Here is a 57,035-nt window from a genome sequence, read left to right on the forward strand (position 1 = left end):
GAGGACCTGAGCGTCGAGGACACCGCGGCGGCGCTCGGCTGCACCACCGGCACCGTCAAGAGCCAGTCGTCCCGGGCGCTGCGCTCCCTGCGGGCCCTGCTGCCCGCGTCGGTGAATACGCCGGTGGACACGCCGGTGGACGGCGGTGACCGCCATGGGTGACCCGGGTCAGGAGCAGGGTCAGGAGCAGGAACAGGAGCAGGAGCTGCGCATCCTGCTGGAGCGTGCCGTCCCCCGGCTGCCCACCCCCGAGGGCCGGCTCGACGACGTACGGCAGCGGGTCGTACGGACCCGGCGCAGGCGCCGCCGTACGGCGGGGGCCGCCGCGGTCACCGTGACCGGGCTGGTGGTGGCGGGCGTACTCCTGCCCGGCCTGCTGCCCGGCGGCGAGCGGCCGGCGCTGCCCGCGTCCCCCGCTCCGTCCATCACCGCCCCGTCCATCACCGCCCCGTCCGTCACCGCACCCCCGGCCCCCGCCCCCAGCCTGTCCGCCACCACAGATCCCGGCGAGGGCCTGCGCACCCGCTTCCCGCAGCTCGGCGCGTTGAGCCTGCGCCTGCTCCCGGGCTGGCAGGCGCCGACCGTACGGACCGGCACCCCGGCCACACCGTCGGGGCCCGGCTACCTCGCGAACCAGCCGCTCGCCCCGTACGACCCGGACTGTTCCGACCGGGACTCGCTCGGCTGCCGGCCGCTGCGGACGCTGCTGCCCAGCGGCGCGTTGGCGAGGATCACCGCTCCGGTCAACGCCACGGACCAGGCACGGCTTGCCCCGGCGAACTCGCTCTCGTCGTTCTGTCAGGCGGTCGGCGCCGCCAAGGAGTACATCGGCGCGTTCGGCGGTCCCGCGCCCGTCGGCAACGGAGCGGCCTCCGGCGCGGACGCCGCCTTCACCGTCACCCTCTGCCTGGGCAGCGACTCGCCGGGGATCGTCGAGGACGTCCATACGATGATCTCCAGCGCAGACTTCGGGACAGAAGCTACAGAAGCCCCAGAAGACCCCACATCGCCCACACCTTCCCTCGGCACCGCCGACGCCACTGGCGACCGCCCGTAACCCCCCATCGCTTCGGAAACGCGAAACGAAAGGCCCGTACATGTCTGCGCGCTCTGTTCATGCTGCCCGAAACATCCGTAAAGGCACCAGAATGGCCGCCATGCTGCTGGCGACCGGTCTGCTGCTGACCGGCTGCGGGGTCGCGGGAGGGAACGCGGAGACCGCCGACAAGGCGGGATCCGTGCCGGGCGACCGCGCCTCCACCAGCAGCAACACCGGCAACACCGGCACCGGCAATGACACCGTCAGTGTCGATACCGAAGCCCAGAAAGCCCAGGAAACCCAGGAAGTCATCCCGCAGGACATCCCCGGCCTGGGCCGGAGCACCCGCGCCGAGATCCCCTCCGAGACCACCCAGGCCGTCGTCGTGACCGGCACCGACGAGGACTCCAGCGATTCGTCCCTCCAGGTCTACGAACGCGATCCGGTCGCCGGCTGGACCCCCGTCACCGACCCCTGGCCCGCGCACAACGCCAAGCGCGGCTGGACCGAGGACCACAGCCAGGGCGATCTGCGCTCGCCCATCGGGGTGTTCACGCTCACCGACGCCGGCGGCCTCTTCGACGACCCCGGTACGAAGCTCACGTACGACCAGGGCCCCGCCTTCACCGCGTCCGGCGACGGGTTCGACGGAGAGCCGCTCGAAGGGTCCTTCGACTACGTCGTCGCCATCAACTACAACCGCGTGCCCGGCACCACCCCCCTCGACTGGACCCGGCCGCTCGGCATGGAGAAGGGCGGCGGCATCTGGATCCACGTCGACCACGACGGTCCCACCCAGGCGTGCGTCTCCATCCACCGCGACCGGATGCGGGAGCTGCTGCTCCTGCTGGACCCGGAGAAGCGGCCCGTGGTGGTGATGGGGGACGCGGAGTCCCTGTCCCGCTGAATCGGCCGCCGAGCAGGCCGACCGCCCGCGCGAACGGCAGTTCACAGGCCCTACCTATGTGGCTGCCAGCTTGGCCCCCTAGCGTCCCATCGCATGACAGAGACCCAACCCCCCAAACATAAAAAAGACTTGACGCGCCGCCGGGTGATCGTCGCCGGCAGCGCGGCCGTCGCCGCCACCGGCATCGGTGCCGTCGCCGTCACCACCGCCTCGGCCGGCGAGGAGACGGCCGCACAGCGCTCCGCCGCGGCGAAGGCGGGCGGCGCCAAGGCGACCACCAAGGCCACCGAGGAGTGCTACACCCTCACCTCGCAGACCACCGAGGGCCCGTACTACATCGACGCCGACAAGATCCGGAAGGACATCACCGAGGACAAGGAGGGCATCCCCTTCACCCTCCGCCTCAAGGTGATCGACTCCGAGAGCTGCGCGCCGGTCAAGGCCGCGGCCATCGACATCTGGCACTGCGACGCGACCGGCATCTACTCCGGTTACGAGGCCGTCGGCTCCGGTGGCGGCGGCGCCCCCGGCGGCGGCACCCCGCCCACCGACGCCCCCACCGGCGAACCGACCGGCGAGCCCCCGACCGACGGTGGCGGGCCCGGCGGTGGCGGCGGTGGCGGCCACGAGGAGCCCACCGACGACGAGCGCTATCTGCGCGGCACGCAGCTCACGGACAAGAAGGGCTACGTCGAGTTCACGTCCCTCTTCCCGGGCTGGTACCAGGGCCGCGCCGTGCACATCCACGTCAAGGTGCACGTCGACGGCAAGCTGACCGACGCCGGCTACGAGGGCGGCCACACCTGCCACACCGGCCAGTTCTTCTTCGAGGAAGCGGCCGTACTCGACACGGAGAGCGTCGAGCCGTACGCCACCAACACGGCCGTCCGTACGACCCTCACCCAGGACACCATCTACGACCAGAGCGGTGTCACGGGCGGCCTGCTGAAGCTCACGTACAAGAAGAAGAACGACATCGCGCGCGGCGTCGTCGGCACCATCACCGTCGGCGTGGACCCGGACGAGACCAACGACGGCACGAGCCTCTGACCAAGTAACGAAAAGCGAGGGGCCCGGGAAGCAGTTCGACCTGCTTCCCGGGCCCCTTCGTGCGTTACGGGCCCGCCGTTACGCGTCCGCGCCGCCGAAGCGCTCCTTGTACGCCGCCAGGTCATCGTCCGTGATCTTCGCGAAGAGCACCGGCGGTACGGTGAACGGCGTCCCGGCCGGGACCGCGTCCAGCGCCTTCGTCTCCTCGGCGCTCACCCACACCGCCGTGTCGCCCTCCAGCGCGAACGCCGCGCGCATCGCCGCCGCCGAGGCCGGAATGAACGGCTCGGAGACCACCGCGTACAGGTGGATGAGGTTCATCGCCGTACGGAGGGTCAGCGCCGCGCCCTCCTCATCGGTCTTGATCTCCAGCCAGGGGGCCTTCTCCTCCAGATACGAGTTGCCCGCCGACCACAGCGCGCGCAGCGCCGCCGCCGCCTTGCGGAACTGGAGCGCCTCCATGTGGCCCTCGTACTCCGCGAGCAGCTCCGCCGTCTGCTCGCCGAGCCGCGCCTCCGCCTCGCCCGCCGCCCGGCCCGCCGGTACGTCGTCGCCGAAGCGCTTGCGCGAGAAGGACAGCACGCGGTTGACGAAGTTGCCGAGGGTGTCGGCGAGGTCCTTGTTGACCGTCGCCGTGAAGTGCTCCCAGGAGAAGGACGTGTCGTCCGACTCGGGCGCGTTCGCGATCAGGAAGTAGCGCCAGTAGTCGGCGGGCAGCAGCTCCAGCGCGGCATCGGTGAAGACGCCCCGCTTCTGCGAGGTGGAGAACTTGCCGCCGTAGTAGTTCAGCCAGTTGAAGGCCTTGACGTAGTCGACCTTCTTCCACGGCTCGCGCGTGCCGAGCTGGGTGGCCGGGAACATCACCGTGTGGAACGGGACGTTGTCCTTCGCCATGAACTCGGTGTAGCGGACGGTCGCGTCGGCCTCGTACCACCACGACTTCCAGTCGCGGTTCGCCGGGTCCTGGTCCGCCCACTCCTTTGTCGCGCCGATGTACTCGATCGGGGCGTCGAACCAGACGTAGAAGACCTTGCCCTCGGCCGCCAGCTCCGGCCAGGTGTCGGCCGGGACCGGCACGCCCCAGTCCAGGTCGCGGGTGATCGCGCGGTCGTGCAGGCCCTCGGTCAGCCACTTGCGGGCGATGGAGGACGCCAGCTGCGGCCACTCCTCGCCGGTCGCGTCGATCCACGCCTCGACCTCGCCCGCCAGCTTCGACTGGAGGAGGAAGAGATGCTTCGTCTCGCGGACCTCCAGCTCGCTGCTGCCGCTGATCGCGGAGCGCGCGTCGATCAGGTCCGTCGGGTCCAGCACGCGCGTGCAGTTCTCGCACTGGTCGCCGCGCGCCTTGTCGTAGCCGCAGTGCGGGCAGGTGCCGACGATGTAGCGGTCGGGCAGGAAGCGGTCGTCGGCGACCGAGAAGACCTGCCGGATGGCGCGCTCCTCGATGAACCCGTTCTCGTGCAGCTTGCGCGCGAAGTGCTGGGTGATCTCGCGGTTCTCGTCGGACGAGCTGCGGCCGAAGTAGTCGAACGCCAGCTGGAAGCCGTCGTAGATCGCCTTCTGCGCGTCGTGCTGCTCCGCGCAGAACGCCTCGACCGGCACCCCCGCCTCCTTCGCGGCGAGCTCGGCGGGCGTGCCGTGCTCGTCGGTGGCGCAGATGTAGAGGACGTCGTGACCGCGCTGGCGGAGGTACCGGGAGTACACATCCGCCGGGAGCATGGACCCCACCATGTTGCCCAGGTGCTTGATCCCGTTGATGTACGGAAGGGCGCTGGTGATGAGGTGTCGAGCCATTGCAGGCTGCTCCCAAGTCGCTACATGGAGTGATTATTTGGTCTACGGAACGTCAATATCGTATCCGACCGCCACGACACGAGTCGCCCGTGTTTAGGGGGGTGGTGCATGCGGAGAGCTTTGGGAAACAGCCATTGCGGTAGACATGCCCGTCCTGGGACGAGAAGGGCATCATGTACGAGGCTGGGCAGCGGGCGGCGGGGCATGGAACACCAACGGGACACGGAACACCAACGGGACGGGGAACAGCGACAGCGCACGGGCCGGGTACCGGGAACGCCACAGGGGCAGGGGACGACACCATGCGAGTACTGGTCGCCGAGGACGAAGAGGTTCTCGCCGAGCTGGTGGCCACCGGGCTGCGCCGGGCGGGGTTCGCCGTCGACACCGTCTACAGCGGGGACGCCGCCCTCGCCTATCTCGGGCTGCACGACTACGACGTCGTCGTCCTCGACCGCGACCTCCCGCGCGTGCACGGCGACGACGTCGCGCGCAAACTCGTCGCCGAGTCGTCCCGTACCCGCATTCTGATGCTCACCGCGTCCACCTCCATGGAGGACCGCGTCGAAGGGCTCGACCTCGGCGCCGACGACTACATGGGCAAGCCCTTCGACTTCCCCGAGCTGGTCTCGCGCGTGCGCGCCCTGCGCCGGCGCAGCGCCAGGCCCGTACCGCCGCAGCTGGAGCGGCTGGGCGTACGGCTGGACTCCGTACGGCGGCTGGCCTGGCGGGACGGGGTGGAGCTGGACCTCTCGCCCAAGGAGTTCTCCGTACTCCAGATCCTGCTGGAGGCCGACGGCGCGCCCGTCTCCACCGAGGAGCTGCTGGAGCGCGCGTGGGACGCGCACGCGGACCCGTTCACGGGCGCGGTGCGGGTGTGCCTGAGCAAGCTGCGGTCGAAGCTCGGCGAGCCGGGGCTGATCCGTACGGTGCAGGGCGCGGGGTACGCGCTGTGACGTCCGCGGATACGACGTCCGTGGATACGGGGGTGGCCACCGCGGCGGATGCGGAAGCCGGGACGGGCACGGGCACGGGCACGGGCGCCGCGGCCGGCGCCGGGACGGGCACGGGCGCCGCGGCCGGCGCCGGGACCAACACCTGGGCCGGGACCGGGACCCGCGCCGTCACGCGCCTCGCGCTGCGCCGGGTGCGCCGCTGCCGGGAGCGGCTGTGGCGCGCGCGCCCCGTGGCCTCGCTCGCGCCCGGCGCCCTCGTGCGCAGCACCACCATCCGTACGCGCATAGCGCTGGTCTACGGTGGCGCCTTCCTCGTCCTCGGCGGCTGTCTGCTCGCCGTCGTCAACCTGCTGTCCAGCGCCGCCACGCAGAGCGAGGCCCAGCAGATCGCCGGCCGCGTGACCACCCCGCAGGTGGCCCCCTCGCCGCCCGCCAGCTCCATCAGCGGGCTGATCACCGAGCGGCAGGTCGAGCCCGTCACCGCCTACGAACTGACCGACACCGTCTCGAACGTCGCCTCCAACGAGCTGCTGTACTGGTCGCTCGTCGCCCTGCTCGTCATGTCCGCGTGCGCGGTCGCGGTCGGCTGGTGGACGGCCGGCCGGGTGCTGCGCCCGGTGCACGCCATAACGGCGACGGCGCGCAAGCTCTCCGAACGCAATCTCCACGAGCGCATCGGCGCGAGCGGCCCCGACGACGAGCTGAAGGAGCTGGGCGACACGCTGGACGCGCTGCTGGCGCGGCTCCAGCGGGCGTTCGACAGCCAGCGCCGGTTCATCGCCAACGCCTCGCACGAGCTGCGTACCCCGCTGGCGACCCAGCGCACCGCGATCCAGGTCGGGCTCGACGAGTCCTGCACACCGGACGAGCTGGCCCGTACGAAGCAGACGCTGCTCGACAACAACCGGCGCAGCGAGCAGCTCATCGAGGGGCTGCTGGTCCTGGCGCGCAGCGAGCGCGGGGTCGAGGACCAGGAACTGGTCGATCTGGGCGAGGCGGTGGCGGAGGAGACCGCGCGCTGCCGCCGGGACGTCTCGCTGATGATGTCGCTGTCCGTGAAGGACGCGGCCGTGGTCCGCGGAAACCGGCTGCTGCTCGGGCAGTTGGTGGGAAACCTGCTGGCCAACGCGGTGCGGTACAACGTCACTGACGGTACGGGAACGGTCCACGTCGCCGTCGTCGACAACGTCGTCGTCGTCAGGAACACCGGGCCCGAGGTCGCGGCGGCGGACATACCGGCGCTCTTCGAGCCGTTCCGGCGGGGCGAGGGGCGCGACCGGATGGGCCGGGGGGCCGGGCTCGGGCTCTCCATCGTGCGCTCGATCGCGAAGGCGCACGGCGGACGGGTCACGGCGGAGCCGAACGCTTCCGGCGGCGGACTGGCCGTCACACTGACGCTGCCGCCGGCCCGGGTCGAGGAGTGACGACGGGGGCGGGCGGCAGCGTCAGGGGGTTGCGGCGGGCTCGTACGGCAGCGGGTCAGCTCGCGTCTTCGACGTCCGCGGGCTGCCAGGCCGCGAGCACGTCGCGGTAGAAGGTGGCGTCGGGCAGGTCGCGGGGCGCGGGCCCGGCGTGCGAGAAGCCGACGTTCCCGGCGGCCGTGTCGGCGCCGAGCTTGCGGGCGAAGTCGAAGTCCTTGGCGTCCTCGGCGCCGAAGGCGACCAGCTGCCAGAACAGCGGCAGCCGCGCGGCCTCGGCGAACGCCTGCTTGGCGAGGCGGATGGCGCTGGGCGCGCCGTCCGTCTGGAAGATCACCAGCGCGGGCCCGGTGGCGCCGGACTTCTCGTGCAGCTCGACGACCTCCTCGACGGCACGGTGGTAGTTCGTCCGGCCCATACGGCCGTAGGAGGCGTGGAGTTCGTCCAGCTTCCCCTCGTACGCGTCGGTGTCGAGGCCGAGTTCGCCGGTTCCGTCGATGTCCGTCGAGAAGAAGACGACGGAGACGGCCGCGTTCTCGTCCAGGTGCGCGGCGAGCGCGAGGGCGCGCTCGCCGAGGTGCTGGACGCTGCCGTCCTGGTAGAAGGGCCGCATGGAGAGGGACCGGTCGATGACGAGGTAGACGGCTGCCCGCTGCCCGCCCAGCCCGGCCTTCTTGAGCGCGGCACCGGCGGCCTTGTACTGCTCGACCAGGCCGGGAGCCCGGGACTTGACGCGCGCGAGCGTGAGCGCGGGACGCGCGGCGGCGGTCTCGGCGGCGGTTTCGGCGGCGGGCTCAACTACAGGGGTGGGCTCGGGCTCGACTACGGGGGCGGTCTCGGGCTCGGGGGCGCTCGCGGCCACCGGCTCGGGCTCGACGACGGGCTCGGGGGCCACGACCTCGGCCACGACCTCGGCCACGGGCTCGGGTTCCGGTACGACGACGGGCTCGGGCTCGACGACCGGCTCGGCCACGACGACCGGCTCGGGCGCGGGAGCGACGACCTCAGCCACGGGCTCCGGCTCGGGCTCGGGCTTCGGCTCGGGCTTCACCTCGGCCTTGGGCTCCGGCTCCGGCTTCGCCACCGGCTCGGGCTCCGCCGTCACCTGCGCGGGTACGGATACGGATACGGCGGGCGCGGGCGTGGGCGTAGGCGCGGGCGCGGGAGTGGCGGCGGCCGGCTCCTCGACCGTACGCGTACGGGACGCCTGCGCCGGTACGGTGCGCTCCGACTCGGACGGGCGGGCCTTGTCGAACGCCTCGGCGACCAGGTCGGCCGCGGCGGGGGCGTGCACAGCGACGCCGGAGACAGAGGAGGAGGAGGACGTGGCGGAAACCGAGGCCGAGGCCGAAGCTGAAGCCGACGTTGTGGCCGACGTTGTGGCCGACGACTTCTCCTCGGACGACTTCTCCTCGGACGCCTTCTTCTCCTCAGCCTTCTCCGACACCGGCTCCGTACCGTCGGCCTGCGCCGGTACGGAGGCTGTCGCCGACTCGCCGCGCTCCTCCGCACGGTCGCGCCCGAACACCTTGCGCAGCATGCTCCGAATGCCCATGGGCGAGCCCTTCCAGATGAGTTGGGTGGGGTGTCCGCCGCCCGGGAACACGCGCATCCCTGGCCAGGGCGGATACGTAAGGTTAGCGGCCCCTGCAAGGGATCTCCGGCAGGGGCGGCGCCCGTGTGCGTGGACGGTACCGCCTCGGCGGCGCCCGCGCAGCCCTTGTCCACGAGCGGTCGTCCCCGTTTACCCTCGGGGTATGGCTTCCGAGGCAGCTGCTGAGTTCCCGGGCGCGGGCGAGGGTTCCGCCCGTGTCGACACGTGGATCTGGTCCGTTCGGCTCACCAAGACCCGCTCCCAGGCCGCGTCGGCCTGCCGCGCGGGCCATGTGCGTGTCAACGGCGACCGCGTCAAACCGGCGTACGCGCTGAAGGCGGGCGACGAGGTCCGGGTACGGCACGAGGGCCGGGACAGGGTCGTGGTGGTCTCCCGGATCGTACGGAAGCGGGTGGGCGCGCCGGTCGCCGTCAACTGCTACGTCGACAACAGCCCTCCGCCCCCGCCGCGCGAGCTGACCACCCCGATCGCCCTGCGCGACCGGGGTACGGGCCGCCCCACCAAGCGCGACCGCAGGACCCTGGACCGTCTCCACGGCCAGGGCCACTGACCACAGCGTCAGGCCGCGCGCCTACGGTTCCGGGTGCGGCGCCCGTACTTCTCCCGTGTCTCCGACCGAGTCGAGCCCCGTGGACCAGCCGTTCGCCAGCAGCTGCTCGAAGGGCACCACCTCGTCCAGCTCCCCGGCATTCCCGGCAGCCGCAGCAGCCGCCGCGGCCTTCTCGGCCGCCGGCCGCGCCGCGCCGCTCAGCAGCCGGGCGAACTCCCCGCCCGCCCGGCCGATACGGACCGACAGCTCGCCCGTGGCCCAGTCGTCGGTGGCCGCGAAGACGCCCGTCGGCGCGGTCAGGGCGTGCAGGTACGAGAAGAGCGGGCGCAGGGCGTGTTCCACCACGAGGGAGTGGCGCGCGGTGCCCCCGGTCGCGCCGAGCAGTACGGCCTTGCCGGTCAGCGCGTCCGGATCGACCACGTCGAAGAAGGACTTGAACAGCCCGCTGTACGACGCCGCGAAGACCGGTGTCACCACGATCAGTCCGTCCGCCTCCGTCACCGCGTCCAGCGCCTCGGCAAGCGCGGGCGACGGGAAGCCGGTGATCAGGGTGTTCGCGAGATCGACGGCCAGCTCGCGGAGTTCCACGACCGTGACCTCCGTCTTGTGGTCGCCGGCGGCCAGCTCGCGGGTGACCGCCTCCGTCAGCCGATCGCCCAGCAGCCTGGTCGAGGACGGCCTGCTCAGGCCCGCCACCACCGTGACGATCTTCAACGTCTCCGTGCTCATAGCGCTCATGACTCCTTCTGCGTCGTCATCCCGTTCGTTGCCGCCCCGTTCGATGACATCCTGGCCGCCGCCACCGCCGGGTGCACCGGCCCCTCCGGTACGCCCGCGGGCCGCAGCGCCGCGAACTCCTTGCGCAGTACGGGGACGACCTCCTCGCCCAGCAGGTCGAGCTGCTCCAGGACGGTCTTCAGGGGCAGCCCCGCGTGGTCCATCAGGAACAGCTGGCGCTGGTAGTCGCCGAAGGAGTCGCGGAACGCGAGCGTCTTCTCGATGACCTGCTGCGGGCTGCCCACGGTCAGCGGCGTCTGGTCGGTGAAGTCCTCCAGCGAGGGCCCGTGGCCGTACACCGGCGCGTTGTCGAAGTACGGGCGGAACTCCCGTACCGCGTCCTGCGAGTTCTTCCGCATGAACGCCTGGCCGCCGAGGCCGACGATCGCCTGCTCCGGGGTGCCGTGCCCGTAGTGCGCGTACCGCTTCCGGTAGAGGCGGATGAGCTGCTGGAAGTGCTCCTTCGGCCAGAAGATGTTGTTCGCGAAGAAGCCGTCCCCGTAGTACGCGGCCTGTTCGGCGATCTCCGGCGAGCGGATCGAGCCGTGCCAGACGAACGGCGGGGTGCCGTCCAGCGGGCGCGGTGTCGCGGTGAAGCCCTGGAGCGGCGTACGGAACTGGCCCTCCCAGTCGACGACGTCCTCCCGCCAGAGCTTGTGCAGCAGCGCGTACTTCTCGATGGCCAGCGGGATGCCCTTGCGGATGTCCTCGCCGAACCACGGGTAGACCGGGCCGGTGTTCCCGCGTCCCATCATCAGGTCGACGCGCCCGTCCGCGAGGTGCTGGAGCATCGCGAAGTCCTCGGCGATCTTCACCGGGTCGTTGGTGGTGATGAGCGTCGTGGAGGTGGAGAGGATCAGCCGCTCGGTGGTGGCCGCGATGTGGCCGAGCATCGTGGTGGGCGACGACGGGACGAAGGGCGGGTTGTGGTGCTCGCCGGTCGCGAAGACGTCGAGGCCCACCTCCTCGGCCTTGCGCGCGATGGTGACCATCGCCTTGATCCGCTCGTGCTCGGTCGGCGTACGTCCGGTGGTCGGGTCGGTCGTGACATCACCGACGGTGAAGATCCCGAACTGCATCGCGCTCACACCTCTCGCTCTCGCGCTCACGCGCCGTGTATCAGGCGCATTAGTTGAAAATTCAACTGAAGCTTACAACGGCGACCCGCGCCACGCTATTCCCACCCCCGCGCACGCCCCCGTGCACACCCCGTGCACACCACTCCTCCAGCCGGTTTAAATAGATTTGTACGACTGGATCGGAACCTCTGCCTCCGCTCCACCCCTCCCGATGGGTGAGCCATACCGATCAGGGAGGACGAGGAGAACGTGCGATGACACCCACCCGGCGCGAAGGCGGTATCCACCGGTCACGAGGCCACCGCCGCGCGGCGCGCGCGAAGGGGTGGATCTTCGGTACGACCCTGCTGATCCTGCTCGGCCTGGGCGCCTGGCCGGTCCTGGACCACTTCGGCGTCTTCACGGACAACGGCGACCCGATCAGCTTCGCGCGCGGCAGCAACTCGGACCCCTCACCCGGCACCGGGACAGGCACCGGCACCGCGCGCTCCCCCGTCCTCATGCCCACCGGCCCCGCCGCGTCCTTCTCCGTCGCCGCCACCGTCCCCGAGGACGGCTCCAAGATCGCCGTCACCACCCTCAAGGGCCGCAGATCCGGCTTCACCGGCCGGGTCTGGGTCTGGGCCCCGCCGCAGTACAACGAACCGAAGTACGCGAAGAGCGGCTTCCCCGTACTGATCGCGCTGCCGGGCGGCGCCGGCTATCCGGTCAACTACTGGATGGGGACGGACCTCAAGCTGGAGGCGAGCATCGCCGCCTGGTCCAAGGAGGGCAAGAGCCTGCCGTTCATCCTCGCCATGCCGGTCCTGAACCCGCACCCCGACACCGGCGGGCTGTACTGGGACGCCAGCGACATCCCCGGCCAGCCGAAGATGGGCACCTGGCTGACCGAGGACGTGCCCGACCTCATCAAGGCCAACTTCCGCACCATCAGGTCCCGGGCCGGCTGGGGCATCATGGGCTCCTCCACCGGCGGGTTCGCCGCCCTGAAGTCCGTCCTCCAGAAGCCGACCCGCTTCGAGGCCGCCATCGCCTCGGGACCCGACATCAGGCCGGACTCCCGGCTCTGGGCCGGTCACGCGGCGCAGAAACGCGCGAACGATCCAACGCTGCTCGCGCCCGAGCTGATCCGGGCCGGCGGCCCCGACGTCTACCTCGCCTTCCAGGTCGGCACGGTCGGCTCGGACGCCGAGGACCGGCCGAAGGTCGAGGACTTCGTCCGTACGTATACGAAAGGGCCGGTGCGGACCAAGCTCAGCGTGATCCAGGGCGGCGGCCACAACGCCCGTACGTACGTACCGAACATGGCGGCCGGCGGGCTCATCCAGTGGATCAGCGCACACATGCGGGGCCCGGTCCCGTCGACCTGACCCCGCATGCCGCCCTTCACCCGGTTCGCTCACTCACTTCGTGAAGATGAAGTACTTCCACGCGCCGTGCGTCGTGTAGTTGACGTTGTCGCCGGAGCCGCCCTTGATGTACGAGGAGCGCATCCGGGCCCGCAGGTTGGTGTCCCGCTCACCGGCCATCTCGACGACCGACTTCCCGCTGGTCCCCAGCAGGAAGTACTCGGAGCCGGAGTCGTACCACTTGCCGTCGTAGTAGACCTCCAGCGCGAACCGGTGCGACCGGCCCTTGTGATAGGTCATGGTCGTCGTGAAGATCGGATTCGTCTTCTTGTGGAAGTACGCGTACGTCGTGGAGCCGATCTTGCCCGTCTTGTAGTGACGGGAGACCGTGGTGGAGACCTTCGCCCGCGCCTGCGCGGTGGACTTCACCGACTTCGGGACATAGCGCGCGTCGCCCGCGAAGACGGCGGTGACCGTGGTGTTGCGGGTCATCTTCACGGTGGCGGACAGATTGCCCTTGGAGTTGACCTTGCCGCTCTTGATCAGCTTCTTCGGCTTGTCGGCGCCGTACGGGTCGGCCCAGATCTCGACCACGCGGTTCTTGTGGGTGCTGCCGAGGTGCGCGGTGAAGGAGACGTTCTTGGCGTAGTCGTACACCTTGCCGTTGCGGTCCAGCGTCAGCTTGGGCGTCGCCCGCGAGACGGTGACCTTGGCGGACGCGGACGCGGCGGTGTGCGTGGCGCTGCCCGCGTACGTGACCTTGTACGTGACCTTGCCGCCGGCCGGCGGGGTGTCGGTGAAGGAGAACGTGCCCTTCGCGTCGGTGGTCTTCTTCGTCCCGAGCGACTTGCCGTTCGGGGACTCCACGTCCGTACGGGTGACGGTCAGCGGGGTGCCGGCCGGGAGCGCGACGGACGCGGTGATCTTGCCCTTGACGGTGAGGGACTTGGCGCGGGGCGCGGTGGCGGGGGCGGTGGCCGTGAGGGTGGTGACCGACTTGGTGGGGTCGGTCAGCGTCCGCAGGGCGTACACGTTCTGGTCGTTCACGGACACCGCGAACAGCCGGGCGACGCCCGGCTCCCAGGCCAGACCTCTGGTGGTCAGGGTGTCGCCACCGCTGTACAGACCGGTGGCGGGAAGGTCGTACTCCCGCACCGGCTTGGTGGAGCCGGGCAGGAAGACATGGACGTTCGGGTCGTACCAGGCGGCGGACCCCACCGCGACCGTTCCGTCGGCCGCGACGTCGACGGCCTTTGTGGAGGGGACGGTGGAGTAGGCGCCCACCTGCGCGAGATCGGTGGTCCGCAGGATCAGATGGCGGCTGCCCCCACCGGAAGTGATCAGCCGGCTGCCGTCCGGGGTGAGTGCGAGGTCCTCGCTGACCGGCAACTTGGCCAGGGCGGTACGGGTCGCCTCACCGGAGGTGAGGTCGTAGACACCGACCAGGTCGGAGGAGCGCGTCGCGTCCCCGGCCGCCAGGATGTCCGGCGCGCCGGGCGTGGAGGCGAGCTTGGGCGCGGTCCGCCAGCCGGCGTCGTCGTCCTGCCCGAGGGCCACCACGGGCTCCTCGCCCGACAGGTCCAGCGAGCCGATGTTCCCGCCGTCGCTGCCGTAGCCGAACCAGACCTTGCCGCCCGCGACGGCCAGATGCTCCGGCTCGGTGTTCTCGCCGGTCGGGAAACGGCCGGTCGGGCTGACCGTGTCCGTACCGATGGCAACGATGGAGTCGGTCCCTGGCACCGCCGCGTACAGCTGCCCCGAGTCGGCGGACAGGGCGAGCCCGTCCACTCCGGGCAGCCCGGCGACGGTCCCGACAACCTTGCCCGCGTAGTCGGTCGCGACGACCTTGCCCTGAGCCGGATCGCTGATGAAGACCCTCTTGTGGACGCCGTCGACGACGATGTCCCCGGTGGAGCTGACCGGCAGAACCTTGCTGGAATCGGCCGCCGCCGTGCCCGAGGCGAGCACCACCGATCCGAAGAGGACCGCGAGCGCTGTCGCGGTCGGAAGTACTGCGCTTCTGCGCGTACGCATGATGAGTTGGCCCCCCAGACTCATAACCCGCCCCTCAACCGGGGCAGGGAGATGAAGTGCAGATTAGGTCATGGCACTGACAACTCGGACACAGGGTTCGGGAGGGGCCGGGAGGGGCCGGGAGAGTCCGGGAGGGGCTGGGAGTGGCCCCGTACTGTGGCGGGAGCGGGGGCGGCGCCTGGAGGACGTGAGGACGTAATGAGCGGGGACGAGAGCGGGGACGGGCGCGCGGACGCGGACAGAAGCACGGACAGAAGCACGGACGGCCGCGCGGGTGGAAGCGAGAGCTGGAAGGAGCGCGGGGTGGCGCTCCGGGTCTTCGTCTACGTCTTCGCGTCGCATCTCTTCGCCGGCTTCATCTGGGTCCTCTTCTACGTCGGTGAGCACGCGCAGAAGTAGGCCACAGCCCGCGTGGTGAACTCGCGTGCGGTATTCCCGTACCCCTCTCTGTCCTGCGACGATGTATCTCCGCGCGGTGGTTCACCGCGCGACGGGCGCGGGAGGGGCACGCGGTGGCAGAGGTGTTCATTCGACGCTTGAGCCGGTGGCAGGCGGAGTCGCAGCGGGAAGCCGTGGCGAATGTGTACGTCGAGTCGTACGGAGGCGGGACGCATGGCGGCGGATCGTCCGGCGGCGGATCGCACGGCGGCGGATCGTACGGTGCGGACGATCGCGGGGAGTTCCTGGAGACCTTCGCCGACGATGTGCAGCGGCCCGGTTTCGACATGGTGGTGGCCGCGAGCGGGCCCCGGCCGGTCGCGTACGCGTACGGGTTCCCGCTGGGCGGCGACGGGCCGGCCGGCATCGCTGAGCTGACGGCCTCCGGGCCGGTTCCCGGGCCCGTCTTCGTACTCGCCGAGCTGATGGTCCTGCCGGACTTCCGGCGCGACGGGGTGGCGACGCGGCTCATCGAGCAGCTGCTGATGCGCACGAACGCGGCGCAGGTGACCGTACGGGTGCACCCGGCGAACGAGGCGGGCGTGGGCGCGCTGCGGGCGTGGGGGTGGACGCGGCTGGGGACGGTCGCGCCGACGGGGGCGGTGGTCACGGCGCTTGATACGACCGTCGATACGGCGGTCGATACGGCCGTCGATACGGCGGTGGAGGTCTGGAGCCGCACACTCACGGTCTGAACTCCCGCACGCCTCACCAAATTTAGGGTTCCTCTAGCCTTGCGCGGCCCGTCGCCGAACCTTCCTCTAGTGCGCGGCTCGCTACCGTCCTTGCACATCACGGGAGCACTCCACAGGAGGAACCGATGCGCAAGACCAAGCTGTTCGCCCTGATTGGCGGAGGACTGCTGCTGTCCGTCACCGTGGGCGCCGCCTTTGCCTCGGCGGGCCAGTCCGGACGGACGACACCCGGCGGTCCCGCGACCGTCCGCGCCGCCTCGTCCGCCGGCTTCGAGATCGAGATAGACCCGGAGCTGGACGCCCGGTTCGGGCCTCGGCCGGTCAACGCCGTCCAAGCCGCGCAGATCGTCACCGACAGCAACCCCGGTGCCCAAGTGGTCAAGGTGGAGCTGGACGAGGAGGGCGGCAGAGCCGTGTGGGAGGTCGAGGCCCGGGCCGCCGCCGGAGGCATCGAAGTCCTCGTCGACGCCTTCAACGGCCGGATCGTCGGCCAGGACGCGGAGGGGGCGGACGACGACGACCGCGACGGGGACGACGAGGGCGACGACCGCGACGACGAGTGAAAACTGCAGGTCAGAAGCCCAGGTACGTGATCTGGACGATGTAGACGCGTTCGCTGCGTACGACGATCTGGTAAGTGAACATGCCACCGGGAACAGGAAGACTTCCGCCCTTCGGATCGAGTCCTTCGTGGCTTCGGCCATGCACGTGCAGTGCCTCGGCCGCTCTGACCAGCTCAGCCACTTTCTTCTCCACTCCGGCCAGGAAGGAGCGCGGTGCGGTGCGGGCCGATTCCTCTGCCCCGAAGGCGTACTCCCAGGCCCAGCTCAAGCGCGTACTGCTGTCATCGCCTCGTCCAGGACCATGGTCAGCTCCCGGAGAGCCTCCCGGGCGACGGCCGGATCCTCGCTCTCCAGGTTGCCGCTCGCCCGGTAGTGCCGGGTGGACAGGTCGGGACGGCGGGCGATCTCGATATCCCGGGCCCAGGCCAGCACCCAGCCACGCACCGGGCTGAGTGACTGCCACTCGACAGCTTTGGCGAAGGCATCGTCCTTCGTCCGCTGCATCTCGGCCAGGCGGCCGGGCGCCACGACGGCGAGGGCGGCACGCAGGGCGTCCGGCGTCTGCTCGGGGCGGGGGACCAGCTCGTGTCCGTGGTCGGCCTGGGTGCTCATGGTGTCCTCCTGGGAGTGCACGGGCCAGGTTAGTCGTCCGGGACGGCTGGGACTTGTTGTCGCGAACATGGGTCTGGAAGTCCTGTTCATGGGTGGGTGGAAGCGTCGGGGTCGGGCCGGCGAGCGTCTGCGGCCGTGGGCGCCGCTGCGCGGCAGTCGCCGCAGTGGCCGGGGTCCGGGCCTCGGTAGGCGCGGTCGCAGCGGTCGCAGTTACGGAGGGGGTGCCGGACGGCGGCTGGGGCGGCCGGCGCGCGGAACGGGGGTGGGGGTGGCAACTGATTGGTCAGGCGGTAGGCGAGGAGGGCGGCCGGACGGCGGGGGCCGTCGGGTGGGAGGTCGGTGGTGAGGGCATGGCGTACGGCGGCGGGTGGTACGTCGCGTTCCAGCCAGGCGGCGACGCCGGGGGCGAGGTGGGTGGTGTCGCAGGCGGAGAGGAGGAGGCGCGGGTCGTGGGTGCGCAGGTCGGCGAGGACGGCGGTGGCCGCGCTCAGGAGGTCCGGGGAGCTGTAGCCGGGCTGGGGTACGTCGGGCAGGGGTTGCCGTTTCTTGCGGGGTGCGGGGCGGGCGGGCGCGGGGCGGGCGGGCGCGGGGCGGGCGGGCGCGGGGCACGCGTCGGGGGTCGCTGCGGGAAGCGCGGTGTCCGGCGGGGCTGCCGGGGGTGCCGGGGCCGCCTGCGCGCGCGGGACGCGGGCCGCCGCAACGGCGTGGTGCCGGGCGGATGCGGGCTGGTTGCAGGAGATCGTACGGGTGACGATCCGGCCGCTGGGGGTGCGTTCGCGGAGGCGGCGGAGGTAGCCGTGGGCTTCAAGTTCCCGCAACCCGGCGGCGATTCGGGTGGCGCCTTCGGGGAAGCGGCAGGCGAGGGTTTTAATGTCGACGCGGGCGCCGGTGGGCAACGACTGGATGTGCAGCCCGAGGCCCATGGCGATCAGCGACAACTTGTCATGCTGGGCGAGGTGGTTGCCGATCACGGTGAAGCGGACGGTGTGACGGGAGTTGTCGTGCTCGATCCCGGCGGGATGCACGTCCGGCGGCCGAACAACGGGGCGCTGATTAGCCCGTGAGGGGCGCCGACCGTCGAGTAAGCCTGACGGGGCGTGGGAGGGCGCGCTAATGTCGTGAGTATCCATCAGGAAGGTGCTTCTTCCTCGTTGGTCAGGCCCTCGATCGGGATTGTGAGTCCCGGCCGGGGGCCGACGTATGTCTGCGGCGGTGTGCCTTTGTCCCGCTGAGCGTAAGGCAGCCGAGGCACACCAAATCCACCAAAACCAGGGATGTTCACCCGCCCGAGTGACTGTGAGCGACGGGCGGGAGGGGTGGGGCTTGGTGGGGGTCCTTTCTCCTCTCAAGTCCTTGGAAAAGAGACCACCGGCCCCACCGGAACGCGACGGAACGGGTTCCGGTCACGCGAGACGCACTTCCGCCCAAACGATCTTGCACGGGAACAGCCCCTCGGTAACTCCCCACCGGTCGGCAAGCGCGTCCACGACCAGCAGACCGCGCCCCGACTCGGCGTCTTGGGCGGGCCATTGACGTACGGGAAGACGTTCACGGCGCGTGTCGGCGACCTCGATCCGGAGGACGTCACGGACGAGCCGGAGCGTAAGCCGGAAGTCCCGCCCGGCCACGCGGCCGTGGGAGGCGGCGTTGGCGGCCAGTTCCGCCACGAGATGACGGCCGGGGTCGGAGGGAAGCCCCCAGCTGCGGAGTTGGTCGTCCGCCAGCAGCCGGGCGAGGCGGGCACCCCGGGGCGTGGAGGAGAGCAGCACGCTGAAGGTGGGCGTGGTGGGGTCGGCGGGCGCGGGCGGCGCGGTGGGGTCGAGTGCGGCCGTGGTCTCGGCGTTTTCCTGAATCACATCACTCACAGTGGCCGAAAATGCCTACGCTGATAAGTGACGAAACGGTTGCGTACGGTCACTGTCCGGTGCTTGTCCGGTGCTGTCTTGGCTGTCCGATCGGTTGCTACGGGTAGGGCGTGAGCGCCGAGGGACGGCGCGGTCAAGACGGAGGAGTGGGCGAATGCCGGTGGACGGCGAGGGCGAACGGGCCAAGGACGAGACGGACGAGCCGGGGTGGGAAGTAGACCCGGACGACGAGTGGGGCATGGCCGTGATCACCACGGTGGGGCGGCAGTTGAAGCTGCGCCGAGAGGCGGCGGACATGCGCGCCGGCGAGTTCGGAAGGGCCGTCGGCTATGGCGAGGACATGGTGTACAAGATCGAGGCCGGAAAGCGGATCCCTCGGCAGGACTTCCTGAACGCGGCCGACGCGGTGCTGGGGGCGGAGGGGTTGATCGCGGCGACGTGGGAGGACGTCAAGAAGGTCCGGTACCCGAAGAAGGTGCGGGCCCTGGCCATGCTGGAGGCTGAGGCGGCCGAGATCGGCATCTACGAGAACAACGGCATCAACGGACTTCTACAGACCGCTGACCACGCGCGGGAGTTGTTCAAGGCCATGCAACCCCCTTACTCCCCGGACGAAGTGGAACGGATGGTGGTCGCACGCGTGGCTCGTGCGTCGATCTTCGAGCGTTCGCCCGCGCCCGCGCTCAGCTTCGTCCTGGAAGAGTCGGCTTTGCGGCGCCCGATCGGGGGCACAATGGTGTGGCGTCAGCAGCTCGAACGCCTGTTGGAGGTGGGTCGATTGCACAACGTCGTTCTTCAGGTGATGCCGTTGAACAGCGAGACGCACTCCGGCATGGACGGCAAGATCGAACTGCTGAAGTTCGCTGACGGCAGGGCCGTGGGCCGCTCCGAGGGCGCGCTCAACGGCCGACCAACGTCCGAACTCAAGCACCTGCGCGTCCTTGAACTGCGGTATGGCACCATCCGGGCTCAGGCGCTCTCGCCCCGGGAGTCGCTGGCCTTCATCGAACAACTGCTGGGAGTCCCAACATGATCCGCAAGACCACCGCCGGGGACGCCTCCGAGCTGGCGTGGTTCAAGAGCAGCTACAGCAGCGGCAACGACGGCACCTCCTGCGTCGAGATCGCGACCACCCCCGGCACCGTACACATCCGCGACTCCAAAAACCTCGAAGGCCCCCGCCTGGCCCTCGCCCCCGACGCCTGGGCAAACTTCGTGACGTACGCCGTAGAAGGCTGACGCAGCTCAGGCGCTCTCGCCTCGGGAGTCGCTCGCCTTCATCGAACAACTGCTGGGAGTCTCCACATGATCCGCAAGACCGCTGTCGGGGACGCCTCCGGGCTGGCGTGGTTCAAGAGCAGCTACAGCGACGGCAACGACGGCACCTCATGCGTCGAGATCGCCACAACCCCCGGCACCGTACACATCCGCGACTCCAAAAACCTCGAAGGCCCCCGCCTGACCCTCGCCCCCGACGCCTGGGCGAACTTCGTCACGTACGCCGTAGAAGGCTGACGCCGCACACCGCCAACGTACCCGCGCACCACCGCACCGGGCGCGGGACACGGAGGCGTACAGCTCAAGTTGGCCGCTTGATGGCTTCTGTAGCCTGCTGTCAGCCTTATGACCGGGGGGAGCTGGCGTGGTGAACATCCTGTCCGTGGCTATCGGGGCTGGTTTCGGGCTCATGGGGGTCGTGTTCGGGTCTTGGTTCACTGCGCGCCGGCAGGACCGCATGTGGTTGCGCGAACAGAAGCTGAAGGCCGGGGTCGGCTTCAACACCGCCGTGGTCCAGCTCATCGACCACCTTCGGGAAACACAGCTGAGTGACGACGGAGCCGGGGCCGGCGAACTGGTGAGCCGGATGCAGGAAGCCCGGTCGGCCCTCTACCTGCTGTGCGCCGACGACACTGTCGCTCTCGCCGACGCTCTCGCGCGTCGGGTCTGGAGCTCCCGGCCCAGCGAGGGCAGGGACGATCGCAGGGCCGAGCACAGGGAAACGGAGGATCTTCTCCGCCGCTTCACTCGGCAGCTCCGGCAAGAGATCGCCAGGACGTAGTCCCCCGGCACCCGGCGCCGGGCGCCGGGGCGCACTTCGCGCGTACGCCGTAGAAGGCTGACGCCTCACACCGCCAACGCCTACCTCGACGCCGCATGGCATCGGGGACTATCTCGTCGAGCGGGCTGAACTGCCACACGTCCGCCAGGTCGCGCGGTACGTTCTCGCGCACCTTGTGCCTGGGCGTCCAACCCTGCCCAGGCCACTGAGGCGTTGCGCTTCAGTCGGCGGGTTGTGCGTGGTGGCCGGCGGGCAAGGTAACGCCTACGTCGATCCGGAGGCGGCCCCGAAAACCGGGTGCGGCATGGTCTGACCGTTCCTTACGCTGAAGTGATGGACTCTGTGCAGGTCAGGCTGGCGCAAGAGAGCGATCTCCCGTCGGCCGAACGTGCTTCGGCGGTAACGTTCTTCGAGGCGGAGGAAGGCACCAGGCGGGTCAGCGATCCGGAAGTCGAGCCACGTTCGGCGGTCGCCTCCAAGCAGTGGATCGACCGGATGCGCTTCTTCCTGGGTGTCGATCCACAAGGGTGCTGGGTCGCGGTGGAGACGGATGCCGACGCCGATCGAGTAATCGGATTCGCCATCTCGCAGAACCGCGGCCGTCTGTGGTTCCTTGCTACCTATGGTGTGTTGCCCGGCTACCAGGGACAGGGCATCGGCAAGCGCCTGATGGACGCCGCCCTCGCCCACGCCGACGGGCGCCCCGGCATCTTCTCCGCCAGCGTCCACCCCGGTGCCACCCGCCGGTACCGGCTGGCGGGCTTCTCGCTCCACCCTCAGATGCGGATGGTCGGTACCGTCGACCGGTCCACCCTCCCCGCGGTCCGCGGTCTGCGGGAGGGCCGTTCCGACGACTTCGAGTGGATGGACCGGCTGGACCGGGATCTGCGTGTCGCGGGCCACGGCCCCGATCACGGTTACATGCTCAATACCCTCCGGCTGGTCGTGTCCGCGGACCGGGCCAGGCCGGGATACGTCTACATCGACGACCGGGGACAGGCGTCGCTGCTGGCTGCCGCGCACCCGGAAACCGCGCAGAGACTGTTGTGGGAGGCCCTGGCCTCGTCACAGGGAAGGTCCCTGGTCAACTGCATCACCACCCCCAACGAGTGGGCGGTCGATGTCGGTCTGACCGCCCGTCTCGACATCGGCCAGGAGGGCTACATCGCCGTTCGCGGCATGCCCGCCCCGGCGCCCTACCTCGCAAGTGGGCATTTCCTCTGACCTGCCGCGCGGATAGGGCAGACGGCGAGGATGGCGCCGACGATTGAGATGGGCCGTTCCACAAGCGACCCTGCCGTCCGGGTTTTCAGGCGAAGCTCAGCTTGGGCACAGGTCCACCACAGGCGGCGTTTCTAGCCTCGCGCCATGTCACGCCACCGGATCGCCCCTTCCGCGAGGCGTCGGGCCGTGTCGCCCGCCCTCGTCGGTCTCGTCCTGCTGCTGGCGCTCGCGCTGTCCGCGTGGGTGGTCACGCGCGCGGGGACGGGGGCGGGCTCTGCGGCGAGCGGGGCGTCCCGGGCCGCCGCTGCGGACACCGTCTCTGCGGTGTCCCCGTCGCCATCCCCCTCCGAGTCGGACGCCAACGCTGACGCCGACGAGGCCCTCTCCACCCGGCTCGCCTCCGCCCTCGGGTCCGTGGCGTCCGACTCCGCCTCGCTCCAGGTCGCCGTACTCGACCTGGACGCCGACGACGACGCGTCCGCGTCCCGGGCCGCGACCGCTTCGTACAGCGGGGAGGACGGGGAGGGAGGGGAGGACGGGGAGACGTACGACACCGCCAGCATCGTCAAGGTCGACATCCTGGCCGCGCTGCTGCTCCAGGCGCAGGACGAGGGGCGCGTACTCACCGCGCAGGAGCGTACGTACGCGTCCGCCATGATCCGCAACAGCGACAACGCCGCCACGAACGTCCTGTGGAGCACCATCGGCGGCGCGACCGGGCTGGACGCGGCGAACCGGCGGCTCGGGCTGACCGGTACGACCGGCGGCAGCGGCAAGCTGTGGGGGCTCACGCAGTCGACCGCCTCCGACCAAGTGGCTCTGCTGGCAGCCGTGTTCGCCGAGGACGACGCCGATACCCCACTCAGCGCCGCCTCGCGCGCCTACATGCAGGGGCTGATGGGCGCGATAGCCGACGGCCAGGACTGGGGCGTGTCGGCCGCCGGCACCGCGACCGGGCTCAAGAACGGCTGGCTGTCGCGGAGCGCCACCGGTCTGTGGGACATCAACAGCATCGGCCTGATCGAGGTCGACGGGCACAGCTATCTGCTGGCCGTACTCTCCGACGGCAGCGGCAGCATGGCGTCCGGGATCTCCCTCGTGGAGCGGGCCGCGCAGGCGGCGGTCGCGGCGGCTTCCGCCTGACGGGGTGGGGCGGGCGCGTTCCCCGTTCAGCCACCGGGGCGGGCGCGACGCGCCACAGCACGGTTCGGCTTCGCGGTGACGGCAGCCACCCATTAGGTTAGGGTTACCTAACTTGATCTGAGGGGAGGGCAGCCACCCGCTCGCCGAAGGCGTATCAAATTCCCAGCGGTGCAAGCTATTTGGCATGCGCTCGAACCGTACGGGTGACTTGATCGTTTTCCACGCGAGCCATGTGAGCTACAAGAGCCATGCGCGCCGCGCGAGCCACCCGGGCGTGCGCTCTGAGCCCGTTCCCCGATACCCCGGAGCCATGTCATGACCGTGCCCCAAGCCCCCGCACCCCTGCCCAAAGCCGACGCCGCCGCCGGTGACGAAGCCGTTGGTGACGAAGCCGCCGGCAGCGAAGCCGCCGCCGCGGGCATTCTGCGCCGCCAGCGCGCCCGGGAGTCGTCGGCGCGTACGTACGCACGCTCGTTCCCGATCGTCCCGGTCCGCGCCAAGGGCATGACGATCGAGGGGACCGACGGCCGCCGCTATCTGGACTGCCTCTCCGGCGCGGGCACGCTCGCCCTCGGCCACAACCACCCCGTCGTACTGGAGGCCATCCAGCGCACCCTGGCGAGCGGCGCGCCCCTGCACGTCCTCGATCTCGCGACCCCCGAGAAGGACGACTTCACCGACGCGCTCTTCGACACCCTCCCCAAGGACTTCGCCGACCGCGCCCGTATCCACTTCTGCGGCCCCGCCGGTACGGACGCGGTCGAGGCCGCGCTGAAGCTGACGCAGACCGCGACCGGGCGGCGCGGGGTGCTCGCCTTCACCGGCGCGTACCACGGCATGACGGCCGGGGCACTCGCCGTGACCGGCAACGTCGCGGCCAAGGAGCGGGTGGCGGGCGGCTCCGGGAGCGCGGCCGATGTGACGCGGCTGCCGTATCCGTTCCCGTACCGCTGCCCCTTCGGGGTCGGCGGCGAGCGCGGCGCCGAGCTGTCGGCGGCGTACACGGAGCGCCTCCTCGACGATCCGGCGGGCGGGGTCGTACGGCCCGCCGCGATGATCGTCGAGCCGGTGCAGGGCGAGGGCGGCGCCGTGCCCGCGCCGGACTCGTGGCTGCGCGAGATGCGCCGGATCACGGCCGAGCGGGACATCCCGCTGATCGTGGACGAGGTACAGACGGGCGTCGGGCGCACCGGCGCGTACTGGGCGGTCGAGCACAGCGGCGTCAAACCGGACGTGATGGTGATGTCGAAGGCCATCGGCGGCAGCCTGCCGCTGGCCGTCATCGTCTACGACCAGGATTACGACGCGTGGCTGCCCGGCGCCCACACCGGCACGTTCCGCGGCAACACGCTGGCCATGGCGACGGGCGCGGCGACGCTGCGGTACGTGACCCGGCACGGCCTGGCCGAGCGCGCGGCGACGGTCGGCGCGCGGATGACCGCGCGGCTGGAGGGGCTGCGCCACGAGCTTCCGGCGATCGGCGACGTCCGGGGGCGCGGGCTGCTGATCGGCGTCGAACTCGTCGACGCCGAGGGGCCGGTGGACTCCTGCGGCGCCCACCCGGCCGCCCCCGGTCTCGCGGAACAGGTACGGGCGGCCTGCCTCGACCGGGGGCTGATCATCGAGCTGGGCGGACGCTTCAACGCGACGGCCCGCCTGCTTCCGCCGTTGACCATCACGGACGAACAGGCGGAAGCGGTCCTCGACCGGTTCACGGACGCGATCGCGCACGTTTCGGCGCAGGCGCAGACGCAGGCGCAGGCACAAGCGCCGGCGCAGGCACAGGCACAGGCGCGGCAGAAGCAGGGACGGTAAGGGTTATGACGACTACTGAGACGAACGGCAACGCTGGTACGACTGGTGCTGCTGGTACGGCTGGCGCTGCTGGTACGGCTGGCGCTGCTGGTACGGCTGGTGCTGCTGGTACGAGCGGTGCGCGCGAGGCGGCGGCACGGGTGCCTCGCCAGACCGCGCGGCACGGCGGCGGCGGGGCGGCCACGGGAGCCCGCGCCCGTACCGGCAGCCACACCGCGCTCTCCGGCGGCATCAGCGGCCCCGACGCCCTCGCCCCGCTGATCGCCACCGTGCTCGACGCCCTCTCCAAAGGCGCGAAAACCAGGGGCGGTCCGCTCGCCCCCGGCCGTCCCGAGGACGCCGCCGCTGCCGTCGCCGAGGTGTTCAGCACGACGACCGCGGCCACCGGCGACAGCCCCGCCGCGCTCGACCGCCTCACCGAACTCCTCGCCCACGGCAGCGCCGACCCCGCCGACCCCCACTGCGCCGCCCATCTGCACTGCCCGCCGCTCGCCGTGGCCGTCGCCGCCGACCTCGCCGTATCCGCACTCAACCCCTCCCAGGACTCCTGGGACCAGGCACCCGCCGCCACCGTCCTGGAGTCCCTGCTGCTCCGCGAGCTGGCGGCGCTTGTCGGGTACGACGCGGACCGGGCCGCCGGGGTGCTCACCTCGGGCGGTACGGAGTCCAACCTCATGGGCCTGATGCTCGCCAGGGACCGGGTGATGGGCGCGGCGGCCGGACGGCAGATCGAACTCACCGGCGTACGGCGCACGTTGGGCACCCGCCCCCGTATCCTCGCCTCCGCCGCCGCCCACTTCTCCGTCCAGCGCGCCGCCGCTCTCCTCGGGCTCGGCGAGGACGCGGTCCTCTCCGTACCGGTCGACCACCAGCACCGGATGGACACGGACGCGCTGGCGGCGATCCTCGACGGCTGCGCCGAGCGCGGCGAGCTGCCGATCGCCGTCGTGGCCACGGCGGGCACCACCGACACCGGCGCCGTCGACCCGCTGCGCGCGTGCGCCGCGCTCGCCGCCGAACACGGCGCCTGGCTGCACGTGGACGCGGCGTACGGCGGCGGCGCGCTGCTCTCCGACCGGCTCGCGCCGCTGCTCGACGGGCTCGCGCTCGCCGACTCCGTATCGCTTGACTGGCACAAACTGGGCTGGCAGCCGGCCGCCGCCGGGGTGTTCCTGGTGCGCGAGTCGGAGACGTACGCCTCGCTCGCCCGCCGGGCGGTCTACCTCAACCCGGCCGACGACGAGGAGGCCGGTTACCCGAGCCTGCTCGGGCTCTCGCTGCGCACGACCCGACGCGCCGACGCCTTCAAGATGGCGGTCACGCTGCGGACGCTGGGCCGGGAGGGGCTCGGCCGGCTCGTCGACGCCTGCCACGATCTGGCGGTCGCGGGCGCCGCCGCCGTACGGCAGCACCCCTGCCTGGAGCTGCACGCGGAACCGGTGCTGACGACCTTCGTGTTCCGCTACCGGCCGGTCGACGGCGACGAGAAACACGGCGACGACGAGCACCGCAGCGACGAGATCAACGCGGCGCTGCGCCGCCGGCTGCTGCGCGAGGGGCGCGCCGTCGTCGGCCGTACGGAGCTGCCGGGCGACGGGCCCGGTCGCGTACGGCTGAAGCTGACGCTGCTCAACCCGCACACCACGGCGGAGGACGTCGAGCGGCTGCTCGCCGTCGTCGTGGCGGCGGGACGGGCGGAAGAGGAAGCGCAAGCGGAAGCGGAAGCAGAAGTGGAGGAGGCGTGGTGACGGTGGCGGCGGGTACGGAGGCCGGTGGGGCGGGGGTCGGTGGGGCGGGGGTCGGTGGGGCGGCCTCGCAGATGCCACACATGTCACACTCGCCGAACCCGCTGGACGAACCCGACGCCGCCCGCGCCGGGGACGCCGCCGCCACCGAGACCCTCCTGCGCGCGTACGTACGCGAGACCGGCACCGCCGTGCCACCGACGGGGCAACTGCTGTATCTGACCCTGCCCATGAGCCGGCTGACACTGCGGATCCGGGTGCGGTACCACTCGCCCACCGGCCGGCACCGCTTCGGCAGGGCGCGCGTCGTCACGTCGGCGTCGGGGCTTGACGGCGGCTCGCTGCCCGCCGACACCGCGCTGGTCGCCGCCGCGCTCGTACGGGAGTCCACGATCGGCCGCGGCCTGCCGACGCACCGGGGCGGGGACACCGTACGGCGCGTGCTGGACTCCGCCACCCGTACGGCGGCGCACATCGCGCGCCGCCGTACGGAGGAGGGCGGCGCTTCCCCCACCGGTATACGGACCGGCAGCGGGCGCGGGCTGACCCCCTTCCTCGACTCGGAACAGGCGATGCTGCTCGGCGACCCCTTCCATCCCGCGCCGCAGAGCCGCGAGGGGGCCACCGAGCGCGAACTCGACACGTACTCCCCCGAGTCACGCGGCTACTTCGCGCTGCACTGGTTCGCCGCGCATCCCGAGATCGTCGTCGGCGAGTCCGCCGACGGCCGCACCCCCGCCGACCTGCTGCGCCCGCTCGTCGCCAACGCCGGGCTCGATCTGCCGCCCGGCATGGTCCCGCTCCCCGCGCACCCCTGGCAGGCGCGCGAGCTGCTGGGCAGGCCCGGCACGGCGGCGCTGCTGGACGCGGGGCTGCTGAGGCCGCTGGGACCGGCGGGGCCCGCGTGGTACCCGACGTCCTCCGTGCGGACCGTCCACCGGCCGGGCGCCGACGTGATGCTGAAACTGTCGCTCGGCATGCGGATCGCGGGCTCCGGCCGCCTCAACCGCCGTACGGAGCTGAGCAGGGGCGTCCGGCTGGCCCGGCTGCTCTCGGCCGCGTGCACGGGACCGGCCGGGCCGGGCGAGTGGCTGCGCGCTGAGCACCCGGAGTTCGGTGTGCTGCGGGACTTCGCGTGGGTGTCGGTGGGTCCGGCAACCGCTCCCGGCAGCAGCACGGAATCCGGCACGGAGACCGGACTGGAGACCGGGCTGGAGACCGGCCCGGAGACCGGGCTGGAGACCGCCTTCCGCGACAACCCCTTCACCGGATCCGGCCGCGGCCCGGAGGGGCTCAGCGTCGCCGGGCTCCTCGCCGAACGCCCGGGCCCCGGCGACGGCACCCCGCCGCGCCACCGCGCGCTGCTGTCGGAGGCCGTCGCCCGTACGGTCCGCGCGCACGGCATCGGCACCGCCGAAGCGTCCGCGCGCTGGCTCGGCGCGTACCTCGACGTACTCGCCGTACCGCTGATCCGGCTCCGGGCGCGGTACGGCGTCGCCCTCGCGCCGCACCACCGGAACACTCTGGTCGCGCTGGACGCGCACGGGCTGCCCCGGGCCGGCTGGTACCGCGACGGCCGGGGCTACCGGCTCGCCGCCTCGCGCGCGGAGGGCATCGAACGGCTGCTGCCGGGCGCGACGACGGACGGCGCGGACATGGTCGCTGACGTGGTGACGGACGACTCGTTGGTCGACGAACGGCTCGCGCACGCCCTCGGCATCGGCAATCTTCTGGGCCTGGTGGGCGCGTTCGGCGCGCTCGGGCTCGCGGACGAGGGCGCGCTGGTGGGCGTCCTGCGCGCGCGGCTGGCGGAGCTGCGGTCGGCGGAGCCGGGCGCGGAGGGGCTGCTCGATCTGCTGCTCGACGCGCCGGTACTGCGCTGCGAGGCCCCCTACTTGACGTGTGTGGACGGTCGCCCCGTACAGATAGCGGTACCCAATCTTCTTGCGGAGGGCGACAGATGACCACCAAAGAGCACCACGAGGACAGCAAGACCGGCAGCGACAGCGACAGCGGCAGCGACATCGACAGCGAGATCTACGACGTGGTCGGCGTCGGCATAGGACCGTTCAACCTGTCATTGGCGGCACTGGCGGACGGCGTGGCCGACGGCCTCCGCAGCCTCTTCCTCGACGCCAAACCCGCCTTCTCCTGGCACCCGGGGCTACTGCTCGACGGCACGACCCTCCAAGTCCCCTTCCTCGCCGACCTGGTGACGATGGCCGACCCCACGAGCCGCTGGTCGTTCCTCAACTACCTGCGCGCGCACGACCGGATGTTCCCGTTCTTCTTCTCCGAGCGCTTCCACATACCCCGGCGCGAGTACGACCACTACTGCCGCTGGGTCGCCGAACACCTGCCCTCCTGCCGCTTCGACGCGCGCGTCACGGAGGTCGCGTGGGACGAGACGAGCGACGCGTTCGCGGTCACGTACCGTTCGGCGGCCGGTGAGGTGGAGCGCGTGTGGACGCGGCGGATCGTCCTGGGCGTCGGTACGGAACCGGTCCTGCCGAAGCCACTGCGCGCCCTGCTCGACGGCCCTTCCGCCACCGCCCACGAGGGGCGCGTGCTGCACAGCGCCGACTACCGCACCCACCGCGCGCGGCTGGCCGGGCTCGACGACGTGACGGTCGTCGGCGCGGGCCAGTCCGGCGCCGAGGTCGCGCTCGATCTGCTGCGCCACCAGGACGGCACCGGCGCGGGCGGCCCGTACGTCCGCTGGCTGGCCCGTACGCCGGCCTTCGCGCCGATGGAGTACTCGAAGATCGGCCTGGAGCACTTCACCCCCGACTACATCCGCTACTTCCGCGCGCTCCCGGAGGAGCGGCGCGAGCGGCTGGTGCGCGAGCAGTGGCAGCTGTACAAGGGCGTGAGCGAGGAGACACTCGCCGAGATCCACGACGAACTGTACGAGCGCACCATCGGCGGCACGGAACCGCGCGCCGCGCTCCAGCCGGGCGTGTCGATCGAGGGCGCGCGGGCGGCGGAGAGCGGCCCAGGCGCGGGCGCGGGCGCGGACACGGGCACGGGCACGGGCACGGGGTACGTCCTGACGTGCCGGCACACGGAACAGGACAAGGTCTTCGAGATCCGTACGTCGGCGATCGTGTCCGCCACGGGCTACGCGGCGGCCCGCCCGGACTTCCTGGACGCGCTGGCGAAGCTGGTGGACTGGGACGACCGGGGGCGTTACCGCATCGACGGGGACTACCGGGTCTCGCTCGACCCGAAGGTGACCGGGGCGCTGTACGTGCAGAACGCCGAGCTGCACACGCACGGCGTCGGCGCCCCCGATCTGACGCTGGGCGCGTGGCGGGCGGCGACGATCCTCAACGCGGTCGCCGGGCGGACCGTACTGCGGGTGCCTGAGCGGGCGGCGTGGACGACGTTCGGAGTGCCGGGTGGTGACACGTGAGGGAACCGGACTGGGCGGAGGCGGGACGCCGACTGCTGGCCGGGTTGGTGGAGGAGTACGCGAACGAGGGCCGGTTCACACCAGAACCAGAACCGGAACCGGAACCGGAATCGGATGGGCACTTCCGCCTGACGCTGGGGCCGGCGCGCTGGACGTTCCGGGCGGCGCGCGGCGCGCGCGGGGACTGGCGGGTGGAGCCGGGGAGCGTACGCCGGTACGAGGGCGGTACCGCCAAGAGCGCCCAGCCGGAGACGCTGCTGCTGGACGCCGGGCCGACCGTACTCGGCTGGGACGGCCCCGCTCTCGCCGAGGCCCTCCGCGCCCTGACCGCCGCCCGGCACTCCGAGGCCGTGACGCTCGGCCACGCGCTGCCCGCCGCCGACCTCGCCGACCTGGGCCGGCTGGACCTGGAGGCGCACCGGCCGCACGGCGCCTCCGGGCCGCTGCTCGCGCGGGGGCGCCCGGGTCCGGGCTTCGCCGCGTCGGACGTCGCGGCGTACGCGCCGCAGAGCGCCCGTGCCGTACGGCTGAGCTGGGCGGCCGTGCACGAGGACCTGGCCGGAAGTCCGGAAAGCGCGCCGGGCCTGCCGGCCGAGCGGCTGCTGACGGAGGAACTCGACCCCCGCACGTACGAACGCTTCGCAGCGGCGCTGGCCCGCGCGTGCGCGGCGAGCGGGCTGGCGGCGGACGCGTTCAGCTGGCTGCCTGTGCACCCGTTCCAGTGGGACGAGGCGGTCGCGACGCACTTCGCGCCGTACCTCGCGGACGGGCGGATCGTGGCCCTGGGCCAGAGCGCGGACCGCTACCGGGTGCTCAGGTCGGGAGATACGTACGTCAATCTGGACCGTCCGCACAGAAGGGAGGTGAGGCTGCCACTGCTGCCACTGAACCAACCCTCACAACCGGAATCGGAACCGGAACCGGAACCGGAACAACAGCCGGAGCGGCAACCGGAGAACCACCACATCCGGAGCCCAGTAGCAGCGGTGACCGTAAATCATCCGCTGTACGCGTCCATACCCGACGCCCCGCCCGCCTTCCGGAACCTCCTCGGTGCGGTCTGGTACCCGCCGGTCACCGCGCTGCTGCGGGGCCGCGAGCGGGCGCGCGCTCTGTCGGCGCTGCTGCTGACCGGCTCCGACGGCCGCGCGCTGGTCACCGAACTGATCGCCCGCTCCGGCCTGTCGGCCCGCGCCTGGCTGGAGCGCCTCTTCGCCGTACTGCCGGCGCACGGCCGGTACGACGGCGACGCGGTGGTGCTGTTCGACGGCAGGAGCACCCCGATCGGCACGGCGGTAACGGCGGTAACGGCGGCAACGGCGGCAACGGCGGTAACGGCGGTAACGGCGGTAACGGCGGTAACGGCGGCAACGGCGTTCACCGCACCGGCGGGAGCCGCCCCGGGGCCCGACCAACAGCCGTACGCATTACGGGCGTTGGCGCGGCTGACGGCGGACCACCTGGGTATGCCGGAGGCCGACTTCTGGTCCTTGGCGGAGGAGAGCCCCGGGAAACGCGGCGTTAACCTGCGCGAACCGCCCGTGTGACCGGGCCTTGGGAGATTTCCTGTCGGAAAGAAATATCCGCGATCCGGAAATCGGCCCGTCCCCAAGGAGCCCCTCCATGACCGGCACCCCCACTGCCGCGCCGCACGCGTCAGCGCCGCCACCGTCGCTGCCGCCGGAGCTGCCGCCGTCGTCGTCGTCACCGGCACGGGGCAGGGCCCGCGCGCTGCTGCTGTCGCCGTTCGTCCAGCTGATCGCGGCCGTGGCGCTGGGGGTGGCCGTCGGCGCGATCTGGCCGGACAGCGCGGACTCGCTGAAGCTGATCGCGGACGGTTTCCTCAAGGCGATCAAGATGGTGATCTCGCCGCTGGTCTTCTGTGTCGTGGTCCTCGGTATCGCCAAGGCCGGTGATCTGAAGTCGGTCGGCCGGATCGGTGTGAAGGCGCTGATCTGGTTCGAGGTGATCACCACGCTGGCGCTGCTGCTCGGCCTGGTCATAGGCAACCTCGTACAGCCCGGAGCCGGCTTCGCGGGCGGCCACCCGAAGCTGGACGAGAGCGCCGTCGACTCCAAGACGGCCGGGGCCGAACTCCCCGGCATGTCCGGCTTCCTGCTCGATGTCATCCCGACGAGCCTGGTCGGCGCGTTCGCCGACAACAAGCTGCTCCAGGTGCTGCTGCTCGCCGTCCTGGCGGGCGCGGCGATCCTGCACCTGGGGCGCGAACGGGTGCCGCTCGTCCTCGACCTCGTCGACCAGACCGGGGAGCTGATCTTCAAGGTCGTCGCCTACGTGATGAAGCTGGCGCCGGTGGCGGCCTTCGGCTCGGCCGCGTATCTGATCGGTCAGTACGGGCTGTCCGCGCTCTCCTCGTACGGGAAGCTGATCGCCGCCTGTTACGGCGCCGCGCTGCTCTTCATCGTCGGACTCGCGGTCCTGATGCGGCTGTTCACCGGGCTGAGTCTGTGGCGCTTCCTGGTCTACACGCGCGCGGAGTTCTCGCTGGCGATCGCGACGGCGTCGAGCGAGTCGGTGATGCCGCGCATGATGCAGAAGCTGCGCGGCGCGGGCTGCGGCGAGGCGCCGACGGGAGTTGTCCTCCCCACGGGCTACTCCTTCAACCTGGACGGCGCGTCGATCTACCTCTCCATGGCGACGCTCTTCATGGCGCAGGCGGTGGGCGTCGATCTGTCGCTGGGGCAGCAACTCACGGTCATCCTGGTCCTGATGCTCACCTCCAAGGGCATGGCCGGCATCCCTGGCTCCGCCTTCCTCGCACTCTCCGCGACGGTCGCGGCCCTGGACGTCCTCCCCATCGGCGCCGTCGCCCTCCTCCTCGCGGCCGACCGCCTGATGGACACCATGCGCGTCGTCACCAACCTGCTCGGCAACTGCGTCGCCACCTTCGTCGTCGCCCGCTGGGAAGGCATGCTCGACACCGACATGGCAAAGGCAGCCTTCGCCGGCCACCCCGTCCCGGCCCCGGCCCCGGCCCCGGCCCCGGCCCCGGCAGCCCAGGCGTAATCAGCACAGACGCGATCAGCACAGAAGTGACGTATCGCGCCAGGGCGCAGAAGGCGTGCCGTGAGAGGCGGGGCGAGCTTCGCGCGCCGCCGTTTCACCACTGTCCGTGAATGTCGCATTCCTGCCACGCTGTTGGGGGCCACGAATTCGGTGTGCCGCGAATTCGGTCCGTACGGCACTGCCCTCAGGCACCAGGAAAGCGAAGTATTCGCTCATGAAGCGCATCTCCGCACTCGCCGCCGCCGCGATCGCATTGGCGGCGGCGTTCAGCCCCGCCTCGGCTTCGGCTTCGGCCACGTCTGCTCCGACCGAGCCGGCCGCCGCCCGGTCCGCTGCCCCGGCCGCCGCCCCGGCCGCCTACAACTGCACCTCCGGGTATTTCTGCATTTACAGCGATTGGAACGGCGGCGGGACCCGCTGCCAGTGGTCGAGCAGGCAGCGGGCGAACACCGCCGACGATTGCTCCTTCATTCAGAGGGGCCAGAACGTCAAGTCGGTGTGGAACGGAACGGACCACCGCGTCCAGTACTACACGCAGACGAACTACAACTCGCGGGTCGGTTCGACGACTTCGGTCAATGGCGGCAATCTCCAGGGGAACTACCAGATCCGCTCTTTCAAGCCGCAGTAATTCGCCGGCTCTCACGCCTTGCCCGCCTTACCGCCTTACCGCCCTACCGCCCTACCGCCCTACCGCTTCGCGTTCTGCTCGATGGTGTCCAGGATCTGGCCCGCGCCTGTGTAGCCGATGCCGAGCATCCAGAGGTTGTCGTCGACCTTGAAGGCCCGGTCGCTCTTCACCGCGCCGATCTTCTTCCAGAGCGGACCGGCGGTGATCGACGTCTCCTTGGCCTTCTCCACGTCGCCGTAGGTGGAGTAGTAGATGACGTCGGCGTCGGCCTGGTCGATCCGCTCGGGGCTGACGTCGAGCGAGAAGCCGTCCTTGTCCTGGTTGGCGGGCCGGCCGACCTGGAGGTCCTTGAAGAGGGAACCGACGAACGTGTCGTTCAAGTACAGCCGGGTGTCGGCACCTTCCAGGAACCGTACGAAGCCGAACTTGGTCTGCTGCGCCTTCGCGGCCCCGCCGAGCGCGTCGGTCACGCGCTTGACGTGGGCCTCGTAGGCGGAGACGACCTCCTTCGCCTCGTCGGCCTTGCCGAGGGCGTCGGCGTGCACCGTGAAGTTGGCGCGCCAGGGGCCGCCGGTGGACTCGGTGAGGACGGTCGGAGCGATGGCGGAGAGCGACGTGTAGTTCTTCTCGTCGCGGACCTTGCTGCTCAGGATCAGGTCGGGCTTCAGCGCGTTGATCGCTTCGAGGTTGGGGGTCGCGATGACCCCGACCGCCTTGATGTCCTTCGTCTTGTCCGCAGGAAGGTACGCGGCGAAGGGCGCCTTGTCGGCCACGGTGGTGGCGCCGACCGGGGCGATCCCCAGGGTGACGGCCGAGTCGAGCGAGTCGGTGTCGAGCACGACGACCCGCTGCGGGAAGTTCGTGACCTCGACGTCGCCCATGGCCGTCTTGACGGTATGAGTCCCGGCCCCCGCGCCGGATCCCGCACCGGAGGCCGTGCTCTTGTCCGAGGCCCCGTCGTCGCTGCCACTGCCACCGCATGCGGTGAGGGCGGCGGCAAGCGCGGTGGCGACGGCGACCGCCAGGGTGACGCGGCCGGTGGGGATTCTGGGCACGATGGAGCCTCCCTGACGGCAGCCCGGCTTCTTCCGGACCAAGCAAGGCAAACCTAATCTCGCACCCGCCCACACAACAAGTCACTTTAGGATTACGGGCGGTGGGGGTGTGGGGGTGTGGGGGTCTGCTGTTCTGTCGGCCGGCTCAGGTCCGCTGGCCACGGTGGGGTTGTCGGGTGCGGGTCAGAGCAGCGTTGAGTGGGGTGGGTGGGCGGCGCGGGTTGTTGGGAAGGGGGCCGCCCCTCCTGCTGTGAGTGTCGCGCCTCCAGGACAGGAGTAAAGGGCGCTCCTGCGTCGCGTCGCTGCGCGATGACCTTCGGTCACCCTTGACACCTGCCCTTCCGGCGCAAGTGCAGATGCGGGAGGGGCGGCCGGGGGGTGAGGGGTTGCCCGGGGGGTCCGCTGTCCTGCTACTCGGCTCAGGGTCCGGCGGCCCGGTGGACCCTGCGGGGCCACGCGACAGAGGAGAGGGGCGGCCCGACACCGGCTCGGCGTCCAACGGTCCGCAGTTGGTTGCGACACATGCCCCGCTGGTCACCGTCGGGTCGTTGTGCCCGGAAGGTGGGCGAGGTCAGCTGTCCGGTCGGGGCCTCGGGCCGATCCGGGAATCCCCGGGCGGTGCCCGGGAGCGGGGAGTGTGACGTTAGAGCCACTTCCGGCCCGTCAGACGGCCGCAGCGTCACAGTCGTCGGGATCAAGCACCCCACCCCCACCAACGTGTCCCATATGGGGTACTTTAGCGGGCAGTTGGGGGCCTCTCTGGACGGCACATGTGTCCTGAGGTGCATAAGACGCACTCCAGGGCCCAAAGACCGCCTCAGGGAGCCCGCTTGTCGCCACACGAGTCCCACCAGCCTCTCCCCCACCAAGAGTGATCAGCGGGGCATGAGTGCCAGCAAACAGACGGCCGTCAGCCGCCGAGACGAGCCCCACTGCCCCATTCAAGGAGTGCGCAGCCCCGCAGGGTCCGCCGGGCCGCCGGACCCTGAGCCGAGTGGCAGAACGGCAGACCCCCCGGGCAACCCCCTCCCACCAGTGAACCCAACACTCTGGGAACACTCGGGAAGCGGACCGTATCCGCTGGTCACAAGGGGGAATCCCATGGTTTCGGTTCGACAGGCCACACGTTCCGGAGGATCGAAGATCCTGCCGCCCTCCACAACAGACATGACGAGTTCCAGCAACGCGACAGACAACCGGCCCGAAGTGGACCTACTGCTGAGGAAATCCAAGATCGTCCGCGAGGGGGAGCGGGCCCTCTCCATCCGGGCGCAGGAAGAGCGGGGCCGTGCGTGGGCTGCTGAGAACGGGTACCGGGTCCGCAAGGTTTGGAAGGAGAACCTGTCTGCCTGGTCGGACGTGAAGCGGCCCATGTATGACGCTGCCATGGACGCCGTACTCGGCGGAGAGGTCCCCGCGCTCTGGTGCTACGCGCTCGACCGGTTCAGCCGCAAGGGTGCCGAAGCCGTGGTGCCGATCCTCGGCAAAGCACGCGTCATCTTCGACTACGAGCGTCTCGACAGCATGGACGAGCGGGACCGCCGTTGGATCATCGACCGCGCCGAGAACGCCCGCGAATACTCCCAGCGTCTCTCGTACAACGTGCGTGGAACGAAGAACAGACAGCGCAACGAAGGGCGTTGGCTCGCGCGTGCACCCTTCGGCCTGGTCCCCGACCCCGACACCCGCCGACTCTCCCCCAACCGCACCCCGTACCTGTGCCTGACCACGGGCCGACGCGAGATCACCCCGTGGGACGTGGTCGTCCGGATTTTCAAGGAGATCGCCAAAGGCGTGTCCTCGCGCGCCCTGGCCCGAAAGCTCAACGCCGAGGGCATCTGCACATCCACGGGCAAGACGTGGAACGGTCCGGGGGTACGGGCGGTCATCGTCCACCCCGCCTACGAAGGATGGCTCACCCTCACGCACTCCGGGAAGAATCCCGCGCACTACGTCAACGAAGCAGGACAGCGTGTCCGCTGCGTCGACGACAACGTCCTACCGGACATGATCCCGGCGGAGACAGCGGCACGCGCACGGCGGCTCCTCAGCGGACACCAGACAGTCACCAACACCACCACACCCACCCCCGGACGCAGCGTCCACGCCCTTACCGGACGCGTTCGCTGCGCCGGATGCGGCTACACCATGACCATGGACTCATCGTCGTACATGTGCCACAACCACAAGGCGGGCGGATACTGCCCCGCACCCGCGTCCGCCACCCGCAAAGCCCTGGAAACGTACGTCGTCGCCGAATGGGCCGCACAACTCCACTCACCGGACCTTGACGAAGAACTCGCGGCAGCACTCGCCCAACGGCTCGACCAGCTCAACCGCCCCGAAGAAACGCGGGAACTGCGCGAGGCACAGGCAGCACTCAAGGCAGCACAAGCCGGGCTGGACAAGTTCCACGCCGACGACAAGGAAGGGTTCTACAAGGGCCGCTCGGCCCGGTACCGGATGCCCGCCAAGATTGCCGCCGAACAGGCCGTCGACACCGCCGAGGACCGGGTGAAGCAACTCGCCGGAACCGGACGCGTCAGCATCTCGTTCCTGATCAACGGCCAAGCCCGCGACGTATGGGAGGCAGCCGATCCCCACATGCGACGCGACCTGTTGGGCCTCGCCATCGACACCATTCACATCACCAAAGCAACCAAACGCGGGTGCAAGTTCGACGGAGACAAGCGCGTCACCATCGAATGGGCCAAACCCGAACCCACCACAGACGACTACAGCGAAGCCGCGTAGCGGTCCCTGTAAGCCCGAGAGAGCCCCGGACGGTCACGGTGACTACCGGGGCTTTCCCATGCCCGCAGACAGGCGTACAGGGCCTCACCGCGAGGGCGACCAGCGGACGGAGCCATGGCGACATGGTGATATGAGGGTGTTCTTTAATTACACATAGAAAAATATAGGAAAAACCAAACCCACCATCAAAACACCATGTCGCCATGGCATTGGGCCGAGCCAGGATCTCCCCGCTCTCTACAGCACATTGAGAGACACGGGCTATCCGCTTCCGCCCCAACGCAGGCAGGATCCTCCCGCTCTCTACAACACCTTGAGAGCGGGATTACCGCGCACCCACCTCAACCGGGGGATCCGGCGGTCTGAGTACCCGCTCTCTCGGCGCGTTGCCCGTGCACCACGCACCCTCACGGGTGGCCGCTGGGGTCGTGTGGCAGCGCGTTCGGGGGACTGCACCGCCGTGAAGCCGTGCGGTCCCCCGCGTTGTCCGGACCGGTTCCGCCGGCGAGGACAACATCCTTGCCCGCTGACCCAACGGTGAGAGGTGCGCGGTACCGGCCCGGACGGGATATCGGCCGCAGAGTTCCCCGGTTCGAGTCCGGGGGCGGGCACACGACAACACGCACCAGGACGACGACCAGGGGGACGCACATGCGCTGTATCGACTGCCCGGAGCCCGCTACGCACCGGGGCCGCTGTAAGCCTCATCACGGGGCGTATGAGGGTCGGGCGAGTGTCCGTTCCCGCCGTGCACGGGGTAGGCGTCGTGCGGCACGTCGGGATGCTGCTGCGAGGCTCCGGCGGCGGGTTCAGGAACGGGGCTCCGCGTGGTGTGACTGGTGCCTCGCCGACTTCCCCGCGAACGAGGTGGACGTAGACCATGTTCGCCCGCTTGCGCTGGGTGGTGAGGACGTTGACGGGAATGTTCAGGTGCTATGCCACGGCTGCCACGGGCTGAAGACCCGTACCGAGTTCGGGTGCGCGACCTAGCTGTCTTCCCTGCTGTCGTAGCGGGAGTTCTGCGCCAGCGCCCATGCACAGATGGACAGTGCACCGATGGTGGCAAACGAGATCGTGGACAGAAACAGCAGTTGGACACGCTTGGGGACGTTCTGCGCTTTCAAGCGAACCTTCCCGCAGTCAAGTTCGTAGTCACTGCCCGGGGCGGAGGCCGTGCCGTCAGTACTCATGCTTTCAGACATGAGAGCAGGAGACAGGGGCACGAGCAATCCGTCAAATAAGCAGATATCAGTACGTTCAGATGCTATGAGGCTGCCCGAGCCCTCGCGCATCCTCGTGTTTGGAGGTGCCCCATGCCCCGTAAGCCCCGCCCCCCGTGCTCTGTCCCGGGGTGCCCCGAGCTGACCCCCCGTGGTGGTCGGTGTGAGGCTCACCGACGCGAGGCCGAGCAACAGCGCGGTACGTCCAACGAACGGGGCTACACCACACGGTGGCAGCGCACCCGTAAGGCGTTCCTGTACCGGCATCCGTGGTGTCTGCTGTGCGGTCGCACGGCGACGGTCGCTGACCACTTCCCCTTGTCTCGGCGTGAGCTGGTGGCGCAAGGGGTCGCCGAGCCGGACGCGTTCAACAGGCTTCGTCCGCTGTGCACGCAGTGTCACAACCGCGAGACCGCGCAACGGCAACCGGGCGGTTGGGCTGCCGCGAATGCGAAGCCAATTCGGACATAGGGCGCAGCCCGACCAGGGGGGTACTCCCCTCTCCTCCCGCTCCAGATCGGCAGGGAGGAGAAAAACTCTCTCCGGAGCTGAAGGCGTTTTTGGAGCCCCGATTGAACGCACCAAAAGGAAGCGAGGATTTATGGCCGACCGATACCGTCCCACGTCGGCTGTCCAGCGGGCACGCGAGGGCAACCCGTCAAAGACACCGATCAAAGAGGGAGTGGTAATCCCTCGTGCGATCCTCGCCGAGCCGGATTGGAACGAGGTTTTCAAGACTTCACCCGATCCCGCCGTTGAATCAGCGAACGAGCGTTGCCGGAATGTGGCCTCCACTGAATGGCGGCGCGTAGTACCGGTGTTGGAAGTTGCCGCCGGTATTGGCGAAGTAGACCATACGACCGTCAAAGACTTGTGCATATGTGTCGCGCGTATCGACCAGGCCGAGCGGGATCTTTCAGAGCGTGGGCTGATGGTGACCGCCGAGCGTGGAACGGTGAAGAACGGCGCCGCAACGATCGCAGCGCAGTACCGGACGCAACTTGCCCGGTACATCCGGGAGTTGGGTCTCTCGCCGAGTGCACGGTCCGCTATTGCTGCGCCGGAATTCGATGATGACGACTCGGACATCTGGGACTGATTACCGCGCGAACAATGCTGAAATAAAATTGGAGAAATAACTGTGGCTCTGACTCTTGCTGAATCCGGCAAGCTCACTATGGACATGCTCAAGCTCGGCGTAATCGAGATGTTCATTCAGGAATCGCCGATTCTCGACCGGCTGCCGCTTATCAACGTCCAGGGGAGCGCGTACAGGTACAACGAGGAATCGAAGCTTCCCGGTGTCGCTTTCCGCGCCGTGAACGAGGCGTATCCGGAGAGTGTTGGTGCGGTCAATCAGCGGATCGAAAATCTCGCCATTCTCGGCGGTGACGCGGACGTTGACAAGTTCATTGTGCAGACGCGAAGTAATCTGAATGAGCAGCGCGCTATTCACACGCACATGAAGATCAAGGCTGCGTCGATCCACTTTTCCGATCAGTTCTTCAACGGTGACATTATGGTTAACCCTATGGGTTTCGATGGTCTCCGTAAGAGGCTGATCGGCTCACAGGTGGTCGATGCCGAGGGGCTTGCCCCGGTGGCGGATGGCTTTGCGTTTTTCGATGCGCTGGATTCCCTGGTCGCGCGGGTTAACGGACTCAGTGGATCGAACGGCGCCATCTATACCAATGGTGAGATAATCGCCAAGATCAAGTCGGGATTCCGGCGACTGGGCGGCAGCGAACTCCTTGTCAGCGAGATCGGGGGAAAGCGCGCCCCCATGTGGAACGGTGTTCCTCTTCTGGATGCCGGCCAGAATCTCGACGGGACGGACGTTATCCCGCTGACAATCGGCGAGGACGGTAAGGAGACCAGCGACATGTACGCTGTCCGGTTCGGCGCATCAGAGGCTGACACCGGGGTAACCGGTCTCACCAACGGCGGGATTCAGGCAACCGATTTGGGCGAAGCCCACGAAAAGCCGGTTTTCCGAACCCGGATTGATTTCTACTGCGGACTCGCCATGTTCGGCGGTAAGGCTGCCGCGCGCCTCCGGGGCGTAGCGAACGGCTGATCGCACCACAGAGCCCCCGCGCTCGTCTCCCTTGACCAGGGCGGCGGGTACGGGGGTTTCTGTATTTCGATATTCACGATTTCTTGATCTCGTCCATAAGTAGCCTAAGTGTCAGTGAGTGCTTTTCCTTGGGAAGTGAATTTAGGGCATCCTGCGCATATTCGATCCCGCCGGATTTGTCACCCGAGCGAACCAGCATCAAACCTCTGTGCATTTCTAGGTGAGTAGCAAATCGCGGTAGCTCCTTCGGGAGTTCTTGCCGTGCCGCATCTTGGGCCGCTACCGCCGTGTTCTCGTCGCCCAATCGGGCCGCGAGCAATGAAATGAAGACGTTCATGCGCCACCAAGGAACGGCGTAGTCACTCGTTTGCTGATATGAACCAGCCGAATCGAAGATGCGGCGCCCGTCATCCATTAGCTTTCTGGCTGTTCCGAAGTCTCCGCGAATTGCAGCCGCATGCGCTTTCCCCATGACTGCGTTAAGAAGTCCCAAGGATGGCTTTTCGCTAATGGCCATAGCCTGGTCGGCGAAGATATCGGCCATACCTAGCGAGGCACCCTCGTAGCCGAGCGCGATTGCGGCGCGTCCTCTTACCCACACTCGGGAGTTGTGATCTCCAGATTCATCGGCTGCTCTGGCCGCCATTCGGTACCAATTTACAGCTTTCGCGCCATCTGATCCGGGAAATGTTTTCGCGTAAAGCGTCATCAGTCGGGATGCGACAGACCAGAGTTGCGGGTTGTCCAGTTGCTGTTGAACCGTAACGAGTTCCCCGGAAACTCGACGCTGAATATCTGAAGCCCCCATAGACATGTACTCGGTTCCATAAATGGAAAGCTTGTCCTCCCATTCATCTACGGAAGGGCCGCCGGAGAGTCGCGCGCTGAAACCGGCAGCGAGGAGATCGGAGGCAACTACAGGGGCTATGGCAGTAGCTGCGATGTCACTGATAAATGTACGTCGTTTCACTTCACCCTCAAGTACTGCGAGCGGAACGTCCAGCACAGCAGACAGGCACCGCAGGTAGAACGGGCCCGGCTTCACCTTGCAACGCTCCCAGCCGCTCACGTACTCCCGCGTGAGCCCTGTCCCGAACGCTTCGTTGATCTCCGCTGCAAGTCTCCCTTGGCTCCAACCACGCGTCGTTCGTAGGTCCTTGATCAGTTGCCCGATGCCCATAGCTCCAGAGTGCCACTACGGCTGCCACTAGTCCTGGTCATCTAGGCAACGTCGCAATGGCTTGCCACTGCCCTTGCCACTAGGGCCGCTTCGGTAACACGCCGATGGTGGCCGTATGGCAGCCAATATGCCGAAGAAACAGACCGCACTGTCACCGGTGAGTCGACTTGCAAGCGACACCGACGAGTTACACACGCTCATAGCAGCGGGGGGCTTCTGGCGACTTGCTCCGGACTGGGTACCTCGCACGGGCTACACCGGGGTGCCGGACGCTGAGGGGTTACGCCGTATCGCGGACGGGCTTCTCGCGCTCTCCGTGCCGGGTCCGGGTGAGACGTGGTGAGCCCGGTGAGCGGGCAGCCGACCGGGTCCGTGCTTCGGTGGCCACCGTGTGAGTGCGGACATCCTGAGTGCCCGGACAGGCCGCCCCCGTACGCGGGTGACGACGACCGGTCGCACAGTCCCGCCATGGAACGCATCCGGCCCCTTCTGGAAAAGGAGAGAGACCGGACCAGGCGGAGACCCGGGTGACCGCCCGCAATCGCCGCTCAGAAACCGAAACTCCCCGCAAAGGCCCGCACTGCGGGGAATGTATCGGATTCCGTGAAGTCTGGTGCCCGGTGTGCTGCGGGTTCGAGGGATGCGACGTCTGCCACTACGCCTTCAAAGTTCCCTGCCGGACGTGTGCCGGCGGGGACATGACCTTAGGAAAAATCCAGTGGTGAAGCGCGCCCCGCAAAAGATCGGTTGGGCGCTTGCCTCTGCCGTTGTGTGGGTCGGTATTGCCGTGCTCATCATCGTGATTGTGACCCACGACAAGTAACTCCGCCCCAGCACGGGGCCACGTACCGCCAAGGAGCCAGAGACGCATGTCGCTGTTAACCCCCTACGTCGCCTTACTCAGTACCGAAGTGGCCACGTTCCAATCGGAGCTGGAAATCGAGGACAGTCCGAATGGGTACCGGCTCGCTTACAAGAGCAAGCGTCCCGGGGACCGTGACAAGCACGGGAACTTGTGGGCTCGCATGGAGGAAACCACGGGTCCGGGCAAGGTTCTCTATCATTCGATGCACCCGCGCCGTCAACGGGAATGCATGGAACGCATGTTGTGTCAGGTGTGCAGGGAGCCCGCCGACCGGAACCGGCAGGGATGGCTGTTCATCGACTGGCAGCGCGAGGAATCGCCGCCGACATGGCCCGAACGTTCCCTCACGTCGATGCCGCCCGTGTGCGCCGAACACGCCCGGGTGTCCGCGCGGCAGTGTCCGCATCTGCGCCACGGGCCGTACGTCGTGCTGCGTGCCCGGAAAGCTCCCCTGTACGGGGTGGCGGGGATCGTCTACCGCTTGACGCTGGACGGTTGGGTCACCACTGAGGATGACGTGCTCTCCGCGTACAGCAAGAGGAGACTTCCGGGCATGCTCGCATCCCGGCTCTACCGTGAACTGCGCGGCGTGACGGTCGTTGATCTCCCGTAGTACGTCAACGCGCCGTGGGCGGTGGGGACTTCCCGGTGTCCGGACCGGGGTGTTACGGTCCCTGACACAACATCAAACAGAAACCCCGGCGAGTGCGTCAACACTCCCGGGGCGTGGCCGACAACCTCAGGAGTTGCCGACGTGCGTCACTCTATCGCGCGTGCCCTTGTGGCATGCCTGCGCCTCATCCTTGCCGCGATGCTGCCCGCTACCGGGAAGCGCCGCGCGGAACCCGTAGCAGCCTCAGCAGCGCCGGGCACCCCGGTCAGCCCGTGGTCGAAGCCGTGGACGGCCCCCAGCGCGAGGGAAGCCCGGGAGATTTTCCGGGCCGAGGAAACCATGCGGCTCACCCCGGTTCAGCGGGAACGCTGCTACGCGGCAGGGTTCGCTGCCCACGGTGTCGATTACCCGTACACCGGTCACGGCGTCCACCAGGTCCGTACGGGGGTGACCGCGTGAACGCCCTCACAGAAACGTGCGGCGCGCAGCGTCCCGGGTTCGAGGGGCGACCGCCCATCGGAATCAACAGCATCCCGTGCGTGCTCGGTGCCGATCATGAGGGGGACCACCGGAACGCATGGGGGCAGGCGTGGCTGCGCGTCGTCGTCCCGGACGCTGTCACCGTTCCGGATGTGGTCTGCGTCGCGTGCGGGACGATGACCGGTGCCCCGATAGAGATCGGCTACGTGGAACGCGTGAGCGGCCCCGGATACGTCCAGTACGTATGCCCTGACTGCCTCTACAAACGCCCCGTGCGCGCCACCCCCGGTGAGCCGCTACGGGCCGCGTAGCCCGGTCCTGAGACAGCAGAGCAGCCCCGTTCGACCACGTGTCGGGCGGGGCTTCTGCATGTCCCGGACCCGGTGTTTTCCCAGTTCCCAGGGTGTAGGGTCTCCCCCCGGCCGCCCCTCCCGAAAAGCCGCACTTGCGACTCCGGGACAGGAGTCAAGGGTGACCGAAGGTCATCGCGCAGCGACGCGACGCAGGAGCGCCCTTTACACCTGACACGGAGACGCGACACTCACACCAGGAGGGGCGGCCCCCATCCCAACAACCCCCGCCACCCACCCACCCCACTCAAAACCGCCCTGACCCACACCCAACACCGGCAGCTCAGCCCACCTCAACTCTCTCGCGGCTCTCGTGTGTACAGCACGTAGAACACCGCCGCCGTCACGCACGCCGCGATCAGCAGTCCCAGGCCCGAGGACGAGAAGACGCTGTGGCCCGAGAGGCACACCAAGAAGCCGACCGCCGCGCCCGTTACCGCGCCCCAGGCGGCGGCGCGTGGTTCGCGGGGCAGGGAGTGCTGTACGAGAAGGAGCCCGACCAGCAGGGCGAACAGCACCACTCCGGAGACCAGCGCGAGGGCCAGCTGGCCGTTCGTGGCCTGGCCGCCGTCGCGGGCGATGGCTGCCGCGTAGGCGCCGTAGATGATGCCCAGGACGAGCGGTATCCCCAGAGCAAGAGGGGACAGACGGTGACGTCGGCGGGTGGTTGCGCCGTGAACGACCGTGGCGCCGGCGGTGACGCCGTACGAGGTGTCGAACCTCGTGGCGCCCGCCAGGGCGGTCGTCGTCGCCCGCCCAGGTGCCGCAGCGGCAGCGGTACCGACGGTGGCGGTGGTGACGGTGGCGGGCCGTGCTACGCGGTGCCATGAGGCGCGGTGCCGCGTCGGCATCCGTACAGGTGTGGCCATGACCGGGAACTCCTTCCCTACGCCCCCCACTCCAGAGCACACCCGGCCGTCCCGCTCGTCAACCTCACCGGGTCGGCGGCGCCCCGCTCGCGCCCGCCGCCCGCGCGCCATCCCCTAGAAGAGTGCCCTCCTCCGTCGCCCGCTCCCTCGCCCGCGTCTCCAGCGCCCTGATCGTCCTGCTCGCGCTGCTCACCCCCCTCAGCGCCATCGCCGCCTGGTCCGACCTGGAGGTCGGTGACACCGGCCGCTTCGTCTCGACCGTGGCGCCGCTCGACTCGGACCCCCACGTACGGCAGGCGGTCGCCGACCGGATCACCGACGAGGTCATGACGCAGGTCAGAGTCGGTCCGCTCCAGCAGAGCGTCCGGAATCTGCTGCACGAAGCCGTCCTGTCCTTCGCGACCACCGAAGCCTTCAGCAACGCCTGGCGGACCGCCGCCCGCGCCGTTCACTCCGCCGCCGCCGAAGTCCTCAGCGGCGACAACGGCAACGGGAAAAACGCGCCCGGCACACGCGGCCGTACGGTGATCATCGACCTGGCGCCCATCGCCGAGCAGGTGAAGCGACAGCTGGTGACCGACAACGTGCCGTTCGCCAACCGCATTCCCGTGCGGCACACGGAGATCACCGTCCTGGAGTCCAACAGCCTCGGCATCTGGCGCCACGTCGCCCAAGGACTCCGCGCCGCCGGAATCCGGCCCGCCGTGGGGACGCTGGTGCTCACGGCGGTGGCCGTCCTGCTCGCCGCCGACCGCCGCCGCACGCTGGTCCGCGTCGGCGCCGCCTTCGCGATCGGCGCCGGGCTGCTGGTCATCGCGGTCGCGGTGGCCCGGGGTTCCGTACTGGCGGACCTGCCGAACAACGGCGACCGTTCCGCGGCCCGCGCGCTCTACGACGCGCTGACCGTCTCACTGCGTACGGCCGCCTGGTCCGTCATGGCCGCCGGCCTGGTCCTGTCCCTCGGCGCGTGGCTCACCGGCCGCCTTCGCGGCTCGCGGCACACGACCACGTCGCCGCCGTCCGCCCCCACCCCGCCTCGCACCCGGCCTCGCTACCCGCGTCGCACCTCGCCTCCCGCCGCCTCACCCCACCCATCACCGCACCCATCGCCCCGCACCTCCCCCCGCCCATCCCGCACCTGACCAGCCGACATACCGGCCTTTACTTAATCTTTATCCCGATACCACCCACTCGAATGTCCCTTTTGTTCCATCTGGAGCACCATGGGCTGTATGAGCCAGAACACAGCACACAGGCCCCCCACCTCAGGCACGGGCATGGGCACAGGCACCACTGGCACAGGAAGGGGCATGAGCACGTCGTCGGACTTCGGCACCAGTTACGGTTCCGGCACCGGCGCGCATGCCGAGCGAAAGGCCGCCTGGGCTGTCGGCGGCAGCATCCTTGCCGGTGTCCTGATGGTGGTCACAGGGGCGACCAACATCCTCCAGGGCATCACCGGCATCAGAAGGGACTCTTTCCTCGACAGCGTCACGGGCTACGCCTACCGGTTCAACATCACCTCATGGGGCTGGATCCACCTCGCGCTCGGCGTGCTGCTCGCCCTCACAGGGCTGGCGCTTCTCGCCACCCGCGCCAAGTGGGCCCGGTACGTCGGTATAGGGATCGCGGCACTGAACCTGGTCGCGCAGTTCATGTACCTGCCGTACAAGCCGGTCTGGGCAGTCGTGGGCATGGCGCTCTCGGCGTACGTGATGTGGGCGCTGGCAAGCCACCGCGGGATCGGATCCGGTGCGAGGACCTGACGCCGGACCCCGAACCCGCACCACCACCAACAAACCCACCAACCTCCCTCCAACACACAACGCGCATACGGGAACAGCGGCAGACGTCGCTGTCCCCGTATGCGCGTACGTGTGCCTACGGGGATGTACGCACCGACGCAGGCACCTGCGCATGGCCAACGGACCGTCCACGTACGGCGTCTGATGGGATGGGACGGGGCGCGAGCCCTTGTCGAGCGAGAGGCCCGCCCGTGAACGTGCCGCAGTTGACCGCCAACCACTCCAACCACTCCAGCGACCACCACCCCACCGACCAACCCACCTCCCGCCCGCTCCACGAGCGCCTCCTCGCCGCCGCCACGGGGCTCTTCCTCCTCGGCGCCACCCTCCTCACCGGCTGCCGCCTCCTCGGCACCGACGCCGTCACCCCCGTACCGCAGCTCCTCGCCTTCCTCCCCTGGCTTCTCGTGCCGCTCACGCTCGCCGCGCTGTCCGCCGCTCTGCTGCGCTGGCGTACGGGGATGGTCTGGGCGCTGGTGGTGCTCGCCGCGACGGGGTGGTCGGTCCGCACGTACGACGCGCAGGGAGCCCAGCCCGGCGACTACGCCGCAGACGCAGCCGCAGCCACGAGCACCGGCACCGGCACCGGCACCCGCACCAGCACCGGTACCGGCACCAACACCGCCTCCGACGGCCCCGCCCCCACCCATCTCCGCGTCCTGACCTCCAACGTCGAGTTCGGCCAGGGAACGCTCGGCCTCATCGACACCATCCGCCGCGAGAAGCCCGACCTCGTCTTCGTCCAGGAGTGCGAATTCGTCTGCGCGCGCCTCCTCGCCGACCGGATCCCGGCCAAGGACTACCCGTACCGCAACGTCGTCAAGGCCTCCCGCGCCGAGGGCTCCGCCATCCTGTCCGTCTTCCCGCTCACCGACGCCGCCGGCGTCGAGGGCACCCTCGCCATGCCGGGCTCCACCGCCCGGATCGGCGGCCGTACGGTCCACCTCCAGCTCGCCCACCCGCTGCCGCCCATCCCCGGCATGGTCGACGACTGGCGTACGGAGCTGGGCCGGATCCGTACGTACGCCGCCGCCGCGCGCGAGGCGGGCGGTCCGGTCATCGTGGCGGGCGACTTCAACGCCACCCGCGACCACGCCGCCTTCCGCGCCCTCCTGAAGAGCGGCGGGCTGCGCGACAGCGCGCTGCTGGCGGGGGAGGGCCGGACGCCGTCCTGGCCGGCCGGCGTGCCCAGGCCGCTGGGGGCGCAGATCGATCATGTGCTGGTGAGCGGCGAGGACTTCTCCGTACGGAGCGCCCGTTTCATCGACCTGGCGGACACCGACCACCGGTCGCTGCTCGTCGGGCTCGACCTCCGGGCGGTCGACGAGCAGGAGACCGGCGAGCAGGAGACCGGCACACAGGCAGCCGACGTGCAGGCGCGGTAGTACGGCGGGAGGATCGAACCATGAACTTCGCGAACCCCCGGGGCGGCGACGACGCGATCCTCCGGAACATCAACGACCTGGTCGCCGAGGAACGCGCCCTCCGCGACCGTTCCACCGAGCGACAGGGCCTCACGGACGACGACCAGCAGCGGCTGCGCGCCGTGGAGGTACGGCTCGACCAGTGCTGGGACCTGCTGCGGCAGCGCCGCGCCAAGTCGGAGTACGGCGAGAACCCCGACGAGGCGACGCTACGGCCCGCGGGCGAGGTCGAGGGATACCAGGCCTGAGCCGGTGACGGACCAGTCCCCCGCCCCCGAGCAAGCCCCCAAGCACGCCCCCGAGCAGCGCTCCCGCTCGCGCTCTCACCCCCGCTCCCCCCGCCTCGCCCCACCCGCATGGCTCCTCGCGAACCTGCGTCCCCACCCCGCCCCCGTCCCCCGGGCCGCCGTCGCCCGCGCCGCCGTCGCCCTGGCCACGCCCCTGGCGGTCGGCCTCGCCACGGACCGGACGGACTACGGCGCGCTGGTGTCGATGGGCGCGCTGTTCGCCATCCTCGGCGACACCGCCGACGCGTACCGGATGCGGATCTTCAACATCGCGCTCCCGCAGCTCTTCGGAGCCGTCGGCGTCACGATCGGCACGCTCGTCCACGGGCAGGGCCAAGGGCAGGGCGGCTGGCTCGCCGTCGGGGTGCTGACGCTGGTCGCGCTCGTCTCCGGGATGATCTCGTCGATCGGCGCGGTGGCCTCCGTATCCGGGCTGCTGCTCCTGATCAACGCGGTGGTGGGCGCGGGGCTGCGGCTGCCGGAGCCGTGGTGGGTGGCGCCGCTGCTGCTGTCGCTGGGCGGGCTGTTCGTCCTCGTCCTGTCGCTGCTGGCCTGGCCGCTGCGCGGCCGGGGACCGGAACGGGCCGCCGTCGCCCGGACGTACCGCGCGCTGGCGGACCTGCTGGAGGCGGCGGGCCGTACCCCGGCGGCGGACGGTACGCACGACACGTACGACGCGGACGACACGTACGACACGAAACGCCAAGCGGTCACCGACGCCCTCAACCACGCCTACGACCTCGTCCTCGCCCGCCGCGCCCGCGAGCACGGCCGCTCCGCCGGCCTCGTACGGCTGCTCGCCCAGCTCAATGTGGTCATCCCACTGGTCGAGGCCACACCCGCCGTACATCTGACGGCCGGTGGCCGCCCGCTGCCCACCGCCGTCCCCGCGGCGGTACGGGAGCTGGCCGACGCGGTCGCCACCGGCCGTACGGGCGGGCCGCCCCCGGAGCTGCCGGCGCCCGGGACCCCCGCCGAGCGGGCGGTGGATACGGCGCTGCGGCACGCGGCGTCGGTGGTGCACGAGACAACCGGAACGACCGGAACCGCCGGAACCGCCGAGACAACCACGCTCGCGAACACCACCACCGCCACGGCCACGGCCACCACCAGCGCCACCAGCGCCGCCACCAGCGCCACCTCCAACACCACCGACCGCCTCGGCCGCCCCGCCGCCCTCCGCGTCCGTGCCCGCCGCGCCGCCCGCGACGTCCTGCTCTCCGCCGCGTCCTGGCGCTACGGGCTCCGCCTCGCGCTCTGCATCGGCCTCGCCCAGGCGCTGGTCTCGCTCGTCACCGTGCCGCGTTCGTACTGGGTCGCGCTCACCGTCACCTTCATCCTCAAGCCGGACTACGGCTCGGTCTTCTCGCGCGCCGTGCTCCGCGCGCTGGGCACGGTGGCCGGGCTGGTCGTCGCGGCGGCGGTGCTGTCGGCGACCCCGCGCGGGTGGTGGGACGTGGGGGTGATGCTGGTGCTCGCGGGGATCGTGCCGGCGGTGTCGGCGAAGGGGTACGCGTTCCAGACGGCGGCCATCACCCCGGTGATCCTGCTGATCTCGGACACCCTCAACCACGAGGGCTTCGACCTGGTGCTCCCGCGCTTCACCGACAGCATGATCGGCTGTGGGATCGCGCTGGTGGCGGGCTATCTGCTCTGGCCGGAGAGCTGGCACACCCGGGTCGGCACCCGGCTGGCGACCGCGGTGGACGACACGGCGGAGTACGTAAGGAGCGCCTTCGCGCCCGGCGCCGACCAGCCGGAACGGGTGCGGCAGCGCCGCCGTATCTACCGCGAACTCTCGGTCGTACGCACCGAGTTCCAGCGGGCCCTGACCGAACCCCCGCCCACCGGCACCCGCGCCATGGCCTGGTGGCCGCTCGTCGTCGCGGTGGAGCGCGTCGTGGACGCGACCACGGCGGCCCGGGTCCGCGTCGACCACGGCGCCCGGCCGCCCTCCCCCGCCGAGGTCGCCGGCGTCGAACGCCAACTGCGGGAACTGGCCGAGGCCGTACGGTCGAGCCGCACGGCGGTACGGGCACGGGCACGGGTACGGCCTGATCCGTACCCGTACGCCGAGGCCGGATCCGTACCCGCAGCGGAAACCGAGGCCGAAACGCGAACCGAGGCCGACGAGCGGAGCCCCCTGGCCCCCCTGCGCCACGAAGTCGCGGCAGCGCGCGCGATCGTGTCAACGACCTGGCTGTGACGCCCGGTCGCGCAGATCGGGCGGCTCGGGACTCAGCGTCCGACAGCTCCGGCAGCCGCGCTCGCCGCGCTCGCCCCACTCGCTCCGCGCGCCCGGACCGCCGGGCCCGCCCGGCTCACCCCGCCCCACCACTTTCAGCGTCGCCCACACCCGCTTCCCAGGCCCGCTCCTGGGCGCCACCCCCCAGTCGTCGGCCAGCGCGTCGATCAGCGCGAGCCCACGCCCGCACTCGTCGTCCGGCTCCGAAACGCGCGGCCGGGGCAGGCACTCGCCCGCGTCCTCGACCTCCAGCCCGAGCAGCTCCTCGACGCGGAACAGGTTGACGGCGATCTCCCGCCCGCGCGGGCTCCCGTGGCGCAGGGCGTTGGTGACGAGTTCCGACAGCAGCAGCGCGGCGGTGTCACCGGGCTCCCCGAGCAGTCCGAAGTCGCGCCGCAGCACATCCCGTGCCCGGCCGACGCTCCTGGGGTGCCCGGGAAGCCGAAAGGTCACGCAGTGGTCGTGCCGACGGCTCTGGTCGGGCTGGTGACCCTGGTTGCTCTGGAGACTCTGGTTGCTCTGGTCGTACTGGTCGTACTGGTTGCGCTGTTCACCGTCGTGGTTCATGGAAAGGACCTTTCCCCGTGACAGCTGTTTTACTTTCCGTAAATCGATGGTGACTGTGAGCATTCAAGTGAAGTGACGGCTCAACCCGACAACCCCGGCCGTCCCCGGCCCAGTTGTTCGCACCACCGAACAGAAAAAGCCTCTGCCCCCGCCCCTCCCGTCAACCATCACGACGGGAGGAACAGGGGCAGAGACTGAGCCAGAGCCAGAAGCAGAAGCAGACTCAGACTCAGACTCAGACTCAAACGCAGAGAATCTGAAGAACCGCTACTCCGCCGGCTTCGCCGACGGCTTCGCGACCGGCTTGCGCAGCGCGATGTTCAGCTCGCGCAGCCGCGACTCGTCCAGCTCCGTCGGCGCGCCCATCATCAGGTCCTGGGCGTTGCCGTTGAGCGGGAAGGCGATCGTCTCGCGGATGTTCGGCTCGTCCGCCAGCAGCATGACGATGCGGTCCACGCCCGGGGCGATGCCGCCGTGCGGCGGGGCGCCGAGGCGGAAGGCGCGGAGCATGCCGGCGAACTCGTGCTCGACGGTCTCGCGGTCGTATCCCGCGATCTCGAACGCCTTGAGCATCAGCTCGGGCTCGTGGTTACGGATCGCGCCGGACGACAGCTCGATGCCGTTGCAGACGATGTCGTACTGCCACGCCAGGATGTCCAGCGGGTCCTTCGTCTCCAGGTCGTCGAGACCGCCCTGGGGCATCGAGAACGGGTTGTGCGAGAAGTCGATCTTCCCGGTCTCCTCGTCCTTCTCGTACATCGGGAAGTCGACGATCCAGCAGAACCGGAACACGCCCTCCTCGAAGTGGCCCGCGCGCTTGGCCGCCTCGACCCGGACCGCGCTCATGATCTTGGAGACCTCGTCGAACTCGCCCGCGCCGAAGAAGATCGCGTGGCCGGGGACGAGCGAGAGGCGCTCGGTGAGGAGCTTGACGTCGTCCTCTGTAAGGAACTTGGCGATCGGGCCGCTCAGCGCGCCGTCGTCACCGACCCGCACCCACGCCAGGCCCTTCGCGCCGTGCTCGACCGCGTACGCGCCGAGCCCGTCGAAGAACTTGCGCGACTGGCCCGCCGTGTCCGGCACCGGCAGCGCGCGGACGTGCTTGCCCGCGAACGCCTTGAAGCCGGAGTCGGCGAAGACGTCCGAGATGTCGACCAGCTCCAGCTTGGCTCGCAGGTCCGGCTTGTCGTTGCCGTACTTCAGCATCGACTCGCGGAACGGGATGCGCGGGAACGGGGACGTGACGTGGCGTCCGCCGCCGAACTCCTCGAACAGCTCGGTCATCAGCTTCTCGATCGGCTGGAAGACGTCTTCCTGCTCGACGAAGCTCATCTCGACATCGAGCTGGTAGAACTCGCCCGGCGAGCGGTCCGCGCGCGCGTCCTCGTCGCGGAAGCAGGGCGCGATCTGGAAGTAGCGGTCGAAGCCGGAGATCATCAGCAGCTGCTTGAACTGCTGCGGGGCCTGCGGCAGCGCGTAGAACTTGCCGGGGTTCAGCCGGGAAGGGACCACGAAGTCACGGGCGCCCTCGGGGGAGGTCGCGGTGAGGATCGGGGTGGCCATCTCGTTGAAGCCGAGCGCGGTCATCTTGTGCCGGATGGCGGAGATGACCGCCGTACGCAGCATGATGTTGCGGTGCATGCGCTCGCGGCGCAGGTCCAGGAAGCGGTACTCCAGACGCCGCTCCTCGTTGACGCCGTCCTCGGCGTTGATCGTGAACGGCAGCGGGCCGGCCGCGCCCAGGATCTCGACCTCGGAGACCTCGATCTCGATCTCGCCCGTCGGCAGCTCCGGGTTGACGTTCTCCGCACCGCGCGCGGAGACCTTGCCGTCGATGCGGACGACGGTCTCCTTCGTGAGCTTGGACAGCGCTTCGTTGGCGGCGGTGCCGGGACGGGCGACGAGCTGCACCAGACCGTAGTGGTCACGGAGATCGATGAAGAGGATGCCGCCCAGGTCTCGGCGATTGTGCAGCCAGCCGCTCAGCCGGACGTCGGCACCGACGTCGGAGGCGCGGAGCTGGCCGCAGGTATGGGACCTGTACCGATGCATCGTCGTTCATCCAGTCTTAGCAATCGAGGGGTGTGCCAGGAGACACAAGGTTAGCGCCCGGCACGGACACCCCTCCCGGCAGAGCGCCGCAGCGCGGTCGGCGGAGCACCACAGCGCACTCGGCGGGGGTCCGCGCCGCTCTCGGTGGCGTCCGGTCTGCTGATATTCATAAAGTGGGGCAATGCGCACCGAGGAGGTCCTGGCCGCCATCGCCACCGGCGTGTGGCGCTGGGAGAGCGCGTCCAACACGATCGCCCTCGACGCCCAGGCGGCCCGGCTCTACGGACTCCCCGCCGAACCGACCGTCCTGCCGGAGAGCGTCGTCCGTGCCCACTACCACCCGGTCGACTGGAACGAGATCATCAGCATCATCAGGCTCGCCCTCGCCGAGGACACCCTGGCCGAGGCCCGGATGCGGATCGTGGACAGCGAGGGGCGGGTGCTGCGCACCGTACGGTCCCGGTGCAGACCCACCGTGCGGATACGGCCCGACGGCACCACGGAGTCCGAGCTGAACGGCACCGTCCAGGAGGTGGTGTCCGAGCCGCGCCCGGGGACGGCGGTCGAGGGTACGTCGGTCACCGGCGACTGGCGCCGCTCCCGCGAGGCGTTCCTGCTGGACGCGGGGCGGGCGCTGGCCGAGGCCCGCTCCACCAGCGAGGTGCTGCGCGTCGCCGCCTCGCTGTCCATGCCCGGCTTCTCGCCTGACGGGCTCGCGGTCTTCAGCGTCGTCGGCGAGCGGCTGCGGATCATCGGGCACCACGGGCACGACGCCGGGGACATCGGCCCGTTCGAGGACATGGCGCTGAGCACGGACTACCCGGCGGCGGAGGTGGTGCGGACCGGCCGGGCCATCTATCTGTCGGCCCCCGAGGAGTACGAGAGCCGCTATCCGACCGCCTGGCAGTACGTGCAGCGCTTCGACCGCAGCTCCTGGGCGTTCGTCCCGCTGATCGTCGCGGGCCGGACGCTGGGCACCTGGATGGCGGCCTTCAAGCACCGCGTCGCGTTCTCGCCGGACGAGCGGTCCGTCCTGACGACGGTGGCGCGCATGCTCGCGCAGGCGCTGGCGCGCGCCGGGACCGCCGAGTCGGAGCGCGAGCTGTCCCTCGGCCTCCAGCGCTCGATGATGCCGACGACGGGCCCGGCGATCCCGGGCATGACGGTCGCCGCGCGGTACGTGCCGACCGGCGGCGGGCTCCAGGTCGGCGGCGACTGGTACGACATGATCCCGCTGCCGGGCGGACGGAGCGGCCAGGGCGGCCCGGGCGGCCACGGCGGCCCGGGAAACCCGAGGGGCCGGGGAACGGGGCGCTTCGCGCTGGTCATCGGGGACGTCCAGGGACACGACGTACGGGCCGCCGGCCTGATGGGGCAGCTCAGGATCGCGCTGCGGGCGTACGCCTCCGAGGGCCACCGGCCGGACGCGGTCCTCTCCCGGGCCTCGCGCTTCCTCGCCGGGCTCCAGCTGTACGGCACGGACGGCGTCGAGGACGCGAGCTCCACGGCACCGAAGGCGTCGTACGAGTCCCGGACGGCCTACGAGTCCCAGGCGGCGTACGAGTCCCAGGCGGCGTACGAGAACCGCGGCCCGCGCTTCGCGACCTGCCTCTATCTGGAGGTCGACCCCGAGACCGGGACGCTCGACATCGCCCGCGCGGGCCACCCCGACCCGGTGATCCTCGCGGCCGACGGGACGGCGGTCATCCGGCAGACCCTGGGCGGGCTGCCGCTCGGCATCGAGGCGGACTCGGACTATCCGACGACCCGGCTCGGCCTGGAGCCCGGCGAAACGCTCCTGCTCTGCACGGACGGGCTGATCGAGACCGGCGGCCACGACATGGCGTCCGGCTGGGAGCGGCTGCGGCCCGTCATGGAGGAGCACGGCGGCGGCTCCCTGGAGAAGCTGGCCGACGACCTGGTCCAGGCCGTACACGGCCCCACCTCGCACTACACCACCGGTCCGCTGGCCGACCGGCGCGAGGACGACATCGCGCTGCTCCTGCTCGCCCGCGACCGTACCCCCGCCCCCGCGGCCCGCCCGAAGGCCCGGCGCACCGCCCTGACCGTCGCCCAGGCGGAACCGGAACGGATCGCGGGCGCCCGCAGGCAGCTGCGTCAGCTGCTGCGCGACTGGACGGATCAGGAGCAGGTCGACGCGGCCGAGCTGATGGTCTCCGAGATGCTCACGAACGTCCTGGTCCACACCGACAACGACGCGCTGCTGGTCGCGGAGGCCAGGGGCGAGCGCGGCGACCGCAGGCTGCACGTGGAGGTCACCGACGCCAGCGACGAACTCCCGCACCGCAGACGCCCCGGCGAGCTGGCCTCCAGCGGGCGCGGGCTGCTGCTGATGGAGATGCTGGCGGACGCGTGGGGCGTGGACCCGAGGGGCGAGGGCAAGTCGATCTGGTTCGAGCTGTACGAGCACGACGGCCGCGACGGCCGCGACGCACACGGCACGCGCGACTGACGCACCTCACACCGCGCATCTCACGCGGACTGCCCGTACCGCTCCCGCAGCTCGGAGAGCACGCCGAAGGCCGCCGCCGTCACGGGGACGGCGAGCAGCATGCCGAGGATCCCGGCGACGCTCGCGCCCGCCGTGATGGCCAGCATCACCACGGCCGGGTGCATCTGGACCGTACGGCTCTGGATCACCGGCTGGAGCACATGCCCCTCAAGCACCTGCACGGCGAGCACCACCCCCAGCGCCCAGAGGCCGATGATCCACCCCCGGTCGGCGAACGCGACCAGCACGGCGACTGCGCCGGAGATGAAGGCGCCGAGGTACGGGATGTACGCGCCGACGAACACCAGCGCGCCGAGCCCGACCGCGCCGGGCACCCGCAGGATCAGCAGGCCGATGGTGATGCAGACGGCGTCGATCAGGGCGATGACCGTCGTCCCGCGCATGAAGCCCTCGACGGCGCCGAAGGCGTGCCGCGCCATGGCCTCGACGGTCTCGCCCGTCGAGGCGGGCGCGAGGGATCTGAGCGAGCCCGCCACACGGTCGGAGTCGCGGAGGAAGAAGAAGATCAGCAGCAGCGCGAGCACGGCGGTGGCGATGAGCTCGCCGACGACGCTGATCCCGGTGAGCACGCCGGAGGCGGCGGTGGCGCCGAACTTCCCGAGCAGGTTCTTGGCGTTCTTCGCGACGTCGTCGAGCGAGGTGCCTGCGGCGCCGAAGTGCTTGGACAGGTCCTTCGCGGCCTGCCGCAGCGAGGCCAGGATCTGGTCGCCGCTGTCGATCAGCGCGCTGACGACGATGTACCCGGCCCCACCGACCACCGCCACCACGGCGACGCAGGTCAGCACGGCGGCCAGCGACTTGTTCAGCCGCAGCGCGACGAGCCGCCGGTGCAGCGGCCCGAGGAGCGCGGTGCCGAGGA

51 protein-coding genes and 1 pseudogene (2 of these 52 running past the window's edge) are annotated in these 57,035 nt (G+C 70.0%); 36 read left to right on the forward strand and 16 right to left on the reverse strand.

The features are described from left to right. From AB0389_RS08505 to AB0389_RS08520, 4 genes are all read left to right on the forward strand, one after another. On the forward strand, window positions 1–162 hold the end of the coding sequence (locus tag AB0389_RS08505) for a SigE family RNA polymerase sigma factor (RefSeq protein WP_366394557.1). Its footprint begins 372 nt before the window's first position; the window shows 162 of its 534 coding nt (coding positions 373–534); its start codon lies beyond the left edge, outside the window; its stop codon occupies window positions 160–162. Beyond that, complete coding sequence (locus tag AB0389_RS08510) at window positions 155–1,057, forward strand: hypothetical protein (RefSeq protein WP_366394558.1); 903 nt, start codon at window positions 155–157, stop codon at window positions 1,055–1,057. The genes AB0389_RS08505 and AB0389_RS08510 overlap by 8 nt, the downstream gene beginning before the upstream one ends. A gap of 100 nt (window positions 1,058–1,157) precedes the next feature. Then, a complete protein-coding gene (locus AB0389_RS08515) occupies window positions 1,158–1,946 on the forward strand; it encodes a hypothetical protein (RefSeq protein WP_366394559.1) in 789 nt (262 codons plus the stop codon). A 93-nt stretch (window positions 1,947–2,039) separates the two neighbouring features. Continuing rightward, window positions 2,040–2,996, forward strand: a complete 957-nt coding sequence (locus AB0389_RS08520) for an intradiol ring-cleavage dioxygenase (protein WP_366394560.1) — start codon at window positions 2,040–2,042, stop codon at window positions 2,994–2,996. A gap of 78 nt (window positions 2,997–3,074) precedes the next feature. Here AB0389_RS08520 and metG read toward each other — a convergent pair whose 3' ends face one another. Next, window positions 3,075–4,790, reverse strand: coding sequence for a methionine--tRNA ligase (metG, locus tag AB0389_RS08525; protein WP_366394561.1), 1,716 nt, complete (start codon window positions 4,788–4,790; stop codon window positions 3,075–3,077). Between the two features lie 302 nt (window positions 4,791–5,092). On the opposite strand from metG, the gene AB0389_RS08530 reads away from it, so the two are divergent. Continuing rightward, the gene (locus AB0389_RS08530; RefSeq protein ID WP_366394562.1) at window positions 5,093–5,746 is read left to right on the forward strand and encodes a response regulator transcription factor; all 654 of its coding nucleotides are present in this window, start codon (window positions 5,093–5,095) and stop codon (window positions 5,744–5,746) included. Window positions 5,747–5,958: 212 nt separating this feature from the next. Further along, a complete protein-coding gene (locus tag AB0389_RS08535; RefSeq protein WP_366394728.1) occupies window positions 5,959–7,170 on the forward strand; it encodes a HAMP domain-containing sensor histidine kinase in 1,212 nt (403 codons plus the stop codon). 55 nt (window positions 7,171–7,225) lie between these two features. Here the strand turns inward: AB0389_RS08535 and AB0389_RS08540 are convergent, their stop codons facing one another. Then, window positions 7,226–8,719: a VWA domain-containing protein gene (locus AB0389_RS08540; protein WP_366394563.1), complete on the reverse strand. Its 1,494-nt coding sequence runs from the start codon at window positions 8,717–8,719 to the stop codon at window positions 7,226–7,228. A gap of 202 nt (window positions 8,720–8,921) precedes the next feature. Between AB0389_RS08540 and AB0389_RS08545 the strand changes: the two genes are divergently transcribed. Further along, window positions 8,922–9,329: an RNA-binding S4 domain-containing protein gene (locus tag AB0389_RS08545; RefSeq protein WP_366394564.1), complete on the forward strand. Its 408-nt coding sequence runs from the start codon at window positions 8,922–8,924 to the stop codon at window positions 9,327–9,329. A 21-nt stretch (window positions 9,330–9,350) separates the two neighbouring features. Here the strand turns inward: AB0389_RS08545 and AB0389_RS08550 are convergent, their stop codons facing one another. Both AB0389_RS08550 and AB0389_RS08555 read right to left on the reverse strand, forming a co-directional pair. Continuing rightward, the gene (locus AB0389_RS08550; protein WP_366394729.1) at window positions 9,351–10,058 is read right to left on the reverse strand and encodes an FMN reductase; all 708 of its coding nucleotides are present in this window, start codon (window positions 10,056–10,058) and stop codon (window positions 9,351–9,353) included. 5 nt (window positions 10,059–10,063) lie between these two features. Further along, the gene (locus AB0389_RS08555) at window positions 10,064–11,185 is read right to left on the reverse strand and encodes an LLM class flavin-dependent oxidoreductase (protein ID WP_366394565.1); all 1,122 of its coding nucleotides are present in this window, start codon (window positions 11,183–11,185) and stop codon (window positions 10,064–10,066) included. A gap of 254 nt (window positions 11,186–11,439) precedes the next feature. On the opposite strand from AB0389_RS08555, the gene AB0389_RS08560 reads away from it, so the two are divergent. Further along, window positions 11,440–12,555 carry an alpha/beta hydrolase-fold protein gene (locus AB0389_RS08560; RefSeq protein ID WP_366394566.1) on the forward strand — a complete coding sequence of 372 codons (1,116 nt, stop codon included), beginning with the start codon at window positions 11,440–11,442 and terminating at the stop codon, window positions 12,553–12,555. A gap of 33 nt (window positions 12,556–12,588) precedes the next feature. Here AB0389_RS08560 and AB0389_RS08565 read toward each other — a convergent pair whose 3' ends face one another. Beyond that, window positions 12,589–14,568: an Ig-like domain repeat protein gene (locus AB0389_RS08565; RefSeq protein WP_366394567.1), complete on the reverse strand. Its 1,980-nt coding sequence runs from the start codon at window positions 14,566–14,568 to the stop codon at window positions 12,589–12,591. A 279-nt stretch (window positions 14,569–14,847) separates the two neighbouring features. Between AB0389_RS08565 and AB0389_RS08570 the strand changes: the two are divergent. The 3 genes and pseudogenes from AB0389_RS08570 to AB0389_RS08580 all read left to right on the forward strand — a co-directional run. Next, window positions 14,848–14,967 (forward strand): annotated as a pseudogene (locus tag AB0389_RS08570) (DUF6126 family protein); the annotation flags it as partial. A 137-nt stretch (window positions 14,968–15,104) separates the two neighbouring features. After that, window positions 15,105–15,701, forward strand: a complete 597-nt coding sequence (locus AB0389_RS08575) for a GNAT family N-acetyltransferase (protein WP_366394568.1) — start codon at window positions 15,105–15,107, stop codon at window positions 15,699–15,701. A gap of 125 nt (window positions 15,702–15,826) precedes the next feature. Further along, a complete protein-coding gene (locus tag AB0389_RS08580) occupies window positions 15,827–16,264 on the forward strand; it encodes a PepSY domain-containing protein (RefSeq protein WP_366394569.1) in 438 nt (145 codons plus the stop codon). Between the two features lie 10 nt (window positions 16,265–16,274). Here AB0389_RS08580 and AB0389_RS08585 read toward each other — a convergent pair whose 3' ends face one another. The 4 genes from AB0389_RS08585 to AB0389_RS08600 form a co-directional block, all read right to left on the reverse strand. Further along, entirely contained in the window at window positions 16,275–16,532 is a 258-nt protein-coding gene (locus AB0389_RS08585) for a hypothetical protein (RefSeq protein WP_366394570.1), read from the reverse strand. Further along, window positions 16,529–16,876, reverse strand: coding sequence for a hypothetical protein (locus AB0389_RS08590; RefSeq protein ID WP_366394571.1), 348 nt, complete (start codon window positions 16,874–16,876; stop codon window positions 16,529–16,531). Before AB0389_RS08590 ends, AB0389_RS08585 begins: the two co-directional genes overlap by 4 nt. 86 nt (window positions 16,877–16,962) lie before the next feature. Beyond that, on the reverse strand, window positions 16,963–18,006 hold the full coding sequence (locus tag AB0389_RS08595) for a helix-turn-helix domain-containing protein (RefSeq protein WP_366394572.1): 1,044 nt from the start codon (window positions 18,004–18,006) through the stop codon (window positions 16,963–16,965). Window positions 18,007–18,279: 273 nt separating this feature from the next. Beyond that, window positions 18,280–18,645, reverse strand: coding sequence for an ATP-binding protein (locus tag AB0389_RS08600; protein ID WP_366394730.1), 366 nt, complete (start codon window positions 18,643–18,645; stop codon window positions 18,280–18,282). 250 nt (window positions 18,646–18,895) lie between these two features. On the opposite strand from AB0389_RS08600, the gene AB0389_RS08605 reads away from it, so the two are divergent. The 13 genes from AB0389_RS08605 (at window position 18,896) to AB0389_RS08665 (ending at window position 33,800) form a co-directional block, all read left to right on the forward strand. Continuing rightward, window positions 18,896–19,774, forward strand: coding sequence for a helix-turn-helix transcriptional regulator (locus AB0389_RS08605; RefSeq protein WP_366394573.1), 879 nt, complete (start codon window positions 18,896–18,898; stop codon window positions 19,772–19,774). Further along, complete coding sequence (locus AB0389_RS08610; protein ID WP_366394574.1) at window positions 19,771–19,980, forward strand: DUF397 domain-containing protein; 210 nt, start codon at window positions 19,771–19,773, stop codon at window positions 19,978–19,980. Before AB0389_RS08605 ends, AB0389_RS08610 begins: the two co-directional genes overlap by 4 nt. A 66-nt stretch (window positions 19,981–20,046) precedes the next feature. Beyond that, window positions 20,047–20,256, forward strand: coding sequence for a DUF397 domain-containing protein (locus AB0389_RS08615; protein WP_366394575.1), 210 nt, complete (start codon window positions 20,047–20,049; stop codon window positions 20,254–20,256). 127 nt (window positions 20,257–20,383) lie between these two features. Continuing rightward, window positions 20,384–20,800, forward strand: coding sequence for a hypothetical protein (locus AB0389_RS08620; RefSeq protein ID WP_366394576.1), 417 nt, complete (start codon window positions 20,384–20,386; stop codon window positions 20,798–20,800). Window positions 20,801–21,133: 333 nt separating this feature from the next. Beyond that, complete coding sequence (locus AB0389_RS08625; RefSeq protein WP_366394577.1) at window positions 21,134–22,024, forward strand: GNAT family N-acetyltransferase; 891 nt, start codon at window positions 21,134–21,136, stop codon at window positions 22,022–22,024. 144 nt (window positions 22,025–22,168) lie between these two features. After that, a complete protein-coding gene (locus AB0389_RS08630; protein WP_366394578.1) occupies window positions 22,169–23,167 on the forward strand; it encodes a serine hydrolase in 999 nt (332 codons plus the stop codon). A 315-nt stretch (window positions 23,168–23,482) separates the two neighbouring features. After that, window positions 23,483–24,982 (forward strand): diaminobutyrate--2-oxoglutarate transaminase family protein, encoded by a 1,500-nt coding sequence (locus tag AB0389_RS08635; RefSeq protein WP_366394579.1) that lies wholly within the window; start codon window positions 23,483–23,485, stop codon window positions 24,980–24,982. Window positions 24,983–25,122: 140 nt separating this feature from the next. Then, on the forward strand, window positions 25,123–26,730 hold the full coding sequence (locus AB0389_RS08640) for a pyridoxal-dependent decarboxylase (protein WP_366394580.1): 1,608 nt from the start codon (window positions 25,123–25,125) through the stop codon (window positions 26,728–26,730). 80 nt (window positions 26,731–26,810) lie between these two features. Then, window positions 26,811–28,691 carry an IucA/IucC family protein gene (locus AB0389_RS08645; protein WP_366394581.1) on the forward strand — a complete coding sequence of 627 codons (1,881 nt, stop codon included), beginning with the start codon at window positions 26,811–26,813 and terminating at the stop codon, window positions 28,689–28,691. Further along, on the forward strand, window positions 28,688–30,142 hold the full coding sequence (locus tag AB0389_RS08650) for a SidA/IucD/PvdA family monooxygenase (protein ID WP_366394582.1): 1,455 nt from the start codon (window positions 28,688–28,690) through the stop codon (window positions 30,140–30,142). The genes AB0389_RS08645 and AB0389_RS08650 overlap by 4 nt, the downstream gene beginning before the upstream one ends. Further along, on the forward strand, window positions 30,139–31,689 hold the full coding sequence (locus AB0389_RS08655; RefSeq protein ID WP_366394583.1) for an IucA/IucC family protein: 1,551 nt from the start codon (window positions 30,139–30,141) through the stop codon (window positions 31,687–31,689). Before AB0389_RS08650 ends, AB0389_RS08655 begins: the two co-directional genes overlap by 4 nt. Window positions 31,690–31,765: 76 nt before the next feature. Beyond that, the gene (locus AB0389_RS08660) at window positions 31,766–33,169 is read left to right on the forward strand and encodes a cation:dicarboxylase symporter family transporter (RefSeq protein ID WP_366394584.1); all 1,404 of its coding nucleotides are present in this window, start codon (window positions 31,766–31,768) and stop codon (window positions 33,167–33,169) included. A gap of 214 nt (window positions 33,170–33,383) precedes the next feature. Beyond that, on the forward strand, window positions 33,384–33,800 hold the full coding sequence (locus AB0389_RS08665) for a peptidase inhibitor family I36 protein (protein WP_366394585.1): 417 nt from the start codon (window positions 33,384–33,386) through the stop codon (window positions 33,798–33,800). Between the two features lie 59 nt (window positions 33,801–33,859). Here the strand turns inward: AB0389_RS08665 and AB0389_RS08670 are convergent, their stop codons facing one another. Further along, the gene (locus AB0389_RS08670) at window positions 33,860–34,855 is read right to left on the reverse strand and encodes an iron-siderophore ABC transporter substrate-binding protein (protein ID WP_366394586.1); all 996 of its coding nucleotides are present in this window, start codon (window positions 34,853–34,855) and stop codon (window positions 33,860–33,862) included. Between the two features lie 1,035 nt (window positions 34,856–35,890). On the opposite strand from AB0389_RS08670, the gene AB0389_RS08675 reads away from it, so the two are divergent. After that, window positions 35,891–37,609 (forward strand): recombinase family protein, encoded by a 1,719-nt coding sequence (locus AB0389_RS08675; RefSeq protein WP_366394587.1) that lies wholly within the window; start codon window positions 35,891–35,893, stop codon window positions 37,607–37,609. Window positions 37,610–38,260: 651 nt separating this feature from the next. Then, complete coding sequence (locus AB0389_RS08680) at window positions 38,261–38,599, forward strand: HNH endonuclease signature motif containing protein (protein WP_366394588.1); 339 nt, start codon at window positions 38,261–38,263, stop codon at window positions 38,597–38,599. On the opposite strand, the gene AB0389_RS08685 is transcribed toward AB0389_RS08680, so the two are convergent. Then, complete coding sequence (locus AB0389_RS08685) at window positions 38,596–38,811, reverse strand: hypothetical protein (protein WP_366394589.1); 216 nt, start codon at window positions 38,809–38,811, stop codon at window positions 38,596–38,598. The two genes, AB0389_RS08680 and AB0389_RS08685, sit on opposite strands and share 4 nt — an antisense overlap. Window positions 38,812–39,430: 619 nt before the next feature. Between AB0389_RS08685 and AB0389_RS08690 the strand changes: the two genes are divergently transcribed. Both AB0389_RS08690 and AB0389_RS08695 read left to right on the forward strand, forming a co-directional pair. Then, window positions 39,431–39,928, forward strand: a complete 498-nt coding sequence (locus tag AB0389_RS08690) for a phage terminase small subunit P27 family (RefSeq protein ID WP_366394590.1) — start codon at window positions 39,431–39,433, stop codon at window positions 39,926–39,928. A 42-nt stretch (window positions 39,929–39,970) separates the two neighbouring features. Next, window positions 39,971–40,906, forward strand: a complete 936-nt coding sequence (locus tag AB0389_RS08695; RefSeq protein WP_366394591.1) for a major capsid protein — start codon at window positions 39,971–39,973, stop codon at window positions 40,904–40,906. Window positions 40,907–40,979: 73 nt separating this feature from the next. Here AB0389_RS08695 and AB0389_RS08700 read toward each other — a convergent pair whose 3' ends face one another. Next, the gene (locus AB0389_RS08700) at window positions 40,980–42,086 is read right to left on the reverse strand and encodes a helix-turn-helix transcriptional regulator (RefSeq protein ID WP_366394592.1); all 1,107 of its coding nucleotides are present in this window, start codon (window positions 42,084–42,086) and stop codon (window positions 40,980–40,982) included. A gap of 869 nt (window positions 42,087–42,955) precedes the next feature. Between AB0389_RS08700 and AB0389_RS08705 the strand changes: the two genes are divergently transcribed. Together AB0389_RS08705 and AB0389_RS08710 are read left to right on the forward strand one after the other, a co-directional pair. Beyond that, window positions 42,956–43,564: a hypothetical protein gene (locus AB0389_RS08705; RefSeq protein ID WP_366394593.1), complete on the forward strand. Its 609-nt coding sequence runs from the start codon at window positions 42,956–42,958 to the stop codon at window positions 43,562–43,564. 539 nt (window positions 43,565–44,103) lie between these two features. Beyond that, complete coding sequence (locus AB0389_RS08710) at window positions 44,104–44,355, forward strand: hypothetical protein (protein ID WP_366394594.1); 252 nt, start codon at window positions 44,104–44,106, stop codon at window positions 44,353–44,355. A 332-nt stretch (window positions 44,356–44,687) separates the two neighbouring features. On the opposite strand, the gene AB0389_RS08715 is transcribed toward AB0389_RS08710, so the two are convergent. Further along, window positions 44,688–45,263 carry a hypothetical protein gene (locus AB0389_RS08715; protein WP_366394595.1) on the reverse strand — a complete coding sequence of 192 codons (576 nt, stop codon included), beginning with the start codon at window positions 45,261–45,263 and terminating at the stop codon, window positions 44,688–44,690. 122 nt (window positions 45,264–45,385) lie between these two features. Here AB0389_RS08715 and AB0389_RS08720 point away from each other — a divergent pair, with 122 nt between their 5' ends. The 5 genes from AB0389_RS08720 to AB0389_RS08740 all read left to right on the forward strand — a co-directional run bounded on the left by AB0389_RS08720 (window position 45,386) and on the right by AB0389_RS08740 (window position 50,985). Continuing rightward, entirely contained in the window at window positions 45,386–46,405 is a 1,020-nt protein-coding gene (locus AB0389_RS08720; RefSeq protein WP_366394596.1) for a hypothetical protein, read from the forward strand. Window positions 46,406–46,573: 168 nt separating this feature from the next. Then, window positions 46,574–47,029, forward strand: a complete 456-nt coding sequence (locus AB0389_RS08725; RefSeq protein ID WP_366394597.1) for a hypothetical protein — start codon at window positions 46,574–46,576, stop codon at window positions 47,027–47,029. A 245-nt stretch (window positions 47,030–47,274) separates the two neighbouring features. Then, window positions 47,275–48,453, forward strand: a complete 1,179-nt coding sequence (locus AB0389_RS08730) for an endonuclease/exonuclease/phosphatase family protein (protein WP_366394598.1) — start codon at window positions 47,275–47,277, stop codon at window positions 48,451–48,453. 20 nt (window positions 48,454–48,473) lie between these two features. Continuing rightward, complete coding sequence (locus tag AB0389_RS08735; protein ID WP_366394599.1) at window positions 48,474–48,740, forward strand: DUF2630 family protein; 267 nt, start codon at window positions 48,474–48,476, stop codon at window positions 48,738–48,740. A gap of 124 nt (window positions 48,741–48,864) precedes the next feature. Further along, window positions 48,865–50,985 (forward strand): FUSC family protein, encoded by a 2,121-nt coding sequence (locus AB0389_RS08740; protein WP_366394731.1) that lies wholly within the window; start codon window positions 48,865–48,867, stop codon window positions 50,983–50,985. On the opposite strand, the gene AB0389_RS08745 is transcribed toward AB0389_RS08740, so the two are convergent. Beyond that, entirely contained in the window at window positions 50,968–51,591 is a 624-nt protein-coding gene (locus AB0389_RS08745) for an ATP-binding protein (protein ID WP_366394600.1), read from the reverse strand. The two genes, AB0389_RS08740 and AB0389_RS08745, sit on opposite strands and share 18 nt — an antisense overlap. Before the next feature lie 267 nt (window positions 51,592–51,858). After that, on the reverse strand, window positions 51,859–53,643 hold the full coding sequence (gene aspS, locus AB0389_RS08750; protein ID WP_366394601.1) for an aspartate--tRNA ligase: 1,785 nt from the start codon (window positions 53,641–53,643) through the stop codon (window positions 51,859–51,861). A gap of 181 nt (window positions 53,644–53,824) precedes the next feature. On the opposite strand from aspS, the gene AB0389_RS08755 reads away from it, so the two are divergent. Then, window positions 53,825–56,116 carry a SpoIIE family protein phosphatase gene (locus tag AB0389_RS08755; protein WP_366394602.1) on the forward strand — a complete coding sequence of 764 codons (2,292 nt, stop codon included), beginning with the start codon at window positions 53,825–53,827 and terminating at the stop codon, window positions 56,114–56,116. Between the two features lie 20 nt (window positions 56,117–56,136). Here AB0389_RS08755 and AB0389_RS08760 read toward each other — a convergent pair whose 3' ends face one another. Then, window positions 56,137–57,035: the 3' portion of an AI-2E family transporter gene (locus AB0389_RS08760; RefSeq protein WP_366394603.1), read on the reverse strand. It continues 154 nt past the right edge of the window; 899 of the gene's 1,053 nt are visible here — the last part of the coding sequence; its start codon lies off the right edge, out of view; its stop codon occupies window positions 56,137–56,139.

This window comes from Streptomyces sp. NPDC093109, from assembly GCF_040701725.1.
Lineage (GTDB): Bacteria > Actinomycetota > Actinomycetes > Streptomycetales > Streptomycetaceae > Streptomyces.

Coding starts and splice junctions, on each gene's coding strand:
- AB0389_RS08515 (WP_366394559.1), top strand. CDS start 1,158: ATGCTGCTGGCGACCGGTCTGCTGCTGACCGGCTGCGGGGTCGCGGGA.
- AB0389_RS08510 (WP_366394558.1), top strand. CDS start 155: ATGGGTGACCCGGGTCAGGAGCAGGGTCAGGAGCAGGAACAGGAGCAG.
- AB0389_RS08560 (WP_366394566.1), top strand. CDS start 11,440: ATGACACCCACCCGGCGCGAAGGCGGTATCCACCGGTCACGAGGCCAC.
- AB0389_RS08595 (WP_366394572.1), bottom strand. CDS start 18,006: ATGGATACTCACGACATTAGCGCGCCCTCCCACGCCCCGTCAGGCTTA.
- AB0389_RS08725 (WP_366394597.1), top strand. CDS start 46,574: ATGAGCACGTCGTCGGACTTCGGCACCAGTTACGGTTCCGGCACCGGC.
- AB0389_RS08605 (WP_366394573.1), top strand. CDS start 18,896: ATGCCGGTGGACGGCGAGGGCGAACGGGCCAAGGACGAGACGGACGAG.
- AB0389_RS08745 (WP_366394600.1), bottom strand. CDS start 51,591: ATGAACCACGACGGTGAACAGCGCAACCAGTACGACCAGTACGACCAG.
- aspS (WP_366394601.1), bottom strand. CDS start 53,643: ATGCATCGGTACAGGTCCCATACCTGCGGCCAGCTCCGCGCCTCCGAC.
- AB0389_RS08665 (WP_366394585.1), top strand. CDS start 33,384: ATGAAGCGCATCTCCGCACTCGCCGCCGCCGCGATCGCATTGGCGGCG.
- AB0389_RS08580 (WP_366394569.1), top strand. CDS start 15,827: ATGCGCAAGACCAAGCTGTTCGCCCTGATTGGCGGAGGACTGCTGCTG.
- AB0389_RS08690 (WP_366394590.1), top strand. CDS start 39,431: ATGGCCGACCGATACCGTCCCACGTCGGCTGTCCAGCGGGCACGCGAG.
- AB0389_RS08635 (WP_366394579.1), top strand. CDS start 23,483: ATGACCGTGCCCCAAGCCCCCGCACCCCTGCCCAAAGCCGACGCCGCC.
- AB0389_RS08680 (WP_366394588.1), top strand. CDS start 38,261: ATGCGCTGTATCGACTGCCCGGAGCCCGCTACGCACCGGGGCCGCTGT.
- AB0389_RS08615 (WP_366394575.1), top strand. CDS start 20,047: ATGATCCGCAAGACCGCTGTCGGGGACGCCTCCGGGCTGGCGTGGTTC.
- AB0389_RS08610 (WP_366394574.1), top strand. CDS start 19,771: ATGATCCGCAAGACCACCGCCGGGGACGCCTCCGAGCTGGCGTGGTTC.
- AB0389_RS08700 (WP_366394592.1), bottom strand. CDS start 42,086: ATGGGCATCGGGCAACTGATCAAGGACCTACGAACGACGCGTGGTTGG.
- AB0389_RS08530 (WP_366394562.1), top strand. CDS start 5,093: ATGCGAGTACTGGTCGCCGAGGACGAAGAGGTTCTCGCCGAGCTGGTG.
- AB0389_RS08630 (WP_366394578.1), top strand. CDS start 22,169: ATGTCACGCCACCGGATCGCCCCTTCCGCGAGGCGTCGGGCCGTGTCG.
- AB0389_RS08650 (WP_366394582.1), top strand. CDS start 28,688: ATGACCACCAAAGAGCACCACGAGGACAGCAAGACCGGCAGCGACAGC.
- AB0389_RS08540 (WP_366394563.1), bottom strand. CDS start 8,719: ATGGGCATTCGGAGCATGCTGCGCAAGGTGTTCGGGCGCGACCGTGCG.
- AB0389_RS08625 (WP_366394577.1), top strand. CDS start 21,134: ATGGACTCTGTGCAGGTCAGGCTGGCGCAAGAGAGCGATCTCCCGTCG.
- AB0389_RS08685 (WP_366394589.1), bottom strand. CDS start 38,811: ATGTCTGAAAGCATGAGTACTGACGGCACGGCCTCCGCCCCGGGCAGT.
- AB0389_RS08645 (WP_366394581.1), top strand. CDS start 26,811: ATGTCACACTCGCCGAACCCGCTGGACGAACCCGACGCCGCCCGCGCC.
- AB0389_RS08590 (WP_366394571.1), bottom strand. CDS start 16,876: ATGAGCACCCAGGCCGACCACGGACACGAGCTGGTCCCCCGCCCCGAG.
- metG (WP_366394561.1), bottom strand. CDS start 4,790: ATGGCTCGACACCTCATCACCAGCGCCCTTCCGTACATCAACGGGATC.
- AB0389_RS08545 (WP_366394564.1), top strand. CDS start 8,922: ATGGCTTCCGAGGCAGCTGCTGAGTTCCCGGGCGCGGGCGAGGGTTCC.
- AB0389_RS08660 (WP_366394584.1), top strand. CDS start 31,766: ATGACCGGCACCCCCACTGCCGCGCCGCACGCGTCAGCGCCGCCACCG.
- AB0389_RS08735 (WP_366394599.1), top strand. CDS start 48,474: ATGAACTTCGCGAACCCCCGGGGCGGCGACGACGCGATCCTCCGGAAC.
- AB0389_RS08520 (WP_366394560.1), top strand. CDS start 2,040: ATGACAGAGACCCAACCCCCCAAACATAAAAAAGACTTGACGCGCCGC.
- AB0389_RS08555 (WP_366394565.1), bottom strand. CDS start 11,185: ATGCAGTTCGGGATCTTCACCGTCGGTGATGTCACGACCGACCCGACC.
- AB0389_RS08705 (WP_366394593.1), top strand. CDS start 42,956: ATGTCGCTGTTAACCCCCTACGTCGCCTTACTCAGTACCGAAGTGGCC.
- AB0389_RS08715 (WP_366394595.1), bottom strand. CDS start 45,263: ATGGCCACACCTGTACGGATGCCGACGCGGCACCGCGCCTCATGGCAC.
- AB0389_RS08565 (WP_366394567.1), bottom strand. CDS start 14,568: ATGCGTACGCGCAGAAGCGCAGTACTTCCGACCGCGACAGCGCTCGCG.
- AB0389_RS08550 (WP_366394729.1), bottom strand. CDS start 10,058: ATGAGCACGGAGACGTTGAAGATCGTCACGGTGGTGGCGGGCCTGAGC.
- AB0389_RS08755 (WP_366394602.1), top strand. CDS start 53,825: ATGCGCACCGAGGAGGTCCTGGCCGCCATCGCCACCGGCGTGTGGCGC.